This window comes from Psychrobacillus sp. MER TA 171, from assembly GCF_023713305.1.
Taxonomy (GTDB): Bacteria; Bacillota; Bacilli; order Bacillales_A; family Planococcaceae; genus Psychrobacillus.
This window is the reverse complement of sequence record NZ_JAMAWN010000024.1, coordinates 1-57,465: the sequence shown is the minus strand read 5'-3', so window position 1 is coordinate 57,465 and position 57,465 is coordinate 1. Positions and strand designations below refer to the sequence as shown.

Genomic DNA, 57,465 nt, shown 5'->3' with positions numbered 1-57,465 from the left:
AAAAAGCTCATTTTGTTTTGCTGGCATCATCATTAAATGATGTCAAAAATTGTTTTGCGTCAATCAAGCCGAAGCTTGTTGATGCTGTATGTCTTAACGTTTTGCATGTTCAGTTTTCAATGTTCATTGTGTCGTTTGTTCCGACAGCTTTATTATCATATCAAATTTTTATCTTTCTGTCAACAACTTTATTCAAATTGTTTTTTTTGCAAATAAGAATTAAAAATGAGAACTTGATTACTATACCATCCTTTGAACCTATTCGTCAATACTTTTTAAGAATAAACTTTAGAACTATTTAAAGTATGAGAATCACTTATAAAAGTTCTAAGTGATTCTTCTATATAACAGCCATTTCAAAAAGGTTCTAGTGCTTGAGTTACTTCTTTAGTTTAGAAGGGTACTTCATTATCTTATCAATTGATTACACTTTCAATATGCAAGGATCTCTTTCCTGCCAAATCAATTATATGGCCGGTTTCCAGGAGACGGATCATAGGTCTCATTGGAGAATCTCTATGAATAAAGATAATCTCTGCCAGTTCTCCATCTGACAATCTCACCTTTGTGGAAATAGGTAAATCACAGACAAGGGAGATGAGAGCATTGACTACTTCTATATTATACTTACCAAACTCTTCTTCTTTAATCATCTCTAACACTTTAAAAGAGGAAGCTTTAGCCCGATATATACGTTCTGATGTCATTGCATGATAAACATCAGCCACAGCTATAATCTGAGAGAATAGAGATATATTGTTCATTCTTTCTCCTTTAGGATAACCACTTCCATCTAATCTTTCGTGGTGCTGAAAGATTGCTAGTTTCATCTCCGGCTTCAATAAAGGACTATCTTTAATAGCTTGGAAGCTAAAAATGGTATGTTTTTTGATTTCGGAAAACTCATTTTCCGTAAGTGGCGTCTTTTTATCTCTAATCTTATAGTTTACCTTAGCCATTCCAGCGTCAGCTAATAAGCCTGCAGTCGCTATTTGGTTGATGAGACCCGGCTCGTAACGAAGCTTTTTAGCAATAGCTCCCGATAATATGCCTACTGCTATAGAATGGTGAGCTACATATTTATCCATAGAAGAAAAACTATTTAAAAGAGAAAATATATGTTTCTCCTGCATCGCACGATCTACTAAAGGCATAACAATATTTCTTAGTTTTGCTACATCCACCTTTACTCCTGTTTCCCATGCTGTAAACTCTTTAAAGAAGTTATTTACCGCTTGGTTATATAAGGTATTAAAGTTTGTTTTATTCGATAAGGAGTTACTATTTTTCTGCTCATCTACTTGTTTTTTATTGTTTAACTCGAGAATTTCTTCTTCTGACCTATTAAAGATATTTTCAACAGAGATGGGTACTTTAATAATGTTAAATGCTCTTAGTACCTCAATATGTTCCCTAGAGACTTTTGTATCTTTACGCACGACTGGGGACTTTGTATTCACAAACAGATCTTCGGCTATTATACTACCAATTCTAACCTCTTCTAGATTTTGTAAGATATATTCCATTTGTTACCCTGCTTTTTCTTTTATTTTCCTTAATTATACTAAATTCTATTGATTCTTGTATATGCGAATTCTATGTTTATCTAATTAATATAAATCGTATTTTCACTTAGCTACAGTTATCTAACTAAAAAAAACTACCCTTAAACAGTGTCTAAGGGTAGTTTACTTACTTATTCTTCTATTTCTTCTATTTCTTCTATTTCTTCTATTTCTTCTGTTGAGGATGAATCTTCATCAGGAGTAACAGCTGCTTCTTCCATTTCAGCATCTATTACTTCTTCTTCCTCTTCTTTTTCAACTTTTGCTACGGTAGCAATTAACTCGCTGCCAGATAATCTCATTAGACGAACACCTTGAGTACTTCGTCCTGTCATAGAAATATCGTTTACATCCATACGGATCAACATGCCATTAATTGTGATTAGCATCAAGTCTTCAGAACCATCTACTGCCTTCACGGCACATAAAGGTCCATTCTTATCAGTGATTTGGCATGTTTTTACACCCATACCACCTCTAGTTTGCAATCTATACTCAGATTCTGGTGTACGTTTACCGTAACCATTCTCCGTAACCACTAGTATCTCTTGTCCAGGTTCTATAATTTCCATTCCTACTACGTAATCGTCATCCTTCAAACGGATTCCTCTTACTCCTCCAGCAGTCCGGCCCATAGAACGTATATCTGTTTCTTCGAATCTTACTAGCTTACCTTGGCGTGTACCTATGATAATCTCTTTTTTACCGTTGGTTAAACGAACTCCTATTAGTTCATCCTCTTCACGTAAAGAGATAGCTATTAAACCATTAGCACGGATATGTGCAAAACCTGATACTGGTGTTCTTTTTGTTACACCATGCTTAGTCGTAAAGATTAAGTAATTATCTTCTTCAAATGAAGCCATTGGGATCATCGCAGTTACATGCTCGTTTTTCTCAATGCCTAGAAGATTAACCAGTGGCAGGCCTTTTGCTGTTCGACCATACTCTGGAATTTCAAATCCTCTTGCACGGTATACCTTACCATTATTCGTAAAGAATAGAATCGTATCATGGGTGGATGTATACAATAAATGCTCAACGAAATCATCTTCATTAGTTCCCATTCCTTGTACTCCACGACCACCACGTTTTTGACTCTTATACGTATTTGCAGGTAAACGTTTAATATACCCTTTATTTGTTAAAGTAAGCACAGAATTTTCTACAGGTATTAAGTCTTCATCTTCAAAGACCTCTGCTCCTCCTGCAACAATCTCCGTACGGCGTTTATCTGCATAGCGATCTTTAATCTCCGTGATTTCTTCACGGATGATTTCAATTACTCGATATTCATTAGCTAAGATGAATTTTAGTTCCTCTATTAATTGTACTAATGCCTTATATTCATCTTCAATTTTATCGCGCTCTAATCCAGTTAAACGTTGTAAACGCATATCCAGAATTGCTTGCGCTTGTCGTTCTGATAAATTGAACTGCTCCATTAAGCCATTTTTTGCTATTTCTCCTGTTTGAGAAGAACGAATTAGCTTAATAATTTCATCAATATGATCTAATGCAATTCGTAGACCTTCTAGAATATGCGCGCGGTCTTCAGCCTTGTTCAATTCAAACTGCGTACGACGACGGATTACCACTTTTTGATGTTCTAGATAATAGTAAAGCATTTCTTTTAGGTTCAACACTTTAGGCTGGTTGTCCACCAACGCTAACATATTAATACCGAAGCTCGATTGTAGTGCGGTTTGTTTGTATAAGTTATTGAGGAGCACGTTAGAATTTGCATCCTTACGAACTTCAATAACAATACGCATTCCGTTTCGATCTGATTCATCAGCCAAATGAGTAATTCCATCAATTTTCTTATCACGTACAAGCTCTGCTATTTTTTCAATTAGACGAGCTTTATTTACTTGATATGGAATTTCTTTAACGATAATTACTTCTTTCCCACTAGGCTTTTGTTCAATTTCGACCTTCGCACGGATTAGGATAGAGCCCTTCCCAGTCTCATAAGCACGACGGATCCCGCTACGGCCCAATATGATACCGCCTGTTGGGAAATCAGGACCAGGAATAATATTCATTAATTCCTCAATAGTGATGGCTGGGTTTTCCGTTAAAGCCAAAACCCCGTCTATTACTTCCCCAAGATGGTGAGAAGGGATGTTAGTTGCCATACCTACAGCAATTCCCGAAGCCCCATTTACAAGTAAATTTGGGTATCTACTTGGTAACACAACTGGCTCTTTTTCTTGACCATCATAGTTATCTTTATAATCAATCGTATTTTTATTTATATCGCGTAATAATTCTAAAGCAATTTTGGACATACGTGATTCTGTATATCGCATAGCTGCTGCTCCGTCTCCATCGACAGATCCAAAGTTACCATGGCCGTCTACCAGCATGTATCGATAGCTAAAATCCTGCGCCATACGAACCATTGCATCATAAATGGAGGAGTCACCATGTGGATGGTATTTCCCCATTACGTCTCCTACGATACGAGCAGATTTTTTATGAGGCTTATCTGGTGTATTTCCTAGTTCTTGCATCCCATATAAAATTCGACGATGTACGGGCTTTAACCCGTCTCGTACGTCAGGTAATGCACGGGATACAATAACGCTCATCGCATAGTCAAGAAAGGATGTTCTCATTTCTGTACTAATATTGATCCCTCTGACACCTTTATTCGGTATTTCTGACATCCTAAAGACCTCCAGTTAAACACATTCTTAAATATCTAAATTTTTCACATATACAGCATTGTCTTCGATAAACTGACGACGAGGCTCTACCTCTTCGCCCATCAGCTGTGTGAAGACTTCATCTGCCTCCATTGCATTATCCAAGTTAACTTGAAGCAATGTACGATTTTCTGGATCCATTGTTGTTTCCCAAAGTTGAGTTGCATCCATTTCTCCAAGTCCTTTGTAACGTTGAATGTTTGGCTTAGACGTTTTAGGCAATCGATCTAAAATTTCTTTTAGTTGTTCATCATTATAGCAATACTCTACATGCTTTCCTTGTTTCACTTGATATAAAGGTGGTTGTGCTGCATACACATAACCTGCTTCAATCAATGGTCTCATAAATCGGAAGAAGAAGGTAAGTAATAATGTACGAATATGAGCTCCATCTACGTCCGCATCGGTCATGATAATGATTTTATGATAACGAGCTTTTTCTAAAATAAACTCTTCCCCAATGCCAGTACCTAAAGCTGTAATCATAGTACGAATCTCTGCATTTCCAAGTATTCTATCTAAACGTGCTTTTTCCACGTTTAATATTTTTCCTCGTAATGGAAGAATAGCTTGATAGTGACGATCTCGTCCTGATTTCGCTGATCCACCTGCTGAGTCACCCTCAACTATATACAATTCGCTATCTGCTGGAATACGGGAAGAACAATCTGCTAATTTCCCTGGTAAGCTAGATACCTCTAAAGCTGACTTACGACGAGTTAATTCTCGTGCTTTTTTCGCAGCTACACGTGCACGGGCAGCCATCAGCCCTTTATCCACAATTTTTCTAGCAATTTGAGGGTTTTCTAATAAAAATCGGTCAAAACCTTCAGCAAACAAACTATTAGTAATAGTGCTTACTTCGGAGTTACCGAGTTTTGTTTTGGTTTGTCCTTCAAATTGAGGATCGGGATGTTTTACTGAAACAATAGCAGTTAAACCTTCTCGTACATCGTCACCAGACAAGTTTGTTTCTGAATCTTTTAGTAAACCATTTTTTCTTGCATAATCGTTAATTACACGAGTAAGGGCAGTTTTAAAGCCAGATTCATGTGTTCCGCCTTCATACGTATTAATATTATTTGCGAAAGATAAAATGTTTGATGAATATCCAGCATTATATTGCATGGCAATTTCAATAGATATTCCGTCTTTCTCACCTTCTACAAAAATAGCTTCTTCTGTAATTGGCTCTTTTGATTTATTTAGATCCTCTACGTAAGATTTAATACCGCCCTCGTAAAGGTATTTAACTGATTTTTCTTGGCCTTCTCGTTCATCTGCAATAGTGATGGTCAAACCACGGTTTAAATAAGCTAATTCTCTTACGCGGTGCGCTAAGATATCATACTCATAAACAGTTGTTTCCGTAAAAATTTGCGAGTCTGCTTTAAATCTTGTAGTAGTTCCTGTTTCTAATGCTTCTCCCGTTACTTCTAAAGGTGAAGCAACAGCTCCTCGTTCAAATTTAATCGTATGAATTTTTCCATCGCGTTTAACATAAACTTCCGTATACTCTGACAAGGCATTTACTACTGATGCACCAACACCATGAAGCCCACCGGACACTTTATATCCGCCGCCGCCAAATTTACCACCAGCATGAAGAACAGTCATAATAACTTCAACTGCAGGTTTTCCCATTTTTTCTTGGTTATCAACTGGTATACCACGGCCATTGTCTTCCACACGAATCCAATTGTCTTTTTCAATCGTCACAATAATATGATCGCAATAACCAGCGAGCGCCTCATCAATACTGTTATCAACGATTTCCCATACAAGATGGTGAAGTCCTTTAGAGCTAGTAGTCCCTATGTACATTCCGGGACGTTTTCTTACCGCTTCTAAACCTTCTAATACTTGTATCTGATCAGCATCATAAGATGGTTTTAAATCTTTCTCTTCCATTGCCAACTTGCTCACCCACTCTTTCATTACTTTCCATACTGGTGAATTTTATTTTATAACTGCCCCTTGTTCCACATGAAACATCTTTGCCTGTTTAATCGTGTCATGGGCTATTCCTTCAATACTTGTCGTTGTAACAAACGTCTGAACGTCACCATGAATAGTCGTTAATAGATGCGATTGTCGGTAGTCATCTAATTCCGATAGAACGTCATCCAGCAATAAAACAGGAGCTTCACCTACCTCCTGTTTTATCAATTCGATTTCGGCTAATTTAAGTGATAAGGCTGTTGTTCTTTGTTGTCCTTGCGAACCATAAGTTTGAACATCATAGTCATTGACAAAAAATTTAAGGTCATCACGATGAGGACCATACAAAGTGACTCCGCGATCTAATTCTCTTTTTTGATTTTCAAATATTTTTGTCTCTAAAGTTGTCTTCATCTGACTTTCTGAATAGTCTGCTTTAATACCTATAGTAGAGTCATATGCAACTGTGAGTTTTTCTAATCCTCGTGAGATACCAAAGTGAATTGGTTCTGCCCACTTTTGAAGTAATTCCATAAATTGGAATCTTTTTTGAATTACTTTTACTGCAGCATTTATATATTGTTCTGTATAAACGTCAAACATGACATCATTTAACTTAGATTGACCTTGATGTTTTTTTAAAATATGGTTTCTTTGCTTTAAAATCTTTTGAAAGTTAAGCAAATCATGTAAATACCTAGGAGATATTTGTCCTATTTCCATATCTAGAAAACGTCTTCTGACTTGAGGACTACCTTTAACCAAAAACAAATCCTCTGGTGCAAACATGACAACATTAAGCTGACCTATGTAGTCACTGAGTCTATTTTGTTCTAGGTGATTCACCTTTGCTTTTTTTCCTTTTTTGGAGAGTATTAATTCCAAGGGGAGTCGTCCATATTTTTTGTGTATATCCCCTATTATTTTACCATACTCTGCTTCCCAGCGTATCAATTCTTTATCATTAGAAGTTCTATGAGACTTCGCCATTGATAATACATATAGGGATTCCATTAAGTTAGTTTTACCTTGGGCATTTTCCCCAATCAACACATTTATTTTAGAGGAAAAATCCAATTCTATTGAATCGTAATTACGGAAGTTTTTTAGCTCAAGTCGTTCAATATACATATTACTCTCCGTTCTCAGGTCCAATCATTAGAAATTTTCCTACTCCTGGAATATTCACTACATCTTTGTTTCTTATTTTTCTACCTCTTCGTTGATCTGCTTCTCCGTTTATATATACGGGATTTTCGCTCAAAAACCATTTAGCCATTCCACCTGAACTTATTGCGTCTGTCATCTTAAGTAATTGACCTAAGGTAATAAATTCCGAATCAAAACGAATCTCTTCCACTAATTATTCAACCTCTTCTCATTTTGTTTATCCCTCCATTTTACCCTAATAAAGCAAATAAGTAAAAAAGATAGCCACTATTGGTGACTATCTCTTGTTTATGCTGTTTAGTAAGTTCTTACTGGAAGGATTAATTGCAAGATTGAATCGTCATGTACAGATTTTAAAACAAACGGTCTCATTGTCCCTGCAAAAAGAATTTTTACATCTTGTCCATCAATCGCCTTTAGTGCATCCATCATGTATTTAGCACTGAAAGAAATCTTAAGCTCTTCGCCTTCTATCGTTTCCGCTAGAATTTGTTCTTCTACTTTTCCGATTTCAGGAGAGTTGGAGGAAACTTCTAAGGAATTTAAATCTAGAGTTGAAAAACGAACAACATTATTTCTTTCTTCTCGTGCCAATAAGGAAGCACGATCTATTGCTTGCAATAAAGATTTACCGTTAACAACAATAGTTGTTTTATATTCGCTTGGGATCAGTCTAGATGTGTCAGGGTAATTTCCTTCTAACAATCTAGAGTAAAATAATACATCCTCGGTTTTGAATAATATCTGCTGCTGAGTCATAACTATAGCTACTTCGGAAGAAGTTTCTTCTAGAATCTTATTTAATTCATTTAAGCTTTTTCCTGGAATTACTACGCTATATTTTTCTTCAGGTAAATCTTTTAATGCTGTTTTTCTTTTTGCTAGACGATGGCTATCTGTAGCTACACAGTGGAGCTCCCCATCAATAACCTGCCAATTCACTCCAGTTAATACTGGTCTGCTTTCTGATGTAGAAACAGCAAATACTGTTTCTTTAATAATAGATTTCAACAAGTCAGAAGGAATATAGAATTGTCGATCTTCTTCAAGTTGAGGTAACAAAGGATATTCACTAGCATCAATGCCTATTAAGTTGAATTCTGATTTACCTGAACGGATATGTGTGTGGAATTGGTTTGTAACTTCAATTTCTACATCGTTAGTAGGTAATTTACGAACAATCTCACTAAACATTCTTGCTTGGACAACTATTGATCCTGGTTCTACGATCTTTATAATTTGTTCTCCATTTTTTTCAACTGGTATAAATGTTTGGATTGTAATATCTGAATCACTACCAGTCAAATACAAACCTTCTTTTGTTACTTCTAATTTTAATCCAGTCAATATAGGAATTGTTGTTTTAGAACTTACGGCTTTCATTACATCATTTAGTCCATTTAATAGACTATCTCTCATTACTTCAAATTTCATTTTAGTACCTCACTTATATATTTATTATTTATTAAAAGATTAATAGATATAGTAATAGGGCTTGTGGATATGTTGATAAGTGCATATTTCGCTATATTTCGCCACATATCCCCATGTGTATAACTTGTGTTTAAGTATGGACCTAAAATAGGAACTTATCCACAATCTAATTATCTACCGAGGATAGATTTTATTTGCTTAATATCATCCTGCAGGTTCATATCTGTTTTTAGCATCGTAGCTATTTTATCGTGTGCATGAATTACTGTAGTATGATCACGTCCACCAAACTCTTCGCCAATCTTAGGCAATGAGAAATCAGTTAGCTCACGGGAAAGAAACATAGCTACCTGACGAGGGAATGCGATAGATTTGGTACGTTTTTTCGCAGTAAAATCTTCTAATCTTATATGAAAATGCTCTCCTACAACCTTTTGGATATCTAAGATCGTAATAATTCTTGGACGTGCATTTGGAAGAATATCTTTTAATGCCTCAGCAGCTAAGTCTATATTAATATCTTTATTAACAAGCGAGGAATAGGCCACTACGCGAATAAGTGCACCTTCCAGCTCTCTTATATTCGAGTCAATTTGATTTGCGATATAGGCCATAACTTCATCAGAAATATCCAAACCGTCTGCGCGTGCTTTTTTACGTAAAATAGCAATTCTTGTTTCTAAATCAGGTGGTGCTATATCTGTTATCAAGCCCCATTCAAAACGGGAGCGTAAACGATCCTCTAACGTGGGAATCTCCTTAGGTGGTCTGTCACTGGAGATAACAATTTGTTTAGATTCTTCATGTAAAGCATTAAAAGTATGAAAAAATTCTTCTTGAGTTGATTCTTTTCCGGCAAGGAACTGAATATCATCTATTAAGAGAACATCTACATTTCGATACTTATTTCGGAAGTCTACTGCTTTGTTGTCGCGAATAGAATTAATAAATTCGTTCGTGAATTTTTCAGAAGATAAATAAACCACTTTTGCATTCGGATTGTGTTCTTGAACATAGTGTCCAATCGCGTGCATTAAGTGGGTTTTTCCTAATCCAACTCCTCCGTATATGAAAAGAGGATTATATGCTTTTGCAGGTGCTTCTGCTACAGCTAAAGAGGCAGCATGGGCAAAACGGTTACCAGAACCAATGACAAAAGTATCAAATGTATTTTTTGAGTTAAGCATTCCAGGAGAAAAGTCTGGCTGATCATCTGGAGTAACCGGTGTTTTTGGCTTTGGTATTTCAAAGTCATCAAAGTCCTGACCCTTAGGTACTACAAAAGAAATTAATAATTCATTGCCAGTAAGTTCTGTAAGAATCCCAGCAATTAAATGAACATAGTGATTTTCAAGCCAATCCCTAGCAAAGGAATTGGGCGCAGCTATGGTTACAGTGTCTCCCTTATAAGAAAGCATCTTTGTTGATTTTAACCAGGTTTCGAAGCTTGGTTTCGATGTTTTCTTTTCTACTTCAGAGAGAACTTTAGCCCAAAGTTCTTCAAAGTGTTCCAATAACATAATCTCCTTTTCTATAAGATTGATAGGAAATCCGTTTCTCCTACCTTTTAGTAATAAGACTGTTTTACAAAAAGAGAATAATCATTCAGCTTTCTATTTTATATGTATAAATTATAGTTATATACACAAATCCACGTCCTGTGGATAAACTTTATAAACGTATGGGGAAAATATTATCCACAGATTACTAACAACTGTGGATAATAAAAAATAACATATTTCGTTTGAAAAAGTAAAACACAGATATCGTATCAAAAAAACGTTGCAATTACAAGATACTTTAAGGTTATCCACAATATTAAATTAATTAACAGTTAAGGTTGTCCACAGCAAAGGGATATGTTAAAAACATGTTCATAAGCTATGTGGATATTTTTTTGTCGAAAATTGTTATTCACAGGTAAGTGGGAAAAGATATCTTAGTATGTGGATAAGAGTGGGCAAGAAGAAAACAGAAGCAGCAAGACATGGACTTAAATAAAGATTGACAAATACAGTGTAGTTTTTATATAATATCGGAGACTGTCTAAGGAACATTTTAAGATGATCACTCAGGAGGTGTCATATAGATGAAACGTACATTCCAACCAAATAGCCGTAAAAGAGCAAAAAATCACGGTTTCCGCGCACGTATGAGTACAAAAAACGGTCGCCGCGTAATAGCAGCCCGTCGTGCTAAAGGAAGAAAAGTATTATCAGCATAATTATAAGTCCACTGACCAATTCAGTGGTCTTTTTTTTCTTTCAAACCGATTAGTTGGAGCAGGTGACTAGATGAATAAGAAACAACGCATAAAAAAGAATGCTGAATTTCAAAAGATCTTTAAAAAAGGGAAATCATTCGCCAACAGACAGTTTGTAGTTTATACATTGGAGAATGAATACGATTATTTTCGAATAGGATTATCTGTAAGTAAGAAAGTTGGCAATGCAGTGGTTCGTAATCGTATTAAAAGATACATTCGTCAATCCTTTTTAGAGTTGAATGATTCAGTGGCAGGAAACAAAGATTATATTATTATCGCCAGAAATTCGGCGGCCAAGCTTGACTTTCATGAGACAAAAAAGAACTTAGAGCATGTTTTGAAAGTAGCCAAAGTTTTAAAGAAGAAAAGCTAGTGAAGTCTTTTGGATGAGATGTTAAGATAAGGATAGATGAAAGATGAATGTATTTTAATAGGGGGAAGAAGGTTGAAGAGAAAATTACCTTTACTATTATTATTAATAGTAATGACAGCTTTACTAGCTGGATGTACGGAATTCAATGAACCAATTTATAATACTTCCGAAGGTTTTTGGAATGAATACATTGTTTGGCCATTAGTTTCCGCTATTACATTTTTCCAAGAGCTATTAGGGACATATGGTCTCGGGATCATTGCAGTAACGATTATAATTCGTTTAGTAATTTTACCGTTAATGATTAAACAAACTAAAAACTCTAAGGCAATGCAAGAAGTACAACCAGAGATGTTAAAGCTAAAAGAAAAATATAGCTCCAAGGATGCTGTAACACAGCAAAAATTCCAACAAGAAATGATGGCTTTATATAAAGATAGAAATATTAATCCAGCAGCTGGATGTCTTCCTATTTTTATTCAGATGCCAATACTAATCGGTTTCTATCATGCAATTAGTCGTATGAATAATACACCAGAGATCAATCTAGGCGATTTCTTAGGTTTTGCATTGGCAGAGCCAAGTATTATCCTAGCTGTCTTAGCCGGAATCATGCAATTAATCGTATTGAGAACTGGCCCAGCAATGGACAACCCTCAAATGAAAATCATGATGTATATCATGCCGTTCATGATCATGGGATTTGGTATTGTATTACCTGCTGCATTAACATTGTATTGGGTAATCGGAAATATTATATCTATCATTCAAAACTTATTCATTTATAAACCTTGGAAAAGAGAAAAACAAGTACCTGTTAAGGCAAAAACGGGAGGGGCCAAAAAATGAAGCAGATTACACAGACTGCACCTACAAAAGAGGAAGCTATAAACGTTGCACTTAAAAAACTTGAAGTATCGAGAGAAGATGTGTCAATTACCGTAGTGGAAGAAGGGAAAAAAGGCTTTTTTGGATTTTTATCTAAGCCTGCAGTTGTTGAAGTAACTGTTTTAAAAAAGGAAAACCCAGTCGATCAGGTCTTGGAAGAAAAAATAGTAGAGGAAGTAATCGAACAGCCGGTTTTAGATAATACCTCTACATTAGAAGAAGTAAAAGAAACTATAGAAGTCACTGAAGCACCAAATAATGATCAAGCGATAGCTGAAACAAAACTATATCTTGAAACAATCGCTAAGGAATTGGATATTGACGATTTAGTAATTAATGAAACAAGAGAGGGTAAGTACATTTATCTTCATTTAAACAGTGAAAAGGCTGCCTTATTAATAGGAAAAAGAGGCCAAACATTAAATGCACTGGAAAACCTATCTCAATTAGTTGCAAACAAATTCTCAAATTCCTTTATCCTTATTAGGTTGGACGTTGGTAACTACCGTGAAAGAAGACAAGAAGCATTAGAACAGTTAGCAGAACGTATGGCTGACAAAGCAGTGCGTACTGGTCAACCGATAGAATTAGAACCGATGTCTTCTTCTGAGAGAAAGATTATTCATAATGCTTTATCCCTAAGAGTAGACATTGAAACTTACTCAGTCGGTAATGAACCAAATAGATATTTAGTGATTGAATCAATAAAATAAGTAAAACGGATTTTAGCTTGAAAATAAGCTGGAATCCGTTTTCTTCTGTTATTAATCCGCTTAAGAAGATTTCCGAAGATGAGCCATAAGCCATCAGTAGGATTCTTTTTTTGTTCACATAATAAAAAGTATCTATACTTCTGATTTAGGACAAAATATGTTATTGTTATATGTTAGATAGTCATGTTCTTTTCAGTTATTCACATGTGGATAACTGAAGGTGCAAGGAGGTGTACACTTTTGGAATTTGATACAATAGCTGCAATTTCCACTCCATTAGGAGAAGGAGCCATTGCCATTGTAAGACTTAGTGGAGCAGAGGCAATTTCAATTGCCAATAAAGTTTTTCAGTCTCCAAATGGAAAAAATCTTAGTGAACAATCTTCTCATACTATTCATTATGGACATCTCGTGGATCCAAAGACGAATGAAGTAGTAGAGGAAGTTATGTTATCTCTTATGAAGGGTCCAAAAACTTTTACGAGAGAAGACGTAGTAGAGATAAATTGTCATGGAGGACTAGTCACAGTAAATAGAGTTCTTCAGTTAATACTTATAAATGGTGCACGGCTTGCAGAACCTGGTGAGTTTACAAAACGTGCTTTTTTAAATGGAAGAATAGACTTGTCGCAGGCTGAAGCGGTAATGGATTTAATCAGAGCCAAAACGGATAAAGCAATGAATGTAGCTTTAGGTCAAATGGATGGACGTTTATCACGTCTCATCAAAACCTTAAGGCAAGCACTCCTTGAAACTTTAGCTCAGGTAGAGGTAAATATTGATTATCCAGAGTATGATGACGTTGAAGAGATGACGTTACCTATGATGATTGAAAAAGGGACTTGGGTAAAAGAAGAAATTGAAAAGCTGTTAATTACTTCATCTCAAGGTAAAATTCTTCGCGAAGGGCTGTCGACAGCAATTGTCGGAAGACCAAATGTAGGGAAATCATCACTTTTAAATAGCTTAATTCAAGAAAACAAAGCAATTGTTACGGAGATAGCAGGAACTACGAGGGATATTATAGAAGAATATGTAAATGTACGTGGTGTCCCTTTAAAATTAGTAGACACTGCTGGAATCCGTGAAACTGAAGATATAGTCGAACGCATTGGAGTAGAGAAATCACGCCAAGTTCTAAAAGAGGCAGATTTAATTTTACTTGTGTTGAATAATTCAGAAGAGCTAGCTGAAGAAGATAGAAGGTTATTCGAGACTATTAAAGGAATGGATTATATCGTTATCGTTAACAAAACGGATCTTCCAACCAAGTTAGATTACGATGAGGTACAACGTCTTGCTACTGATAAGCGTATTGTTTCTACTTCCTTATTAAAAGAAGAGGGAATTGACGAGCTAGAAGACTCTATAGCGTCCTTGTTCTTTGAAGGAAACATTGAAGTGTCAGACATTACCTATGTTTCTAATGCCCGTCATATCGCTTTATTAAATCTTGCTAAATCTACAATTACTGATGCCATTGAAGCAGCACATAATCACGTGCCAGTCGATATGATTCAAATAGATGTTACTAGAACGTGGGAAATATTAGGAGAAATAATTGGCGATACAGTCGAAGAAAGCCTGATTGACCAGTTATTTGCTCAATTCTGTTTAGGAAAATAAAAAACGAGAGGAAGTTACGAACATGCCAAACTTTGAAGCAGGCAAGTTCGATGTGATTGTTGTAGGAGCAGGGCATGCGGGTGTTGAAGCCGCATTAGCCTCTGCTAAAATGGGTGCTAAAACGCTTGTTTTAACAATCAATCTAGATATGATTGCATTTATGCCATGTAATCCGTCCATCGGAGGCCCTGCAAAAGGAATCGTAGTGCGTGAAATTGACGCCTTAGGTGGAGCCATGGGTAAAGTTATAGATAAAACTCACATTCAAATGAGAATGTTGAATACAGGAAAAGGACCAGCAGTACGTGCACTTCGAGCACAAGCGGACAAGGTTCTATACCAAAATGAAATGAAACGTCTTATAGAGGAACAAGCAAACCTTACAGTTCATCAAGCAGTAGTAGAAGAACTATTAGTTGAAGATGATAAAATTGTTGGCTTAGTAACCCAAGTAGGGGCAGTTTATCGAGCAGAAACAGTAGTTATTACTACAGGTACATTTTTACGTGGTGAGATTATTATAGGAGACCTTAAATATTCTAGTGGTCCCAATAACCAACAACCATCCATTAAGCTAGCTGATAGTATCCGTAATTTAGGATTCGACCTAGTTAGATTTAAGACAGGTACTCCACCTCGTGTAAACAGTAAAACGGTAGACTATAGTAAAACAGAAATTCAGCCAGGCGACGATGTTCCTCGAGCATTTAGTTTTGAAACAACAGAATTTATTATGGATCAATTACCTTGCTGGTTAACATATACAAGTTCTGAAACACACCAAATTATCAATGATAATTTACATTTATCGCCAATGTATTCTGGTATGATAAAAGGAACGGGTCCAAGATACTGTCCGTCTATTGAAGATAAAATTGTTAGATTTAATGATAAGCCACGTCATCAAATCTTCTTAGAGCCAGAGGGTCGTAACACAAGAGAAGTTTATGTACAGGGGTTATCAACGAGTCTTCCAGAGCATGTACAACGTAAACTGTTAGCTTCTATCCCAGGATTAGAAAATGCGGAAATGATGCGAGCAGGCTATGCGATTGAATATGATGCAATGGTTCCAACACAGCTATGGCCTACGCTAGAAACAAAAAAAGTTAAAAACTTATATACAGCTGGACAAATTAACGGAACTTCTGGTTATGAAGAAGCTGCAGCTCAAGGACTAATGGCAGGAATTAACGCAGCTCTTAGAGTATTAAATAAAGAAGAAAAAGTGTTGAGCCGATCAGATGCGTATATTGGTGTCTTAATTGATGATTTAGTTACAAAAGGAACTAACGAGCCATATCGTTTGCTTACTTCCAGAGCTGAATATCGTTTACTGCTTCGTCATGATAATGCTGATTTAAGATTGTTAGAAATTGGATATAATATTGGCTTAGTGCCAGAAGAACGGTATAATAAGTTTTTAGAGAAAAAGAAAAGAATAGAAGACGAGCTTCGTCGCTTACGCTCCATTATTATCAAACCGAATGAGGAAACTCAAGAGGTTGTTCGTAATGCAGGCGGTAGCGAGTTAAAAGATGGAATTCGTGCTTCAGATCTTCTTAAAAGAACAGAAATGAACTACGACTTAGTAGCCCAACTAGTTCCAGGAGAAGTTCAGTTAAGTGAAGAAGAAAAAGAACAAATTGAGATTCAAGTTAAGTATGAAGGCTATATAGATAAATCTCTACAACAAGTTGATAAGTTGAAAAAAATGGAAAACAAAAAGATCCCTGATCAAATTGATTACAATGCAATCTCCGGACTTGCAACAGAAGCAAAACAAAAACTAATGCAAGTAAGACCATTATCTATTGCACAAGCATCTCGTATTTCAGGAGTAAACCCAGCAGATATTTCTATCCTTCTAATATATATTGAACAAGGTAAGATAGCTAAAATCACTGGTTAGTCTAAGACAATGAGGAGAACAAAATGAACGAAGAACAATTTAAAAATGCCCTCTATGAAAAAGGAATTGAACTAACAGATTTCCAATTAGAGCAATTCAGAAAATATTATGAGTTACTTGTGGAATGGAACGAGAAAATGAATTTAACAGCCATTACAGATGAACCATCTGTTTACTTAAAACATTTCTTAGATTCTATCAGTGCTTCTTTCTATGAGGATTTTAATGGTTCCCTTTCTGTTTGTGATGTAGGAGCAGGGGCAGGGTTTCCAAGTATTCCATTAAAAATTTGTTTTCCAAACCTTAATGTAACAATCGTTGATTCTTTAAATAAAAGAATTCAATTTTTGACTCATTTAAGCAAGGAGCTAAATTTAAAAAATGTTAATTTTGTTCATGCGCGTGCTGAGGAATTTGGACAAAATAAAGAATATAGAGAACAGTTTGATCTTGTTACTGCACGAGCAGTAGCAAGACTCTCTGTACTGTCAGAGCTATGTATTCCACTTGTGAAAGTCGGTGGGAAGTTTATAGCTATGAAAGCAGCAAGTGCACTAGATGAATTAAAAGATGCACAAAAAGCTATTGAGGTATTAGGCTCTGAAAAAAGTGCGGAGTATTCTTTTCTATTACCGATAGAAAATAGTGAGAGAACGTTATATGTCTTTTCTAAAATTAAAAGCACACCGAAAAGATACCCTCGAAAGCCAGGTATACCAAACAAAACACCTATTATTTAATGAGGAACGTTCCACGTGAAACATTATTATATTATTTTCTGTGTCGTGAACATAAGTAAAGAGTATCTAAAAGGTGGTGCTAGTTAGATGAAAAGTCCTTTCTCACGATTTTTCGGAGGTTCTGATAAGCAAGGACAAGATCCAGTCGTTGAGGCTACTCAGACTAATAATGAAGAAGTAGTACAGGTAGCCATAGAAAAAATAGTTCCTAATAGGTACCAGCCTAGGACCGTTTTTGATGATGCAAAAATAGAAGAACTTGCTAGAACTATTCATACACATGGTGTAATTCAACCAATCGTCATTCGTAAAATGGATGACGATAAGTATGAAATAATAGCGGGGGAACGTCGCTTCAGGGCGATGACAAAGCTTAAGTGGACAGAAGTACCTGCTATAGTTCGTAACTTAAGTGATAAGGAAACAGCATCAATTGCATTGATAGAAAATCTTCAACGAGAAGAGCTGACTGCCATTGAAGAGGCAGTAGCATATCAAAAATTACTTAAGCTGCATGAGCTAACACAAGAAGCGCTCGCTCAAAGATTAGGTAAGGGCCAATCGACTGTAGCTAATAAGTTACGTTTGCTGAAACTACCAGAAGAAATTCAACAAGCAATTATGGATAAGAGATTGTCGGAACGTCATGCAAGATCTCTTATGCAAATAAAGGATGAAGAAATACAAATCAAGCTTATGGTTGAATCCATTGATAATCATTGGAATGTAAAGCAGCTCGAAGAAAAAGTTAATGATATAGTAAATCCTCCTGTTAAAGAGGAAAAAGCTCCAAAGCCTAAAAGAAAAGCGATTAGTAAAGATGTACGAATTGCTTTAAATACGATCAAGCAATCTCTTAGTATGGTTACTAAAAGCGGAATTAATTTAAAAACCGAAGAAGAAGACACCGAAGATTTTTATCAAATTACAGTAAGAATACCTAAAAAGAAATCATAAATAGATATTATAATATATAAAATATATGAAACTCTCACTATTTTGTGAGAGTTTTTCTTTTGTAACAATAATAACATTCATTTTTCTGTAAAATTTGATAGAATGGAAGAGAGTGGTTTTTTATTTTGATGAAAGTAGGTGCAAGAGTGGGAAGAATTATTGCAATAGCCAACCAAAAAGGTGGTGTAGGTAAAACTACTACATCCGTTAACTTAAGTGCCTGTCTTGCATACTTAGGAAAGAAGGTTTTACTGGTAGATATTGATCCCCAGGGAAATGCTTCTAGTGGCGTTGGTGTCAACAAAGGCGATGTGAATCAATGTATTTATGATGTGTTAATAGATGATGTTAGTGTAAAAGAGACAATTTTAGAAACGAAAGTGGAAAATTTACATATAGTTCCTGCAACCATTTCTTTAGCAGGTGCAGAAATTGAACTAGTATCTACCATTTCAAGAGAGGTACGACTTAAAAAAGCTTTGCAGGAAGTGCAAGCTGATTATGAGTATATTATTATAGATTGTCCTCCTTCACTTGGTCTCTTAACCATCAATTCTCTTACTGCTGCTGATGCTATTATTATCCCAGTTCAATGTGAATTTTATGCTTTGGAAGGGTTAAGCCAGTTACTGAGTACGATTCGATTGGTGCAAAAACACTTAAACAAAACGTTAGCAATTGACGGCGTGTTATTAACAATGTTTGATGCCAGAACAAATCTTGGCATTCAGGTAATTGAAGAAGTTAAAAAATATTTCCAAGACAAAGTATATAAATCTATTATTCCAAGGAATGTTCGTTTAAGTGAAGCACCTAGTCACGGAGAGCCTATAATTATTTATGATCCAAAATCTCGAGGAGCGGAAGTATATTTAGAACTTGCGAAGGAAGTGATTCGTCATGGCTAAAGGACTTGGAAAGGGGATTAATGCTCTTTTTCCTGGAGAAGATACAATGCCAGAAGAAAAAGTAGAACAGATTAGTATTGTTGATATTAAGCCTAATCCTTATCAACCAAGGAAAATATTTGACGATGAGGCATTACAAGAGTTATCGGAATCTATAAAAGAGCACGGAGTACTACAACCTATCATCGTTCGAAAAAAAGGTTCTAAGTTTGAAATTGTTGTAGGAGAGCGTAGATTTAGAGCTTCTAAAAAGGCTCATTTAGATGCAATTCCTGCTGTAGTACGCGAGTTAAATGATCAACAAATGATGGAACTTGCTATCTTAGAAAATCTACAACGAGAAGATTTAACACCCATTGAAGAAGCAGAGGCTTACCAAAATCTGATGGAGACTCTTGGCCTTACCCAAGAACAATTAGCGTTCAGACTGGGGAAAAGTAGACCTCATATAGCAAACCATCTTCGCTTACTTACACTCCCTGATGTTGTTAGAAATGCTGTCTCTGAAGGGAAATTATCCATGGGGCATGGGAAGGCATTATTAGGTTTAAAGAAGAAAAAATCTATCCCTCTCATTATGCAAAAAACAATTAAAGAAAATCTAAATGTAAGGCAGTTAGAAGCCTTAGTTCAACGTTTAAATGAAAATGTTCCACGTGAAACAAAAAAAATAGATAAAGATATTTTTACTTTAGAAAAAGAATCGGAATTAAGAGAACTTTTCGGGACAGCTGTAAAAATAACTAAAAACAATGAAAAAGAAAAAGGAAAAATCGAGATAGAGTTTTACTCGAAGGATGACTTGGAAAGAATTTTAAAATTATTAGAGGATTAGACGTGACCTATTTCTAGGACAACCTAGAGATAGGTTATATTTTTAGGAGAAGAGGATAGGATATGGTGTTATTTGGTACATTGGTCAATGCAATACTGATCATAGCAGGGACATTAATCGGACGACTTTTAAAGGACATCCCTGAAAATATGAAACAAACGGTAATGTATGCTATAGGAATAGTAGTAATGGTAATGGGTATACAAATGGGATTAGAAAGTAGTAATTTTGTTATTATCATTATCTGCATTGTGCTTGGTGCGGTAGTAGGTGAGTGGATAGATATAGACAAATGGATTAACAGGTTAGGGCAGTCTATTGAAAAAAAGTTTGGTTCAAAAAAACAAACAGATAGTATTGCCCAAGGTTTTGTTACAAGCACACTTATATTTGTAATAGGCGCAATGGGTATTTTAGGAGCTTTAAATAGCGGTCTTCAAAATGATCATGAATTATTAATCAGCAAGGGAATCATCGACGGCTTTACTGCTATTATTCTCTCCGCAACATTAGGGATAGGTGTTGTTTTTTCAGCTTTTCCGGTTGCAATTTACCAAGGAACAATAGCATTGCTTGCTACACAAATTACAAGATTGGTACCAGAAGCTGCACTTGATTTGTTTCTTCAGGAAATGACAGCCGCTGGAGGAATTATGATTATTGGTATTGGAATGAATTTAATAGGATTAACTAAAATTAGAGTAGCAAACCTATTACCATCTTTATTATTTGTAGGTATTGTAGTGGCTTTTATTTTTTAAGTTATATCTATGCCATGCAAGAAGTAGAGATCGAGAAATGACCTTTCCCATTTCAAAAGTAAGATTTAATCGAGTACTTTGCAATACATTATATTCCATATAGCCACCGATATTAACAATTGCTTTGATTGAAATTTCACCAATAGGTGGTAAATCTTTTTTTACAGCTTTTCCAGGAAAAAGAGGACCTGGATGAATAATAATTTCTCCAATGTTATTAGCATTCCCTAAGCAGGCATCAATGGCCACAACAAATGGTTTTTGAGAAGAACTGTAGAGCGTATTAGTAGTCTCCTCTAAATTCAACGCATGGAGTGGGCTGTCCAATGTTCCAACGATTTCAAAAGGAAAAGAGTTAAGCTGTGTTAAAAATGACCCAGTCATTGGACCTAAGGCATCTCCAGTTGAACGGTCTGTCCCTATGCAACAAAAAACAAGGTTTTGATGATCAAAAGGTATATATTCTAAAAAGTGGTTGCTTAATCGCCAAATAACTCCTGTTTCTTTATAATAGATAGTGGAAGCTTGAGGCGCAGCATTAATTTTATTCATATATAAACTCGCTTTCTTTTTTAAAGTTAGTATATGCATGGTAGAAAATATTTATTCAATGAGGGTGGGGATGCAATGAATGCAACATATAAAGAGTTGGAAGCATACATATTAAATGAAGTAGATTGGATAGAATTAGGAAAATCGTTTATTGAAATTATCTTTCTTTTTCTTTTGGCAGCTACTGTTATAAAAATAGGTAAGTCAATTATTCGCCGAGTTTTCGCAGTTAGATTAAAGGGCCCGTTGAGATATTCGGAAAGAAGACATAATACGCTCATAAAGCTATTAGAAAATATTTTAACCTATGCAGTTTACTTCACATTGATAGTAGCAGTTTTATCAAAATTCGGATTTGATGTTGGAGGTTTAATCGCTGGTGCTGGAGTTATAGGCTTAGCGATAGGGTTTGGTGCTCAGAGTCTAGTTAAAGATGTTATTACAGGTTTCTTTATCGTATTTGAAGACCAGTTTGCAGTTGGAGATGAGGTCCAAATTGGAACATTTAGAGGAATAGTAGAAGAAATAGGACTGCGTACAACGAAGGTGCGAAGTTATGTAGGGGAAATGTATATTATACCTAACGGGACAATATCTAATGTCGTTAACTATTCTGTGTTCAACACCATTGTTACTATTGATATTAAAGTATCATATGAGTCGGACATAGACGCAGTAGAGAATATGTTAAAGGGATTTTTAGAAAATCTGAATTATAAATATGAAGAGCTTGTAAAAGTACCGGAAATTTTAGGGGTACAAGAGATATCCTCAGATGATTTGGTGCTTAGAATTGGAGTAGAGACGATCCCTATGATGCAGGATGACATTGCTAGAAGAATTAGAAGAGATCTTAAAGAATTTTTAGAGCAATCTGGGGTGGATATTCCGTATCCAATCGTCGTACGTAATGCGAAAACTAATGAGTAGGTGAGAGTAAATGGAAAGAAAAAAATTTCAGCTAAATGATATTGTAGAGATGAAGAAGCAACATCCTTGTGGAACAAATCGTTGGAAAATAATACGCATAGGGGCAGATATACGGATTAAATGTGAAGGTTGTCAGCATAGTGTCATGATTCCACGTATAGAATTCGAGAAGAAAATGAAAAAAGTGCTTGTACAAGCTGAGACAGAGTAAAGATAGACTTTTACTGTCAAAATCAATATAATAGACAGGTTAAAGGGAATACGTTAAGTAAGAAAATTGAAGGGTTGTGACATATATGGCATTAACAGCAGGAATTGTTGGGTTACCAAATGTAGGTAAATCCACATTATTTAATGCAATAACAAAAGCAGGGGCTTTAGCTGCAAACTATCCATTTGCAACAATAGATCCTAACGTAGGGATTGTTGAAGTACCGGATGCTCGTTTAGATAAACTGACAGAATTAGTAGTACCAAAGAAAACAGTGCCAACTGCATTTGAGTTTACTGATATTGCTGGAATAGTAGCAGGAGCAAGTAAAGGCGAAGGCCTAGGCAATAAGTTTCTTGCTCATATTCGTGAGGTAGATGCAATTTGTCAGGTTGTACGATGCTTCCAGGATGACAATATAACGCATGTAGCTGGAAAGGTAGATCCAATTTCTGATATAGAAGTTATTAATTTGGAGTTAATTTTAGCTGATTTAGAAAGCGTAGATAAACGTTTAGCAAGAGTTGCTAAGATGGCTAAACAAAAAGATAAAGAAGCAATGGTAGAAGAGCCTATATTGACTCGTTTAAAAGAAGCATTTGAAGAAGGTAAGTCTGGTCGCTCTGTAGATTTTACAGAAGAAGAGCTTCGTGTTGTTAAAGGCCTTCACTTGTTAACCATCAAGCCAATGCTTTATGTAGCAAATGTATCTGAGGATGACATTATGGAATCAGAAGATAATGAGTACGTTCAAAAAGTGCGTGCATTTGCTGCAGAGGAAGGTGCGCAGGTCATAGTTGTATGTGCCAAAATCGAAGAAGAGATGGCTGCTCTAGAGGACGATGAAAAGCAAATGTTCTTAGAGGAGCTAGGTATTCAAGAATCTGGTTTAGATCAGCTTATTAAAGCATCATATTCCTTACTTGGACTAGCTACTTACTTTACAGCTGGAGTGCAAGAAGTTCGTGCTTGGACATTCCGTAAGGGTATGAAGGCTCCTCAATGTGCGGGTGTCATTCACTCCGACTTTGAAAAAGGATTTATCCGTGCTGAGACAGTTGCTTACGACGATTTAGTTTCAGCAGGTTCAATGTCTGCTGCGAAAGAAGCAGGTAAGGTACGTTTAGAGGGTAAAGAATATATTGTACAAGACGGGGACGTTATGTTGTTCCGTTTCAACGTTTAATATCAAAAGACCGGTTTGCATTATGCAGACCGGTCTTTTTTAATTACATATAATATTGGAAGGGTAGGATCATCTTTTATTAAACTATCGTTAGGAATTTTCCTTAACTCTTTATACATAGCAAAGTCTCCAGCTGCACCAGCAATAAGCCAGGCACCTAGTAAGACTAATATGGGAGATTCGATCATGTAACCTATAATAACAGGTAATATTCCCGTCATCCAAAATGGGAGCAGTAATGCCTTTTTCATCGATCGATTGGAAATGGGAAGGGAGGTAGTTGCATAAGCAACCCCTAATTTAAGATTCACACCATAGTCCATTTTGTTCCACGGGACCTTACCGAACAACCAAAAGCCAAGCAGATGGAATGCTTCATGTAAGACTATTAAAAGTATAAAACCAAGGAATGTTAATAAAAGACCTAAAAGAGTAATGTTTATTTCATATTCTCTATAAATAAAACCATATAAAACTAGACCTAATATAGAAAATAGAATAGTCATCCATAGGCTATGCCAAGCTACCTTCTTTATATCAATTTCGATAGTAGAAAGAATCGACTCGTTTTTTTCCAACCTCATTCCCCCTTTACACGATTATAGACAAATATTTGAAATAAGACAATCAATCCTTGATATAAGTAAAAGTGTATGATACAATAAACCGATGTGAGTAATAGCATTACTTGCTCCTTGTCGGCTGACCACAGTTCGACCAAAGACCATAGGGAGGTGTAAATAGATGAGAAAGTACGAATTAATGTACATTATCCAACCAGCAATCGAAGAAGATGCGAAAAAAGCTCTAGTTGAGCGTTTCAACGAAATCTTAACTTCAAATGGTGCTGAGATCATCGAAGCTAAAGAGTGGGGTAAACGCCGCTTAGCGTACGAAATCAATGACTTACGTGAAGGTTTCTACCAAATCGTTAAAGTAAACGCTGATTCTCAAGCAATCGATGAATACATTCGTTTAGCTAACATCAATGAAGACATTATCCGTCACATTGCTGTTCGTATGGACGATAAATAATAACAATCGACGATGAATGCTGAACGAGGGAGGTTATTAACTGATGATTAACCGTGTCGTATTAGTTGGAAGACTAACAAAAGATCCGGAACTTCGATATACACCGAGTGGAGTAGCAATGGCTAGATTTACACTTGCTGTAAATCGTACATTCTCTAATCAACAAGGTGAAAGAGAAGCTGATTTTATCAACTGTGTCGTTTGGAGAAAACAAGCAGAAAACACAGCCAATTTCTTGAAAAAAGGAAGTTTAGCAGGTGTAGAAGGCAGAATTCAAACGGGTAGTTATGAAGGACAAGATGGTAAGCGTGTATATACGACGGATGTTGTCGCAGACAGCGTTCAGTTCTTAGAACCACGTGGAGGCTCTGGTGAACGTAGCCAAGGTGGACAATCATATGGTGGCGGACAACAGAATTCTAATCCAACATATCAGCAAAACCAACCAATGAATCAGCAAAACTATACGCGTGTAGATGAAGATCCATTTGGAAATAGTAGCGGTCCGATAGAAGTATCGGATGACGACTTACCATTCTAAAATTTTCTCGCACGTTTTACTTTAATCGAAAAGGAGGCAACCTATTATGGCACCACGTCGCGGAGGCAAAAGACGCCGTAAAGTTTGTTACTTCACTGCTAACAACATCACACACATCGATTATAAAGATGTAGATTTGTTGAAAAAATTCGTGTCAGAACGTGGGAAAATTCTTCCACGTCGTGTGACAGGAACTAGCGCGAAGTACCAACGTAAGTTAACACGAGCTATCAAAGTATCTCGTATTATGGCTTTACTACCATTCTCTTCTGAAGAGAGATAAGTATATATGAAAGACCGGGAAACCGGTCTTTTTTTTGTTGTCTTTATTATGTAGAGAACGGTAATAACTTAACTTTTATAGTATGTGTAGCTCATTAGCGGGTCATATTCCTATGGTTCAAATAGGATCAACAGAACTTAGACGTACTACATTCTACCTGAAAGAATCAGCTAGACCATAATAGCTATTACAAGATCTCGTTAGCATAATATTGGTTTTTCGATTAACTCGTTGGAAGTGGACATTAGTGAAAGAAATTTCATTGTATCTGTGCATAGCAAAGCATATCAAAATCTTTATTTTTATTGCTTGGTCGTATACTAAATAAAAAGGAATTATGAGGTTGACTCGAATAATATAAACTATACAAGAATCATTTACTAAAACCTTCCATAGTACATTTCACCTAATCAGTGTGGTAACATGTAATTTTAGTTGTATAGCAAAATCTGTTACAATGGATAGATGATTATAAAAAAGGAAGGTCGATCATGCAAAAGAATCAGTCAAGCTATTTAACGTTTGGATCTTTAATGATTGCACTATTTGCTATTTTGATAGCAATGTCCGTGTATGTTCCAATTCTAACAATTATCACGTCCCTAATAGCGCCTTTACCTTTAGCTTGGTATAGTGCCAAGTTTGAAAGAAAAGAGTCTTTACTTGTTACAGTTGTAGCAGTTATTATTACTTTTATTATTGGAGGTATAGTAGGTGTTACACTTGGTTTAATAGTAGGTCCAGTTGGTTTTCTAATAGGAGATTCTTTACGAAGAAAGCAGACAAAGCTATATATGCTAATGGCCACAGGAATATTTGTACTACTCATGACAGCTGCTCAGTATATAGTTTCTATTTTAGTATTAAATATTAACCTAATAGAGCAATTTTTAGAGGGCATTAAAATATCCTATGAACAAGTCGGTAATTTACTGGAATCAGCTAATCAAAAACCAGAAACCTATGATGAGATGGTTAGGCAGTTTTTAATTGTCCTAGAAGCTTTAACGCCAACTTACTTTATTTTTCTTATGTTTATAACGGCATTTATCTATATTGCTGTGAACTTACCTATTTTAAAGAAATTAAAAGTACCAGTTCCAAAATTTCCTAAATACATGTATTTTAAATTACCTAAAGCGGTGTTGTGGTATTATTTAGTTGTAGCTATTATATCCTTAGTTACAACATTTGAGGTAGGTACCTTTAGCTATATGCTTATCATAAATGCTACATTCATTTTAAGGGCATTATTATTCTTACAAGGTGTATCCCTGATTCAATATTATTTTCATATTCAGGGTTGGCCAAAATGGAGTGCTATTTTAGCTACCTTCTTAGCAATTCCGCTCTATACGTTTACTATTATCCTAGGTGTGTTAGATTTAGGATTTAATTTGCGAGCATATTTAAAAGACAGATACAAGAAATAAGGAGCTGATTCAGTGGCGTCTTTTTTTAGAAAACGACCAATACGATATCCACTAATATTATTTATGTTCTTAGGTGGAGTGGCATCCTATTTGCTTCTATCTGACAACCTGTTAGTTGGATTATTATTTGCGCTATTAGTTATTGGCGTATTCATATATGCATGGATTATCGAGCAACGTGTTTATGAAGAAACAGAAAGGCATATAGAGACGCTTTCCTACAGGATGAAGAAGGTAGGGGAAGAAGCCTTGCTTGAAATGCCTATTGGGATTATTCTCATCAACGATCAGCATGTTGTGGAATGGGCCAATCCGTATATGACACAGCAGCTACCCTTTGACACAATTATAGGGGAAGAGTTGCTTTCCATATCCTCTGATTTTCAGCAGCTACTAAAGCAAGAGGATTCTAAGGAAATGGTGATCTCTTTAGACGATCATAACTATAAGGTGTTTTATAAAGCAGAGGAAAAACTTCTATACTTCTTTGATATTACGGAGCAAATAGAAATGGAATCCCTCTATTATGGCGATCGTACGGTTATCGGTGTATTATTCATCGATAACTATGATGAGATATCACAGGGAATGGATGACCAAACCAGAGGACAGTTAAACAGCCTGGTAACCTCGTGTGTAAATAATTGGGGTGCCAAGTATGGTATATACGTTAAAAGAATATCCTCTGATCGTTTTTTAGCTGTATTTAATGAATCCATATTAATGGAACTAGAGAAAAGTAAGTTCTCCATTTTAGATGATATTAGAGAAACCACCTCTAAATTTGGTTTTTCTTTAACTTTAAGTGTAGGAGTAGGGGCAGGTTCTACTTCTCTAGTAGAATTAGGAGCACTTGCACAATCCAGCTTAGATTTAGTTTTAGGACGTGGTGGAGATCAAGTAGCCATCAAACATCCTAATGGAAAGGTAAAATTCTATGGAGGCAAAACAAATCCCGTAGAAAAGCGGACGCGCGTGAGAGCCAGAGTTATCTCCCATGCATTGAAGGACCTCATACAGGATAGTGACCAAGTAATCGTGATGGGACATAAGTTCCCCGATATGGATGCCATCGGTGCAGCAGTTGGTGTAAGGAAAATGGCAGAAATGAACAAGATAAATGGTTATGTTGTCATTGATTTCAATGAGCTAGACAAGAGTGTCCTTCGCTTAATGGAGGAAATTAAGGAAAAACCAGAGCTATATAATCGATTCATTAGTGCTGAAGAAGCGATCAACAAAATGACAGAGAAAACACTACTAGTAATAGTGGATACACACAAACCAAGTATGGTTATAGATGAAAAGGTATTACAAAAAGCAGAGAAAGTAGTAGTCATTGACCATCATCGTCGCGGAGAAGAGTTTATCACTAATACGATGCTTGTATACATGGAGCCATATGCTTCCTCCACATCAGAATTAGTAACAGAGCTTATAGAGTACCAGCCGAAAAACGAGAAAATTAACATGCTAGAGGCGACTTCCATGCTAGCAGGTATAATAGTCGATACGAAGAGTTTTACGCTCCGTACAGGGGCTAGAACGTTCGAGGCAGCCTCTTATTTAAGAACGCATGGAGCAGACACCATATTAGTACAACGCCTCCTAAAAGAAGACTTAGATACGTATATTGAACGCTCAAAAATTGTGCAAAATGTTCACTTTTTAAAGGATGGGATCGCAATAGCTTACGGTGATGAGAATACGATTTATAGTCAAGTATTACTCGCCCAAACAGCAGATATTTTGCTCGCTATGAATAATGTTTCTGCTTCCTTTGTAGTAGGTAGAAGAAGTGATTCTTCCGTAGCAATAAGCGCTAGGTCGCTAGGAGAAGTAAATGTTCAAGTAATCATGGAAAAATTAGATGGTGGAGGCCATTTAACAAATGCTGCCTCTCAGATAGCAGGTATCACTGTTCCAGAAGCTATCAATCGATTAAATGAAGCTATATTAGAAACAATTGAAGGAGGAAATGAAGAATGAAAGTAGTATTTTTAAAAGATGTTAAAGGTAAAGGCAAAAAAGGTGAAATTAAGAATGTAGCAGATGGTTATGCACATAACTATTTACTTAAAAATAAACTTGCAGTAGAAGCAAATTCTGCTGCTATCAGTGCTCTAGAAGGACAAAAGAAGAAATCAGAAAAAGAAGCTGCTGAAGAACTAGCAGAAGCAAAAAAATTAAAAGAAACTTTAGAGCAACTAACTGTTGAACTAAAAGCAAAATCAGGGAATGATGGTCGACTATTTGGATCAGTGACAACGAAACAAATTGCCGCGCAACTAGAGAAAACTAACGGTATTAAAATAGATAAACGTAAAATGGAACTAGATGATGCAATTCGTGCTCTAGGATACACAAATGTACCAGTAAAACTACATCAAGAGGTAGTAGCTACTTTGAAGGTACACGTATCTGAAGAAGCGTAAGGAGAGAATTCTATGAGCGATCCATTATTGGACCGTGTACCGCCGCATAATCAAGAAGCAGAGCAATCTGTTCTTGGAGCCATATTTTTAGAACCACAAGCATTAATAACAGCCGCAGAGATTGTCATGCCAGAGGATTTTTATCGGGTAGCTCATCAAAAGATATTTCAGACCATGCTTCGTCTGAGTGATCAGGGAAAAGCAATTGATGTTGTAACAGTCACAGAAGAACTTTCTTCTAAGAAGGAATTAGAAGATGTCGGCGGTATCTCCTATATTAGTGAAATAGCAAATGCCGTGCCTACCGCAGCTAACATCGGACATTACGCTAAAATAGTAGAGGAAAAATCTATACTCCGTCGTCTTATTCGCGTGGCTACGACAATAGTAGAGGATGGCTTTACTCGCGAAGATGAGGTCGAAGCTCTCCTTTCCGAAGCAGAAAGAAAAATGATGGAAGTTGCCAATCGTAAAAATGCAGGTGACTTCAAACACATTAAAGATGTGTTAGTAGAGACGTATGACAATATTGAGAAGCTACACACAAGAAAAGGTGACGTTACCGGTATTCCTACTGGTTTCCGAGATTTAGATCGTATAACAGCAGGATTTCAGCGTAATGACCTTATTATTGTGGCTGCCCGTCCTTCGGTAGGTAAAACAGCTTTCGCTTTGAACGTAGCACAAAACGTAGCAACTAAAACAGATGAAAACGTCGCTATCTTTAGTCTAGAGATGGGTGCAGAACAGTTGGTTATGCGTATGCTCTGCGCAGAGGGTAATATTGACGCACAAGTGTTAAGAACAGGTGCGCTGACTACAGAAGACTGGCGCAAGCTTACGATGGCTATGGGTAGCTTATCAAATGCAGGAATCTATATAGATGACACACCGGGTATCCGGGTAAATGAAATAAGAGCGAAATGTAGACGATTAAAGCAGGAGTCAGGCTTAGGCATGATTCTAATTGATTACTTACAGCTGATTCAAGGGAGCGGTGGAAGTCAGGCAAACCGTCAACAAGAGGTATCTGAGATTTCTCGTTCATTGAAGGGGCTAGCCCGTGAATTGAAAGTTCCTGTTATTGCTCTATCGCAGCTTTCTCGTGGCGTTGAGCAACGTCAAGATAAGAGACCAATGATGTCTGATTTACGTGAGTCTGGTTCTATTGAGCAAGATGCCGATATTGTTTCCTTCCTGTATCGAGAAGATTACTACGATAAGGAAACAGAAAATCAGAACATGATTGAGATTATTATTGCTAAGCAACGTAACGGTCCGACTGGTACAGTTACTCTAGCATTTGTGAAAGAATTTAATAAATTTGTGAATATTGATTGGAGTCAACATCAAGCTCCTCCAGCATAAAAACACGAACGAATTGATTAATTAAACATCAATTCGTTCGTGTTTTTTACTTAAGTTGGTTGACTATGGTAAAAATGATTGGTACAATTACACTGATTTTTAATCAGGACGAAATGTCTGACGGAGGTGTTGGCAATGCCATCAGTAGTTGTAGTAGGGACCCAATGGGGAGACGAAGGAAAAGGTAAAATTACTGACTTTTTATCAGAACACTCAGAAGTAATTGCACGTTACCAAGGTGGTAATAATGCAGGACATACAATTATTTTCGGAGGAGAGACCTATAAGCTACATCTCATTCCTTCCGGTATTTTCTATAAGGACAAGATTTCAGTTATTGGAAATGGCATGGTGGTTGACCCCAGAGCATTAGTAAAAGAACTTAAAGGGCTGCATGATCGCGGTGTAACGACTGAAAACTTACGTATTTCTAATCGTGCCCACGTCATTCTTCCTTATCATATAAAGCAAGATGAAGTAGAGGAAGCTCGCCGAGGAGCAAGAAAAATTGGAACGACAGGTAAAGGAATTGGTCCTGCCTATATGGACAAGGCTGCTCGTGTAGGTATACGTGTTGCAGATCTTTTAGATTATGAAGTGTTTAAAGAAAAATTAGAGCATAACCTAGAAGAAAAAAATCGTATGTTTGAGAAGTTTTATGAAACAGAAGGATTTACAGTAGAAGAAATTTTAGAAGAATTCTACAGTTACGGCCAAGAAATTGAGCAGTATGTAACAGACACCTCTAAAGTACTTAATGATGCATTAGATGAGGGTAGACGCGTACTTTTTGAAGGAGCTCAAGGGGTAATGTTGGATATTGACCAAGGAACGTATCCTTTTGTCACTTCTTCTAACCCGGTAGCTGGCGGAGTAACGATTGGAGCAGGAGTAGGTCCAACAAAAATATCGCATGTGGTAGGAGTATGTAAAGCATACACTTCACGTGTAGGAGATGGGCCATTTCCTACTGAACTCTTTGATGAAGTAGGGAATCAAATCAGGGAAGTAGGAAAAGAGTATGGGACTACAACAGGTAGACCACGTCGTATAGGATGGTTTGATACAGTGGTAATTCGCCATGCGCAAAGAGTAAGTGGATTAACGGATTTAACAGTGAATTCAATTGATGTTTTAACTGGATTAAAAACAGTTAAAATTTGTACAGCATACGAATATAAAGGAGAACTTATCACAGAATATCCAGCAAACCTGCGTATGCTTGCCGAATGTAAGCCAGTATATGAGGAGTTACCAGGTTGGAGTGAGGATATCACTCAGTGTAAATCTCTCGATGAATTACCAGACACTGCAAGACATTATTTAGAACGCATATCTCAATTAACAGGAGTTCCTATCTCTATTTTCTCTGTAGGACCAGATCGTACACAAACAAACGTTATTTCAAGCGTTTGGAGATAATTATAAGTGAAATGAAAGCCGCCAATGAAAACTTGGCGGCTTTTTATGTGAAATAATTTTAAGAATTTTCACCGACAAACAAAGATTTATCCCAGTGATTTGCCTTCTATTCATCTGAATGTAAGACCTATTCTCTCTGTAAGAAACCAGGTCTAAGTAATATATATAAACTGTCTAACAATATAATTGGAAAAGTGGCCAATAGCTAGAAATGGATTTACAAGATATTCATGTCTATCCATTTGATTCTCTTCATATACAAAGCTATAGGTGTCTGAAATTTATCGAATTATTACAAATATAACAGAGGCACCAATAGTAATATGTATAAATAAGAATTTACTGGAGGAAATTCTTAAAAACATAGGATTAAAACCTATAAAAATGATTAAATATAACAACTAAAATGTAAAAATAGAAAATAATGGATTTAAAAATACATTTTCTTTACAAGATAGACTATTCCTACACTTCACTATTTCAAATATGTTAAATTAAGATAGTGTAAAATTTGCACTAGCAACTTAAATAGGTTTGGAAGGAGCTTTATCATGCTTTGGAATAGTAAGAATGAGGAACAAGAGGGTCAAAACTTCACTGTTCTTTCAAACAGAAAATCAAATGTAGTGAAAAAAGCTACTATAATGGTATTACTTATGTCATCTCTAACTTTTAATATGGCATTTGCTAATGAAGAGGATAATAAGGCTTTAAAAGAAATTTATCATATATATGCAGAAGGTCAGTATGTTGGGGCTATTTCCGATAAAACGGAAATGGAAAAGCTTTTTGATAAAAAAGTGCAAGAGAGTAGCTCCCAATATGACGGTCTTCAACTACAAGCAGGCAATAACCTAAAGGTTATTACTGAACAAGTTTATACTCCCTCAACAAACGATGAAACAACATTGCAAAAGCTTAATGATTTAATAGAAGTGGAAGCAACCGCGTTTGCCTTATCTGTCAATGACGAGATGGCGGTCTACGTCAAAGACATTGCAACATACCATGAAGTTATTAAAAAATTAAAACTTCAGTTTATCACAGAAGAAGAGCTAGCCACATTGGAAGCTAGAAAAAGTGTTACAGATAGCTTACCCGAATTACAAACCGGCGAAACTAGAATTGTAGATTTAATTTTAAAACAAGAAGTCTCAGGGGTTACGGTAGATGTGACACCCGAAAAGGTTGTATCTGCTGATGAAGCAGTTAAGCTTCTTTTAGAAGGAACTTTAGAGCAAGAAACCTATAAAGTTTCAGCTGGTGACGTACTTGGTAATATTGCAAGTAAATTTAATTTAACCTCAGCGGAATTATTAACGATCAATCCAGGACTTACAGATACAAGTGTCTTACAGATAAATCAAGAGCTTAATGTCACTGTACTTAAACCACTTATAAATATGGAAGTAGTTTATGAGAAAAAGGTAGAGGAAACTGTACCTCATACTAAACAAGTAATAGAAACAGATGAGATGTTCAAAGGTGATACAAAAGTGAAGCAAGAAGGTGCCGATGGAAAACGAGTGGCGACTTATTTGATTCGTCAAGAGAATGGTGTAGAAATTGGCCAATCACTTTCAAATGAAACGATTTTAGAGCAACCTAAGGAACATGTTGTATTAAAGGGAACAAAAGTGATTCCATCTCGTGGTTCTGGAGTGTTTGCATGGCCAGCAGAAGGTGGCTACATTTCTAGTAAAATGGGTTACCGTTGGGGACGTAAGCATGAAGGTATTGATATTGCTCGACCAAGTGGATTTAATATTAAAGCTGCAGATAATGGAGTAGTTGAAGCTGCTGGTTGGGATGGTACATACGGTAATCGTGTAATCGTTAATCATAAAAATGGGTATAAAACGACGTATGCTCATCTCTCCTCAGTTAGTGTAAGTGTGGGAGACGTAGTGCCACAAGGCTCAAAACTAGGCGTTATGGGGAATACAGGACGCTCCACAGGAACTCACTTGCATTTTGAAGTGAAGAAGGACGGAGTTACGATTGACCCCTTATCTGTGTTAAAATAAATATAAGTTAGAGACAGTCGCTAGCCGGCTGTCTTTTTATGTATTGTGAAATATTGAATTAGGAAAGAATTAAATTTCCTGGGAAATATTTCGACAAAGCTCGACCTTAAACTTTCAATTTCTACCCTCATTTTTTCTCACTTCTTTAATGATGCAAGGAGAGTAAAAGAATGATAGAGTAATGATATATTAATTGTTTAAAGTAATGTATTTGATTAAAATATAGCAGAAAAGGGCGAAAGGGGTTTAACAAGTGAGTAAAAAAATACTAGTAGTGGATGATGAAAAGCCGATTGCTGACATACTACAATTTAATTTGAAAAAAGAGGGCTATCAGGTTTTCTGTGCATATGATGGCGATGATGCATTGAAAAAAGTAGACGAGATTCAACCAGATCTCATGCTGTTAGACATAATGTTACCCAACAGAGATGGAATGGAAGTTTGTAGAGAAATTCGTAAACGCTTTAGCTTTCCTATCATAATGCTAACTGCTAAAGACTCAGAGATAGATAAGGTCTTAGGGTTAGAGCTAGGTGCAGATGATTATGTAACAAAGCCATTTAGTACAAGAGAGTTAATAGCTCGAGTTAAAGCTAATATGAGAAGACACCAAACCATTCAAGAAGATAATGAAGTAGTTACTAATGACATTACTATTGGTCCACTAACTATCCAACCGGATGCTTATTTGGTATTAAAAAGAGATGAAACAATTGAATTGACTCACCGTGAGTTTGAACTCTTACATTATCTTTCTAAACATATTGGACAAGTAATGACAAGGGAACATCTATTACAAACAGTTTGGGGTTATGATTATTTTGGTGATGTCCGCACTGTAGATGTTACAATCAGACGTTTACGTGAGAAAATTGAAGATAATCCTAGTCATCCAAACTGGATTGTAACTAGACGAGGCGTTGGTTACTATTTAAGAAGTCCTGAGCAGGAGTAATTCGATGCATAAGGTTGGTTACTTTAAATCAGTTCATGTAAAGATTGTGTTGATTTATGTTTTACTGATTTTAATAGCTATGCAAATAATTGGTCTATATTTTGTCAAGGGATTGGAGCATACATTAAAAGAAAACTTTCAACAATCTGTTAAGGATCGCGTTGGTGTATTAGAGTTTAGTGCAAGAGAAGAACTTGTTAAAATACGGGTAGAAGAAGACCAAACATTAGAACAAAGCTTACGTTCTATTTTGAATGGTCTTAATTCTGATGATATTAAAGAAGTTCGAGTAATTGATGCGAAATATCAAATACGAGCTACCTCAGATTCGAACAACCAAGCAATCGTTGGACAAAAGTCGTTAGATGAGCTAGTCCATAAATCTATCACGGCAGAAGAAGATTTTGATAGCATCGCCTCTAAATCAGGAGAACGTGTATGGATATTAGTAACGCCAATTATTTCACAGGGTGAGGTAATTGGAACTCTTTATATTGAATCGAATATTGAAAATGTATTTGGTCAAATGAACGAAATAAACCAAATCCTCGCAGTGGGTACGGCAGTAGCCCTTGTAATCACAATTGTACTAGGTATTCTTATAGCACAAACGATTACAAGACCTATATCGGAGATGAGGAAACAGGCACAGGCTATGTCTAAGGGCAACTTTTCTCGTAAGGTAAGAGTTTATGGAAATGATGAAATCGGTCAGTTAGCACATGCATTTAATCATCTAACAAATAGGCTGCAAGAATCCCAGTCGACTACAGAAGCTGAGCGTAGGAAACTTGCCTCTGTTTTAACTAATATGACGGATGGAGTAATAGCCACTGATCGAAAGGGTAGAGTTATTTTGATCAATGATCCTGCCCTAAGGCTCTTGCGCATACCAAGAGAAATGGTTCTCAACAGGCCTATTATTTCAGTGCTTGGCATTGATAGCATTCATTCCTTCGAAGATCTTATTCATTCAAAGGAATCCATGAATTTAGATTTCAGTACCCAGGAACGACCATATATACTTCGTGCGAACTTTTCAGTTATCCAAAAAGAAACTGGTTTCGTAAATGGTTTAATCGCTGTTTTACATGACAATACCGAGCAAGAGAAGATTGATATGGAACGTCGAGAGTTTGTAGCTAATGTGTCTCATGAACTTCGAACTCCTTTAACTACTATGAGCAGTTATTTGGAGGCACTAGCGGATGGAGCATGGAAGGATGAGGAGATAGCACCGTCATTTCTAATGGTTACGCAAACGGAGACCCAACGAATGATTCGACTGGTAAATGACCTACTACAATTGTCTAAGATGGATAGTCGCGACTATGATCTGAATAGAGAAATCGTTAATTTTAATCTATTTTTCAATCGTATTATTGATCGTTTTGAACTGTCTAAATCACAAAATGTAACGTTCCAACGTATGCTTCCAGATACGCCGTACTATGTAGACATTGATACAGATAAGTTAACTCAAGTAATCGATAATATTATATCGAATGCGTTAAAGTATTCCCCAGATGGAGGAAATATTCGATTTGGCATAGCAGTCAAAGATGAGTGGTTACAAGTGATGATATCAGATGATGGCATGGGAATACCTTCTGAAAATGTAAATCGAATTTTCGATCGTTTTTATCGAGTAGACCGGGCTAGAGCCCGTTCAATGGGAGGGACAGGGCTTGGCCTAGCCATTGCCCGGGAAATGATTGAAGCCCATGGAGGTAAGATTTGGGCAGAAAGTGAAGAAGGTCATGGAACTACTATATTCTTTACTTTAGAAATACTGTTGGATGAAGAAGGTGAGTGGGATTGAAGTATATTGAACCAGTAAAATCTATTATTTTATTATTACTAATACTGCTTAGTCTTACACTTACCTTTACGATTTGGACCTATTCACCAAAATATGATACTACTGAACCACCTGTCGTTAATATATCGATTGCAGAGAAGAAGAAGATGGAAGATGTTATAAAACCGTATCGTTTGCTGATTAGTCAACCCGAAAATCTAAGAGGCTCCTATTCGATTGTAGATATCAATAATGTTATAAATCCCATGAAAAATTGGGAGATTGAAACGGTGAAACTGTATAGTAATAATACGAATGCGGGGCAGGTAAATGAATTAATCAACAAGCCATATACGAGTACATTGTTTTTTCAAGCAGATATACCGATAGAATCTTATAGTTCGATTTTAAAGTTTTTAGATCCTATCTTTCCTAACTCTTCTTTTAATCGTCTAGTTATAGATTGGTCCTCGAAAAGTGTGGACCAAAGAGTAGAGGAAAAGGAATCTGATCAAGGGGCTACTTTGTATTTCATAAGCACCACCTTGAATAAAATCTATACGGCAAATGTGACGAAGGAAGATATCTTTGGTTTCTCTGAGCGTATGGTCAAGACTTCCAATGCTATGCTGGAATATAAAGAAATCGTAAGAGAAGGCAAATTATCCTTATATACTACAAGTAACCCTGAAAAGGTTGTTCAATATACTTATTTAGTGGAAGAGATTGATACGAATAGGTTCAAAGATGCCCTTTTTAATATACCAAGTTTAGTTGTTCGGCGAAGTAACCCAGTAGGATCAGGAGAACAATATACGGATGATAACGCATTAATGACTGTAGACCCTATTTCTAAAAGGTTAAGCTACGTTCATCCAGCATCAGAAGGTGAATTTCTTGGTAAATCATCGGAACTTTTATATAATAGCTTAAGCTTTGTAAATGAGCATGACGGTTGGACTGATGATTATCGATTTAGTAGAATGAATAAGAATGCGAGTCAAGTAAATTATCAACTGTATTTTGATGGGTTGCCTGTATTCAGTAAGGATATGTTGACTACAGAAATAGTTCAAGTTTGGGGAAGTAATAGAGTTTATCGTTACAATAGACCGTATTACACGTTAAATGCTCTACCGATAACTTCCACTGATTTAGAGTTACCTTCCGGTCAAAATGCATATGAATTACTTAGCTTAGCCCCAAATTCACAAGTCTCTTTAATAGAGGATTTAGTACAAGGCTATTATATATCCAAAGACGAAGACCAACCTTTATTTACTTTGGTGCCCTCTTGGTATTATCAAGTTAATGGATCATGGTTAAGACTATCTCCAGAAACTATAGGAGGTGGCACCTATGGATTGGAATAAAACGAAGACTATTTTTATCATTGTTTTTTCTATCTTGAATGTCTTTTTGTTTTCCTTATATTTGAATAGATATACAGCAGGTCAAAATATAGAAGTTTTAAGCTCTACCACGACAGAGGAACGTCTAAAAGTAGAGAACATTAATGTGTCAAAAGCTTCTAGTGTTACTGTGGAAGAAGCCTATTATGTTTCTGGTAGTGTTCATAACTTTAAGCCAGAAGAAATAGAAGAATTAGAAAATCAAACAGTTGAATTTAAGCCTGATGCACAAATAGTCGGCACATTTATAAAACCTATACCAATAACCGAAGAGAATTCCATCGAAACTCTCATCAGTGATAATATATTTAAAGGTTCTTCATATGGATTGTGGAAAATAGACGAGGAAGCTCGTATGGCAATTTTTTTTCAAAAAGTAAATGATCGTCTTGTCTATTACAATCAAAAAGCTAAATTAGTAGTCTATTGGAATGAGAATAATGAACTCATAAGCTATGAGCAAACCATCCTAGATAACTTAGAGGATTATAGTGAGTCTAAAAATCTATTGCCTACTATTCAAGCAGTTTCAAATCTATATTCCAAAGGTTTGCTAGTTGCCAATTCAACCGTTACAGATATTAGTCTGGGCTATTTTACATTAGTCCAACAAGCCGAGACGCAGGTATTTGCACCAACTTGGCGAATACTTGTGGAACGTGAGGACGGAACTATAGATGAACACTTTGTAAATGCGGTAGAAGGAAGAATTATTGAAATACCAACAGAAGTAGATTCATCAGCAGTAGAATAAGGAGTTTTGATGATGAAGTTTAGTGTATTAGCTAGCGGGAGCAGCGGAAACGCCATCTACGTAGAAAACGAGAAGCATTCCTTTTTAGTTGACGTAGGCCTAAGCGGCAAAAAAATGGACGAGCTCTTTCAAGGAATTGGAAGAGAAATAAAAAATCTTTCTGGTATCTTCATTACTCACGAGCATAGTGATCATATAAAGGGGCTCGGTGTATTAGCTAGAAAATATGGTGTACCAATATACGCCAATGAAAAAACATGGGGAGCAATGGATTCACTTGTTGGAAAGGTGCCCTTAGATCAACGTTTCACTTTTGATATGGAATCGGTGAAAACGTTTGGCTCTATGGATATCCAATCGTTTGGTGTCTCCCATGATGCTGCAGATCCGATGTTTTATATATTTCATGAAAATGGGCGCAAGCTTGTTTTAATTACAGATACGGGATATGTAAGTGATCGCATGAAGGGACATATTAAAGGAGCAGATGCCTTTGTCTTCGAAAGCAATCATGATGTCAGTATGCTACAAATGGGACGCTATCCTTGGTCGGTCAAACGCCGAATACTAAGTGACGTGGGACATGTCTCTAACGAAGATGCTGCGGTAGCTATGAGTGAGGTAATTGATTTAAAATCAACTAATGTGTACCTCTCACATCTTAGCAAGGATAATAACATGAAGGACCTAGCAAGAATGAGCGTTACCCAAACCTTACAATCGTGTGGTATCATCGCAGGTGAATATGTTCACTTACACGACACGGATGCAAATCAGCCAACTGAATTAGTACTAGTATAATTATAAAGTTCCAGGAGCCTAAAAGCTTTTGGAGCTTTTTTTAATTTAATTTTAGATTATTTTCATTTAATTTTAATGTTTAGTGGGTAAAGTAAGCATACGAACATATTGTTTAATGAAAGGGAGAGTGCAATGGGTTACTATAATTCATATGGTCCTGAACAAGAACCACCAAAAGTAAGAAATAAGGATAAGAAAAGAGGAGTAATAGGTTATTTCTTCAGTGGATTAGCAGGAGTCCTAGTAGGAGCTCTTCTAGTTTGGTTTTTAACTCCTTCTGTTGTAAATAATTTACCTTCCCAAACAGAAGGGGAAGCAACGACAAGTAAAACAACTAAAACAGAGCAAGTAAGCGTCGATATTACTACGGATGTAACCGGAGCAGTAGAAAAAGCCTCGGCGGGAGTAGTCGGTATTACTAATATTCAATCCGTAAGAAATTTCTGGAGCCAAAGTTCCACGGAGCAGGAGGCTGGCACTGGTTCAGGAGTAATCTATAAAAAAGAAGGCGGAAAAGCATATATCATTACGAACCATCATGTAATTGCAGGTGCAGAAGCATTAGAAGTGACATTAAAGGATGGAGTAAAAGCAGACGCAAAATTAGTCGGAAGTGACATGTGGACAGATCTAGCCGTGTTAGAAATAGACGATAAAGGAATTGAAACAGTTTTAGAGATCGGAAACTCAGATACATTAAAGCAGGGAGAAACAGTTATTGCTATTGGTAATCCTCTCGGCTTAGACTTCTATGGTTCAGTTACAACTGGTGTAGTTTCTGGTACGGACCGTGCTATTCCAGTGGATATCAATGAAGATGGGACTGTGGATTGGCAAGCAGAAGTTTTACAAACGGATGCGGCCATTAACCCGGGTAATAGTGGTGGAGCATTGATTAATTTAGCCGGTCAGCTTATAGGCATCAATTCGATGAAAATCTCTGAGTCAACAATAGAAGGAATAGGCTTGGCGATTCCAGTAAACTCCGCAATGCCTATAATTGAAGACTTAGAAGTCAATGGTAAAGTAATTCGACCTTCTATGGGTGTTACACTTATCGATTTAACAAATGTTCCAGCATTTCATCAACGAGATACTTTAAAACTACCTGCAGAAGTTACTACTGGGGTTGTTGTAGATGAAGTATATGAAGGAACACCTGCAGCAATTGCTGGTATAAAAACCTATGATGTCATCGTAGAAATGGATGGAGAAAAAGTGGAGAATTCCATCGATCTTAGAAAGCATCTATATAATGAAAAAGATATTGGTGATAGCTTGGACGTCAAGGTGTACCGTCAAGGAGAAATAGTCGAATTAACTTTAACATTAAAGGACTCCACTCAGTTATAGACATGTGGATAACTAAAAAGTAGCAACAAAAGTTTTACACAACGAGTATGGAAAGAAAAGCTTGTCTTTCCTACTCGTTTTTTCTTTGTTAAAATAGACTGTGGATAACAATAGAAAAAATGTGTATAACTATGTTAAGTAATTTTAAAGAGAAAGGGAGTTAAATAGTGAGAATATTCAGTTGCGAAACCCATATAAATCACGCTTTAGATATCTTTGTAGCAGAGGAAAAAACATTCCCAGTGATGGAGAAAATAAATGAGGAAAAACAGTTATCCACAAGTTGTACCTATTGTAACAATTCTGCAATATATCTTGTGGCTCATGAAAATGACGACACAACATGTAGATAAGTGTTGTGGATATGTGGATAAGTGTTGTTAATAACTTGTTTGTAAATGAAATGTAAAGGTGGATAACCTGTGAATATACAAATTATATCAGTAGGTAAGCTGAAGGAAAAATACTTGAAAATGGGGATTGAAGAATATACAAAGAGACTGGGAAGCTATGCAAAAATAGATCTTGTCGAAGTAGCAGATGAAAAAGCTCCTGAGAATCTGAGCGAGGCAGACATGGAAATCGTAAAGAAGAAGGAAGGAGACCGTATCCTAGCAAAAATCGGTGCAGACACATATGTCATCGCTTTAGCTATCGAAGGAAAGATGAAAACCTCTGAACAGCTTGCTGCAGATATCGAGTCGTTAATGACTTATGGAAGAAGCAAAATAGCTTTTGTAATAGGTGGTTCTCTAGGATTGCATGAAGAAGTTATGAAGCGAAGCGACGAAAAGTTATCCTTTTCCAAAATGACTCTACCACACCAGCTTATGAAGCTCGTTTTAGTGGAGCAGATTTACCGAGCATTTCGAATTATGAAGGGTGAACCGTATCATAAATAGATGAGGTTTTTAAAATAACCACCTAGAACGTTAATTTATCAGCGTTTTAGGTGGTTATTTTAATTAAGGATTTGTTGAATTTCCATCTTAACGCTACGTGTTATAAAATTTATTCAGTTAAGGCCTCATTACTTGTCGGTTTAATTATATTTTTTTGTTGATTTTCTCTCGGTACATCTCCCTCTGCTCTCCAAACCGTACCCCTGCGTTCATACTCTAACAGTTGCTCCACTGCGTGTGCTATACGGGGACCTAATTCTCGCTCAACTAGGTAAAGGGCAACATCGAGTCCCGAAGTAACGCCACCGCCAGTAACAATATTACCATCATCTACAATTCTAGCATTAACCGGAATCGCATTTGTAGTACTTAAAAGCCCCATCCCCATGTGGTGGGTAACAGCATGCCGGTCTTCTAACAATCCACCCATTGCTAAAATGAGAGAACCACCGCAAACTGCTGAAAGCAATAGATCTGGTTTCTTAATAGCTTCAATGAGTAAATTACTTAACTCTGTTTCCGTTGCTTGTTGTAATTTAGCTGGGCTCGAATCTGGTCCATCCTCGTGAACCGAACCAAATGCTCCTGGAATAAGAATAATTCCTTTACTGTTTATATCAAGTTTACCGCTAGCTTGAATAGGTAAGTGATTTACCCCGCTTGGTACCATTCGTTCCCCTTCAGGAGAAACGAGTTGAACGGTGATGTCTTCATTTGCGTACATCGCTGCAGCAGTAAACACTTCATAAGGTGCAATAACGTCTAATAAATCAAATCCATCAAACAATACAATTTGGATATACAGAATATTACCTCCATTTAAAATGATTTTTATTCGATAATGTCTTTACTTTGTAAGTAAATTTTTCAGTCGTTGATATTCCGACTCAGTTAGGTCCCCCTCAATTACAAGGTCTTTAAGACAGTCAATTTGCTTGGAATGCATATAACGACAGCGTATTGCGTATATGCGAACCGCTACAATACAGAATAGTGTAAGGCAAAACAAAGCACCGAATGGAAAGAATGAGAAAGTTTGATCTTCAATACCCATTTGTAAATCCTCCCTTAATATAGTTAAAGTGTGGAGTATTTCAAATAGATGATGATAGCTCCACAATGAAAGAATAACCTTTGAATGTCTCAAAAGAGGGTATGAAACAATCACAAAATCATCACAATCCATCGGAAAACTTATTCTTTAATGTAAAAGTGATAAACTAAAACTATATTTTAATTTTGTTAGTTGGTATCTATGGGAGTCGTCTGAGGAAAGGTGGAATTTTCGTAATGGAAAGATATACGGTTTTAGTCGTTGACGATGACATTAGCATTGTTGAACTATTGAGAGATTTCTTAGAAAATGAAGGCTTTTATGTGAAAACGGCTTATGACACTAATTGGGCACTCGTCGCCCTGAAACAAAGTACAATTGATTGCCTCGTCCTAGATATCATGATGCCGGGTCAAAATGGTTTTGAGTTATGTCGGCAGATCCGTATGGAAAGTAATGTGCCAATTCTATTTTTAAGTGCTCTGAGTGATGACGTAGATAAAATTCGTGGATTAGCACTTGGAGGAGACGATTATATAGTCAAAACTGCTTCGCCGGGAGAGATTGTTGCAAGAGTAAAGGCTGTATTAAGGCGATCCAGTTCTAAGCAAGAATTCAGAAAGGTCTTAGATTATGGACGTCTCTTATTGGATTTGTCCACAAGAGAAGTATTTATAGATGGGCAATCCATATCACTGACTCCGAAAGAGTATGATTTGCTGCAACTGTTCGCGGAACATCCAAAATATGTTTTTTCATATGATCAATTACTCGGAAAATTTTGGGAAGGGATTGGTGATAAACATACTATTCGTGTCCATCTAAGCCGACTTCGGGAGAAAATTGAAGCTGATCCGAATAATCCCCAATTTATAGTTAACGTATGGGGTATAGGTTATCGCTTCAAAGGAGAAAAAAGTGAAAACTATTCGCATTCGTAAATTTACCATTCTTAGTTTATTAATTATACTTATTTTCCCGTGGATATTTTATGTAGGTGGGCATTTTCTTGAAACAAAGTCATTCAATCTTGGAATTCCGACCAAGTCAAAAATTACACAAATAGTTGCGGGAATTACGGGTCTACTATTGGCCTTTTTGATTGTGGCCTATACAATGCGAAGATATATTCTCCTCCCTTTAGAGAAAATGAGCCTCTGTGCTCGCCAAATTGCAGATGGAGATTTGGATATCCAAATCCCTTCTTCAAAGATTTCAGAAATTGCTGAAGTCCATGATGGGTTTAATGTAATGGTCGATAGTTTAAAAAAATCTTTTGATAAACAAGTTGAATTGGAAGATGAACGGAGGTTTGTGATTGCTGCTGTTGCGCATGATTTACGGACACCGTTATTTGCCTTACGGGGTTATTTAGACGGCCTAGAGCAAGGTATTGCTGATTCGCCTGAAAAGAAAGCAAAGTATTTGGCAGTTTGTAAGGAGAAGTCAGCACAGTTGGACCGACTTGTAGAGGAGCTTTTCACGTTTGCGAAGACAGAGTACCAAGAAATGGTACGTGGTGAAAATAGGGTTGATCTGATACTTGTTCTCAAGAAATCGATTGAAAGCTTAAGCCCTCGGGCTGAGCAAAAGGATATCTCTATCATTGTAAATAATTTGACAAGTGATTGTAATATTAAGGGCGATTCACACTTATTAGAGCGAGCATTGAATAACTTAATAGATAATGCGGTCAGACATACACCTAGAAATGGTGAAATTTATATCAATTGCAATAGAAATGAAACCTTTGTGATCTTTACGATACAAGATACAGGGGAGGGGTTCTCTGAAGAGGATCTGCAAAGAGTTTTTGAACCGCTATATCGAGGGGAAGCATCAAGAAATCGCTCAACTGGAGGAGCCGGATTAGGATTAACTATTTCTCAGCGAATTATTAAACAGCATGGCGGGGACCTAGTTGTAGGAAATCACCCAAAAGGTGGAGCATACTTAAAAGGCTGTATACCCTTGGATACTTAATTATCAGTGCTCTTAATGTTTGAAGGATAGACCGTTCACTAAACTTAAGAAATTTTTTCAATATCTAGACTGAATTTGTGATAGGGAGAAGTATATTATTTCTAAAAGAACAAACTAGAACGATATTGTCGCAATATTCTAGCTGGTAACAATTTAACAGTATTAGTATACCAGTCATTAAAGGAATATAAATTCCTCTTGAAATGGGAAATCCCTATTCAAAATTAAGAAACAAAAAAGCAGCATCTCACAAGGAGATGCTGCGGTAGAATTCTTTGTTCCTGAAGAACTCTAATGGGTTTGGCACCCAATAATGCTAATTTGCCTAATCTAAAGTTACCATTATTCGGTGTCAACGAGAGTTGTTTATTACTTATATAATATAGCATAGCAATCCGTGATATCGTTACTAATTATGTATTCTGTGTATAGAATACATAAAAATGAGGCCACATTCGATTTATACAAATCGCACTTATTTAATAAGAGAACCACCAAAAATATTGATCCAACATGTTTTGGTGGTTTAAACGTAAACGAGTTGTATGAAGCTTCCATATTAAGGTCGGTAGGTATTCAAGTTATTTGTTTATAGTGTTATGGAGTAATTGCTAAAGGTACCCCAAACCTCCTGTTTAAATAATGACGGATAAATGGACATAAAGTTAACGATTATTAAGGCATAATCTAAACTTGGGTATAGGTCAAATAAAAACCTATCGCCATATCGAATGGTTGTTAATGCAAGTGGTAATTCGCGCCTAAAAACTTCATTCCGCTTTGTTGCTGCACTTAAGTCGTGATTTTCTTTATCTAGATATAGATATACGTTGTAATTTAAACTATTTCCTTGTGTTTTCCAAACGCCTAGTACTTCGTCTCTCATTTCAGTATTAATTTTATCCCATGCAAATTGTGTTCCAATTGTTAAGAATAATTCTCCAGTGAAATCAGAGTGAGTCAGTGTGTGACTTCTGGAAATGATGGGTCCTGTAGCTGAAACACCATCTCGATATTCAACAGTGAGTTTATCTGGATTTAACTTACTAATGCCACCAACTCCAATCGTTTTTTTACCAATATGCTATTTTTTAGTTTGAGGTTGGTTAAAAGACACAGGTGTAATGATTTTAATTGGAGGAGCAGAAGTAAAAAGGATAGCGGAGACCAAATAGGTCAAGTTATCCCTTCCAATGTTAATAAATTTTGCAATAAACCTCAAAAGCGTCCTAATTTTGTTAAGCTACTGTTACTTAGTAGTTCTTCATAAAATAATGAGTAAGTTGGTAAATTGGATAGAATGACATAATTCAGGTTTTTTTCACAATACCTAGGGGTGAAAAAATGGCTAGAGTTAAATACCGAGATAAAGACATTGATCTCATCGCAGGGTGAACTGGGAATGAAAATTAAATAAAAAAAAGGTCGATTTTCTACATTAATAGAAAATCGACCTTTTAAAATCTTATTGTGCAGTTAATCCGCCATCGATTACAAATTCTGAACCTGTGGAATAGCTAGACTCGTCCGAAGCTAAGAATAGTACCATATTAGATACTTCTTCTGGCTGTGCAACGCGTTTTAAAGGAATGTGTTTAGCGAATTCTTCAACCGCTGCTTTTGTATCTTCTTGCACAACCATTGGTGTAGCGATTACACCTGGATGTACAGAGTTTACGCGAATGCCCATTGGAGCTAAGTTAATTGCAGCTGCTTTTGTCATACCACGTACGGCAAATTTAGTGTCAGTGTAACCAACAGCCCCAGCAACTAAGCCGTTCATAGAAGAAATGTTGACGATGGAACCGCCACCAGCTTTCATCATGGAAGCTGCTACTGTTTTCATCCCTAAGAAAACAGAAACTTGGTTAATATCCACGATACGACGGTATTCTTCTACTGTAATATCAAGCATATTTTTAGCCATTGTAATACCGGCATTGTTTACTAAAATGTTTACTGGACCAAAAGCTTCTTCTGCTTTTGCAATAACGGTAGCCCAATCCTCTTCAGATGTTACGTTTTGTTTTACAAAAAGAGCATTCTCACCTAACTCAGCTGCAAATGCATTTCCTTTTTCCTCATTTAAATCTGTTAAAATGACTTTTGCACCGTGCTCAACGAATAATTTTGCATGTGCTGCACCCATACCTTGCGCAGCTCCTGTAATAATTGCAACTTTACCTGATAAACGACTCATGTAAATGGCCTCCTAAGTTTCATATAAAGTGATAGTTGACTATCACTTTTATACTTACTAGTAAACAACTTAACTGTCAAAATGTCAATTCCTAAGTCCGTTACTTATTATGGTCGGATGTAACGTAAAAAAACATCCTTCATCATTAATAATTGTTTTTCTGCAGTAAGTAACGACGAAAGATAGGCATCATGCTTTGTCAGCCTTGATTTATAAGCGAATATACTAAAATTTTGAACCATCGTCATCATAAATACTTGCAAATCGGCATCAGATCTTAAACTACCATCTTGCTTGCCCTGATCACCTACTGTTAATAAAATACCTGCCAATTTGCTGCGTGCAGATAAGTATTCTGCATATTGATCAGGTGATTCCTCCGCTATTTTTTCATATAAATCAAATGACTCAAAAAACTTCGCTAAACGTAGCTGTGGATCCTTCGTTACATTTATATAATAATCTAAAATCTGCTCTATTTTTTCATATGCAGGGATTGTTTGCTCCACAATCTCCCCTACATCTGTAGCCATTTTATCCGTAATAGCATTTGTAGCAGCTATCACTAAATACTCTTTTTTAGGAAAATAACGGAATAACGTTGCTATTCCAACGCCAGCAGCAGTCGCGATATCTTGCATTTGTATAGTTTGTATACCTTGCTCCAAAAATAACTCCGTTGCAATCTTGATAATATTTTCACGGCGTTGTTGCTTTTGTTGTTCTCGTTTACTCAAATTTAATCACTCCAGCTATTCTTCATACAATGATTGTAACATGCTTTATCGTATCATCTTATTTTCATATCGAAGCCGCTTAATTGAAATAGGCAACAAGATAAGATCGTTTAAGAAAATTTGCGAAGACGGAATCTATAGTTAGTCCAATGGTCTAATTTTTTGTATATTTGGGACATGAGTTTACGATAAAGTTAAAGACCTTCTTTATGGACATTATTAACAGAGTATTGGATAACAACTATTTTCATACCTTAATGGTTGACTGAGAACCAAATGTATAGAATAATAAAACTATACATTAGAATTATTATAAGATAATTTTAATACTTATGAGAAATAATAAATAATACATAGGAGGCTATAAATTATGGCATTAATAGGTAAAGAAATTGCACCATTCACTGCAAAAGCATTTCAACAAGGTGAATTTATCGACGTATCTTCTGAAAACTTCAAAGGTAAATGGTCGGTAGTATGCTTCTATCCTGCAGATTTCACTTTCGTATGTCCTACAGAGCTAGAAGACTTACAAAATGAATATGCAACATTAAAATCTTTAGGAGTTGAAGTTTACTCTGTATCGACAGACACTCACTTCACACATAAAGCTTGGCATGATACTTCCGATACTATCGGCAAGATCGAATACATAATGATTGGTGATCCATCCCACACAATTTCTAAAGCATTCGATGTATTAAATGAAGAAGATGGCTTAGCAGAGCGCGGTACTTTCATCCTTGACCCAGAAGGTATTGTACAAGCTTACGAAATTAACGCTGGTGGTATCGGTCGTGATGCATCTACGTTAGTAAACAAAATAAAAGCAGCTCAATATGTTCGCAACAATCCAGGCGAAGTTTGCCCAGCTAAATGGCAAGAAGGCGGCGAAACTTTAACTCCAAGCTTAGACCTAGTTGGTAAAATCTAAGTTTCTAAGCTATATAAACTAGAGCGAGATTTAAGCGGCAAGTGCCTGTTATGAAATTATTTTCAGACAGCCTTGTCGCTATTTTTTATTAGGATTATAAAGAAAAAAGAAATAAGCGTATTAAAAAATTAGGAATAGAGGTGAGGGGCTGCTCGTTGAGGATAACATATAGATTTATTATTTAATGATAGTTATATAATTTTCTGACTATAATAATTCTACATGTCAGCGACAGCGAAGTTTATGCTATTAGATGCAAACTTGAAAGCTCAGTTACAACAGTATTTAGCATTATTAGAAGGTGAGATAGTTATCAAAGTAAGCGTAAGCGATGATAAGGTATCCAATGATATGCTTGATCTTGTAACGGAGTTAGAAAATATGTCTCCGCTAATTACTGTACAACATGCATTACTAGAGCGTACTCCTAGCTTTAGTATTAATAAGGTAGGGGAAGAAACAGGTGTAACATTCGCAGGCTTACCGCTTGGCCATGAATTTACATCATTAGTCTTAGCCTTATTGCAGGTTTCTGGTCGTGCTCCAAAGGTAGACGAGTCAGTGATTAAACGTATTCAAGCAATCAAGAAACCTATGAAATTTGAAACGTACGTGAGCCTGACTTGTCACAATTGTCCAGACGTTGTGCAAGCATTGAATATTATGTCTGTGTTAAACCCAAATATCTCTAACACAATGGTAGAGGGTGGCACGTTCCAAGACGAAATTAAAGAACGTGACATTATGGCCGTACCAACAGTTTATATGAACGGTGAGAACTTTAGTGGAGGGCGTATGGAGCTTGAGGATATTTTAAACAAGCTTGGAGAAGCGTCTGACGGCTCTGAATTTGGAGATGTTGAACCGTTCGATGTATTAGTAGTTGGTGGCGGTCCGGCAGGTGCCTCAGCCGCAATCTATTCTGCTCGTAAAGGTATTCGCACAGGAATTGTAGCGGAGCGCTTTGGTGGCCAAGTAAATGACACATTGGCTATTGAGAACATTATTGGTACCAGAGCTACAGAAGGTCCACAATTTGTTTCAAGCCTAGAGGCACATGTAGCGGATTACAATGTAGATATTATGAAATCCCAACGAGTTACAAGTATTGCTCGTAACGAAATGGTAGAAGTAACTTTAGAAAACGGTGCAGTATTGAAAGGAAAAACAGTTATTCTTTCAACAGGGGCACGCTACCGTCAATTAGGTGTACCGGGCGAGCAAGAATTTAAAAATAAAGGCGTAGCATATTGTCCGCATTGTGATGGTCCTATCTTCAAAGGGAAAGATGTGGCAGTAGTTGGCGGTGGAAACTCTGGAGTTGAAGCAGCAATTGACTTAGCGGGAATTGTGAATCATGTTTACCTATTACAACGAAATACAGAGCTAAAGGCTGATACAGTATTACAAGAGCGTTTACATAGTCTATCTAATGTAACGGTTTTAACAAATGCCTTAACACAAGAAATTACAGGTACAGATAAAGTGAACGGGTTAACTTATTTGGATGTTGTGTCTGGAAAAGAAGAGCATATTGAGCTACAAGGAGTTTTCGTACAAATTGGTCTACTACCGAACACAGAATTTTTAAAAGGTATAATTGATTTAAATCAAAATAATGAAATCATTATTAATAAGCATGGTGCGACAAGCATGCCTGGTGTATTCGCAGCAGGTGACTGTACGGACACAGTATACAAGCAAATCATCATTTCAATGGGTTCAGGGGCAACCGCTGCACTTGGATCATTTGATTATTTGATACGTAACACGACGCCTCAACTAGTTAATGGTTAATATCTTACTAATCTAGTCCTAGTTATAAAGAATACAAAAGCAGTATCAAGATTATTTTAAAAAAAGAAACCAACTTTGTTTTATATGAGTTGGTTTCTTTTTATATATTAATGATTTCATTTCGTTGTTCCTTTAGAGAGCATTGAGCACTTATCAAGCATCTTAGTCTTCAATATGGAAACTTTGAATCATCTCATTTACTTTTTCACTTAGCCCATTTAACATCTCAGCCGATTCTTGTAGGTTTATAAAAGCCTCGTACTGATGATCAACAGAAGCATTTATTAACTCTGTTTTTAGTGAAACCTCATTAGCAACATCTGATATTTCTGAAATAGCTTTTACAACGTCTTCCTTAATAAGATTGGCATTCAAAATCTCCCCATTAATTTCAGTAAGCGAATGCAGAATGTGACTAATGGCGTCATTTAGCGTATTAAATGCTTTACCTGTTTCCCCCATAATAATGCCTTGCTCACTGTTAATATGAGCGGTTTGATTCATTAAATCGAGCGTTTTAACTGTATCGTTCTCAATCGTCATGATCGTGTCTTCGATTTGTTTGGAGGCAGTTGCCGATTGTGCTGCTAATTTTTGTACCTCAGCTGCAACAACAGCAAAACCAACACCGTATTCACCAGCTCTCGCTGCCTCAATACTTGCATTAAGTGCAAGTAAGTTAGTTTGACTAGAAATTTCATTTAATGTTTGAACAATATATCCGATTTTTTTCATATTTTCCGCAAGTACATGTACCACTTTAACAACTTCATCGGTACTGTTTATTGATATTTCTGTTTTTTCTTGTAAGTCTTTGAGCTTTCCTACCCCCTGTTGAAGAACAATCTTAGCATTTGCTGATAGCTCATCCATTTGTATGTTTTTTTCATTTAATTTATTTATAACATTTGAAAGTTCCAAGGTTTTTTGATCGGTTGCTTCTGTTAAGACTTTTTGTTTTGTCACTCCCTCAGCAATTTCCACAATTTCTTTGCTTATTTTTTCACCAGTTACACTAGTTTCATCTGAGATTAAACTAAGTTGATGGGAAGAATCACTAAGGTGTTCTACTGTATTTCTGACGGTTGATATTAATTGTTTCGTTTGTTCAGTCATTAAATTAAAATCCTTCGATAATTCCCCTAATTCATCATTTGCAAATGATTTAATATTTACTGTTAAATCGCCTTCAGCTACCTTTTTAACACTATTTCTTAATGTTTGAATCGGACGATTGATAGAACGAATAACTAATAGACCTAGTAACGAACTAACTATTAAACAAAGTAAGATTACAATGCATGTAACTGTAAAGAGAAGAGAATACTTTTCTTTTACTTCTTTTAACATGATTTCGTTATTATCGAAATATAAATCACCAATTACATCTAAGGATTCTTCTGCTGCATCAAATTTTATATATCCTTCATTTTGAGATAACAACATACCTTGTTCACGGTCGGAAGGATTGGAAGAGGATAGTAACTGAACAACTTCATTCGAGATTGTAAAGTATTCTTCTTTCATATCTTCATGCGCTTGCGCTAGTTTTTTTTCGTTTGGGAGATTAATAATATTTGAGTAATACTCTGAAAATCTTTCTTCGATATCTACCTTTTGACCATTATATTCTTCTAATTGATCTTTAAAGGCACTAGTACTTGGTTCATATAAATAGAGATTTTTTTCAGCTATATACATTTGATGAAAGTCGATTCCAACTGTTCGCAATAAATTCAAATTTTTAGACCTACTCTCCAAGCTCTCTTCTAACGAAGATTGGACATTTTGTAGATTAAATAAACCCATTAAACCTAGTAGAATATTGGTTGCAACTACTATAGTAATTATAGTAGAGATTTTGGTTTTAATAGACATTTTAAAACTTCTTATCATAATGAGGAGCCCCTTTTTAATTTTTATCCTTCGGCAAATCGTCGTTATACTTATAGATGACTTTTATCCTTGTTAAAGTCCTATAAAATGGTCATTGTTATAACTTTTGTATTACCTTTCATTCACAAAAAGTAATTCTACCATAATAATTGATTTTAGAAAATAAAAGATTACCAATTATTTCATTGAAGGGGCTAAACTATTATGAAACCTTCATAGTAAGGACAGAGTAATACATTAATAATTCAATTTGACATTTATCTCCATGTATTATATTATTTTTTTAGATAAATACCTGAAATTTTTCAGGAGAGGTTCATAGCAGATACCCTCTATAAAAAACTATGGATACATGACGAACATGCCATGTCCATAACTGGACATGGCTTTTTTGTTTTAATCCTGTAAAGTTTTATAGAAAATGTTGCAGCCTCTCCTTGAAAAGATTTGGTATTACTTTTCAAGGGGGTTTTTTTATGTCTGGCCGAAAGTCAGCTGAAGGATTAGAAGATTTGACCTTATTAGGAAATCAAAAAGTGCAATATGCATTTAACTATGCGCCTGAAGTATTAGAATCAGTAGACAATCTACATTCTAATCGAGATTATTTTGTGAAGTTTAATTGCCCAGAGTTTACGAGTCTATGTCCAATAACGCAACAACCTGATTTTGCTACTATGTATATTTCATACATCCCAGATAAAAAAATAGTGGAAAGTAAATCGCTGAAGCTATATTTATTTAGCTTTAGAAACCATGGTGATTTCCACGAGGACTGTGTGAACATTATTATGAATGATTTAATCAACCTGCTAGACCCTAGATATATTGAGGTTTGGGGGAAATTTACACCACGTGGTGGTATCTCTATTGATCCGTGGTGCAACTATGGACGACCAGGAACAAAATATGAGGAAATCGCGAGCTATCGTTTAATGAACCATGATCTTAATCCAGAAAATATTGATAATCGATAAATGGAATTGAATAGGAACTAGGAACTTCTTACTTCTAGACGATTACTTATAAATAAAATTAATTAAATAGATCCTTGTTAGCAAGGAAGAGGTTATTAGCGACCCTCTTAAAAAAACTAAGATGAAAACAGCACTTCTCTTAGTGTGCTGTTTTTCGTCGTGAAGGAGATTTATACATGAAACAAAGTAAAGCACTTATTGTATTCAGTGGAGGGCAAGATAGTACGACTTGTTTGTTCTGGGCGATTGAAAATTTTGCAGAAGTGGTGGCCGTGACCTTTGATTATGGTCAAAGGCATCGCCTGGAGATTGACTGTGCAAAAGAAATAGCAAAAGAGCTTGGCATCGAACATCATGTGCTCGATATGTCATTACTAAATCAGCTTGCAGCTAATGCATTGACACGCGAGGAGATCAAAATTGAAGAAGGGGATAAAAGTGAGCTACCTTCAACATTTGTTCCCGGAAGAAATCTGCTTTTTCTTTCATTTGCTGGTGTCTTAGCTAGTCAAGTAGGAGCAAAGCATATCGTGACAGGGGTTTGTGAAACAGACTTTAGTGGGTATCCCGATTGTCGCGACGTTTTTATCAAATCGATGAATGTGACATTAAATTTATCAATGGATAGTTCCTTTGTCATTCATACACCATTAATGTGGATCAACAAGGCACAAACATGGGAGCTAGCAGATTCTCTTGGTGTATTTGAGTATGTGAGAGAAAGAACTTTAACCTGTTATAACGGAATCATTGCAGATGGTTGTGGAGAGTGCCCAGCATGTAAATTACGTGAAAATGGGCTTGAGGAGTATTTAAATACGAAGCGAGAACTTGAGGAAAAGAATATATAAACGGTACTAACCTTTACAAAGTTAGTGATGTTTAAAGGAGAAGCATAATGAGAATATTATTTTATTTATTATCTATTGTTATTGCAAATGTGGTGACGGCTAGATTTGCACCGTTAGAGTTTGGCATGTTTATCGTTCCTATGGGAACGCTTTTTGTTGGAGCAACCTTTATATTTCGAGATCTTGTGCAAAACAAATATGGTAGAGCTAAAACATATTTATTTATCTTCTTAGCATTACTCTTATCAGGGACTGCATCATTTGCACTTGGAGATACTTTAATGATTGTGGTAGCATCTGCTTTATCTTTTGTAATCGCCGAGACAGCAGATACAGAAATCTATACACGCTTAAAGTTACCAATGGCGTGGAGAGTTTTTTACAGTGGGATTGTGGGAGGTCTTCTTGATTCTGTTGTTTTCGTAATCGTTGGATTGAGTCCACTTGGAGCAGGATTTATACCGTGGGAAGCTGTACCCGCAGCAATTGTCGGCCAAGTAATTGTGAAGACAGTCATTCAAATGATAGGTGCCTTGATACTGAACCAAGGGCTTGCTCTTAAAGCAAGGCGTCTAAGGGAGGTATAAAAAATAGGCTTAGCTACTAGGCTAGGCTGTATTTACGATAAAGAATGCATAAACACGATTTTATATAAAAAAGAGCCGATTTAAGAGATTATCTTAAATCGGTTCTTTTGAGAGAGAAGAAAAGTGAATAGTTTAGTGTTCATGTTTTTCCTCTTCTCTCTCTTTTTTTATTTCTTCTATTTGCTTCATCTGTTCATGATACTCGTTCTCCACATCTGAAGTAGCTGGGAGGAAGGATTCTGCGTTGAAGTCGATTCTCTTTCCGTATCGAATCATTTCATAAATAATCATGCCGTTGTTCGGTTTACCATTAATCGTAATCATAGGTACTATATCAAATAACAAATAATAGAAGGCATAGAAAACAAAGCGATCCCAAAATGTTTTATATTCTGCAGCCCATCCGTTGGCAATTAAGAAGTTAATGAGGAGGGCAATAATCAGGTTAACCAATATTGGTCCAGAATAAATGCTAACATAAGCAAACTTACTTTTACGCTTTAAGTCATCGTAAGAAAACCAGCTATACAAATGATAATACTTACGTATATCAATCATTCCAATTTTAAAGAGTCTGGGTCCAGAACCGATTGTGAGCCGTGGTTTTACTACTCCGAATAACCAGCTAACGATTAAATAACCGGATTCTCGCAGAAATACGACCACAGGCAAGATGATAAATGCAGAAATAATCAGTGACAAGAGGTCAGATAGTCCAAACATAAAAACATCACATCCTAAGCTCAACTCATAAGTATATTAGATACCCGGAATAAAATATTTGAATCCTCCAAACATTAATTGGGAAATATTACATGATGGTTTTTGATTTGGAAGTCTAGGAGTTTCTTTGAGATAACTATTTTGAATAACCTATTCAATAAGAAAACACAAACCTTTGATCTTCAAAGGCTTGCGCTTTTATTTTGTCTATTTAAACAAATTAATTGTAGTAATAATAATTGGCATACCGAAAACATCGATCAAAAAAGCACCAACGATTGGTACTATTAAGAATGCCTTACGGGATGGCCCAAATTTTGAAACTACTGCTGACATATTGGCCATGGCGTTAGGTGTTGCTCCAAGTCCATGACCAAGGAAACCTGATACCATAATGGCTGCATCATAATTTTTTCCTAGCAAACGGAAAAGGACGATTACAGCAAATAATACGATAAAGATCACTTGGGCTAGTATGATGACAAACAATGGAAGGGCTAAGTCTGCTACTTCCCAGAGCTTGATGCTCATCAGTGCCATAGATAGGAAAATACCAAGAGAGATATCTCCTATTAAGTTAATCTCTTTCATATTGATTAGATTAGGATTAAAGCGATCTAAAATGTTACGAACAATTACAGCTACAAACATCGCCCCTACGTAGCCTGGTAACACAAAACCAGTCATAGTAGAGAACCATTCACCGACATATGTACCAACAGCCATACAGAAGGTAATTAAGAAGACCTGTACCATAAATGATTTCTCGGTAATTTCATGCTGTGCTTTTTCTACATATTCTTCTGTTTCTTCAGAAGATGGCTTTAAGTTGAATTTGCGTATTAAATATTGAACGACTGGACCACCGACAAGGGCACCAGCGATTAGACCACATGTAGCGGCAGCCATGCCAATGGAGATAGCAGATGGAATTCCAAGGCCCTCAATGGTTTCCCCATAGGCAGCTGCAGCCCCATGTCCACCCTCCATGGAAGCAGCTCCTGCCATTACACCAATCAGTGGGTGAATGTCCATTACCTTTGCCAATGAAACGCCAATTACGTTTTGCATAAAAGCTAGAAATCCACAAGCTAACCAATATATGACGAGTAGTTTTCCGCCTAATTTTACAAGCTTAAAGCTTGCCCCAAGTCCAATGGTTGTAAAAAAGGTAATCATGAAAATAGATTGAAGTGAAGTGTCTAGTGTTATGTCTAGAATATCAAAACTTTTTAATACGGTTGCTAAAATGGCGAAAATTAAGCCTCCAACTACTGGTGCCGGGATGCAAAAGCGGTTCAACCATCCAATTCTTTTAACTAAAAATGTACCGATTAAAAATAATGCCACTGCTAGACTGAGCGTTGTAATTTGATTTAATACCATACGTATCCCCCTCGTATATTAGTAATAAGAGCTCTTTCCGATAGAATTTCCAGTTGATCCGGACAGCTGGAGGATCTGTTGGATTTCCTATAGGAAGTGGTCGCCTCTTGGCTCCCTCACCCTTTTTATGTTT

At 36.3% G+C, this 57,465-nt stretch carries 54 protein-coding genes, 1 pseudogene and 1 riboswitch; of the genes and pseudogenes, 38 read left to right on the top strand and 17 right to left on the bottom strand.

What is annotated here, in order from left to right; translation table 11 throughout:
• Positions 1 to 416 precede the first annotated feature (416 nt).
• From M3627_RS17280 to dnaA, 7 genes are all read right to left on the bottom strand, one after another.
• Positions 417 to 1,526 (bottom strand): HD-GYP domain-containing protein, encoded by a 1,110-nt coding sequence (locus M3627_RS17280; protein WP_169359835.1) that lies wholly within the window; start codon positions 1,524 to 1,526, stop codon positions 417 to 419.
• A 170-nt stretch (positions 1,527 to 1,696) separates the two neighbouring features.
• Positions 1,697 to 4,240 (bottom strand): DNA gyrase subunit A, encoded by a 2,544-nt coding sequence (gyrA, locus tag M3627_RS17275; protein ID WP_251556727.1) that lies wholly within the window; start codon positions 4,238 to 4,240, stop codon positions 1,697 to 1,699.
• 27 nt (positions 4,241 to 4,267) lie between these two features.
• The gene (gyrB, locus tag M3627_RS17270; protein ID WP_205964073.1) at positions 4,268 to 6,190 is read right to left on the bottom strand and encodes a DNA topoisomerase (ATP-hydrolyzing) subunit B; all 1,923 of its coding nucleotides are present in this window, start codon (positions 6,188 to 6,190) and stop codon (positions 4,268 to 4,270) included.
• A gap of 48 nt (positions 6,191 to 6,238) precedes the next feature.
• The gene (gene recF / locus M3627_RS17265) at positions 6,239 to 7,351 is read right to left on the bottom strand and encodes a DNA replication/repair protein RecF (RefSeq protein WP_169359833.1); all 1,113 of its coding nucleotides are present in this window, start codon (positions 7,349 to 7,351) and stop codon (positions 6,239 to 6,241) included.
• 1 nt (position 7,352) lies between these two features.
• On the bottom strand, positions 7,353 to 7,580 hold the full coding sequence (gene yaaA / locus M3627_RS17260) for a S4 domain-containing protein YaaA (RefSeq protein ID WP_169359832.1): 228 nt from the start codon (positions 7,578 to 7,580) through the stop codon (positions 7,353 to 7,355).
• A gap of 107 nt (positions 7,581 to 7,687) precedes the next feature.
• On the bottom strand, positions 7,688 to 8,824 hold the full coding sequence (gene dnaN / locus M3627_RS17255) for a DNA polymerase III subunit beta (protein WP_169359831.1): 1,137 nt from the start codon (positions 8,822 to 8,824) through the stop codon (positions 7,688 to 7,690).
• 170 nt (positions 8,825 to 8,994) lie between these two features.
• Complete coding sequence (dnaA, locus tag M3627_RS17250; RefSeq protein ID WP_169359830.1) at positions 8,995 to 10,338, bottom strand: chromosomal replication initiator protein DnaA; 1,344 nt, start codon at positions 10,336 to 10,338, stop codon at positions 8,995 to 8,997.
• Positions 10,339 to 10,913: 575 nt separating this feature from the next.
• Here dnaA and rpmH point away from each other — a divergent pair.
• From rpmH to M3627_RS17195, 11 genes are all read left to right on the top strand, one after another.
• Entirely contained in the window at positions 10,914 to 11,048 is a 135-nt protein-coding gene (gene rpmH, locus M3627_RS17245; protein ID WP_144540295.1) for a 50S ribosomal protein L34, read from the top strand.
• 70 nt (positions 11,049 to 11,118) lie between these two features.
• Positions 11,119 to 11,463, top strand: a complete 345-nt coding sequence (gene rnpA, locus M3627_RS17240; protein WP_251556726.1) for a ribonuclease P protein component — start codon at positions 11,119 to 11,121, stop codon at positions 11,461 to 11,463.
• 72 nt (positions 11,464 to 11,535) lie between these two features.
• Positions 11,536 to 12,312: a membrane protein insertase YidC gene (gene yidC, locus M3627_RS17235; RefSeq protein ID WP_169359828.1), complete on the top strand. Its 777-nt coding sequence runs from the start codon at positions 11,536 to 11,538 to the stop codon at positions 12,310 to 12,312.
• Positions 12,309 to 13,064 (top strand): RNA-binding cell elongation regulator Jag/EloR, encoded by a 756-nt coding sequence (jag, locus tag M3627_RS17230; RefSeq protein WP_251556725.1) that lies wholly within the window; start codon positions 12,309 to 12,311, stop codon positions 13,062 to 13,064. Before yidC ends, jag begins: the two co-directional genes overlap by 4 nt.
• A gap of 240 nt (positions 13,065 to 13,304) precedes the next feature.
• On the top strand, positions 13,305 to 14,690 hold the full coding sequence (gene mnmE, locus M3627_RS17225) for a tRNA uridine-5-carboxymethylaminomethyl(34) synthesis GTPase MnmE (RefSeq protein WP_169359826.1): 1,386 nt from the start codon (positions 13,305 to 13,307) through the stop codon (positions 14,688 to 14,690).
• A 22-nt stretch (positions 14,691 to 14,712) separates the two neighbouring features.
• Positions 14,713 to 16,602, top strand: coding sequence for a tRNA uridine-5-carboxymethylaminomethyl(34) synthesis enzyme MnmG (gene mnmG / locus M3627_RS17220; RefSeq protein WP_169359825.1), 1,890 nt, complete (start codon positions 14,713 to 14,715; stop codon positions 16,600 to 16,602).
• A gap of 23 nt (positions 16,603 to 16,625) precedes the next feature.
• Positions 16,626 to 17,342 carry a 16S rRNA (guanine(527)-N(7))-methyltransferase RsmG gene (rsmG, locus tag M3627_RS17215; protein WP_169359824.1) on the top strand — a complete coding sequence of 239 codons (717 nt, stop codon included), beginning with the start codon at positions 16,626 to 16,628 and terminating at the stop codon, positions 17,340 to 17,342.
• An 87-nt stretch (positions 17,343 to 17,429) separates the two neighbouring features.
• Positions 17,430 to 18,299 carry a nucleoid occlusion protein gene (gene noc / locus M3627_RS17210; RefSeq protein ID WP_251556724.1) on the top strand — a complete coding sequence of 290 codons (870 nt, stop codon included), beginning with the start codon at positions 17,430 to 17,432 and terminating at the stop codon, positions 18,297 to 18,299.
• A 146-nt stretch (positions 18,300 to 18,445) separates the two neighbouring features.
• A complete protein-coding gene (locus M3627_RS17205) occupies positions 18,446 to 19,207 on the top strand; it encodes a ParA family protein (protein ID WP_169359841.1) in 762 nt (253 codons plus the stop codon).
• Entirely contained in the window at positions 19,200 to 20,042 is an 843-nt protein-coding gene (locus tag M3627_RS17200) for a ParB/RepB/Spo0J family partition protein (RefSeq protein WP_169359822.1), read from the top strand. Before M3627_RS17205 ends, M3627_RS17200 begins: the two co-directional genes overlap by 8 nt.
• 62 nt (positions 20,043 to 20,104) lie before the next feature.
• Positions 20,105 to 20,803, top strand: coding sequence for a DUF554 domain-containing protein (locus M3627_RS17195; RefSeq protein ID WP_169359821.1), 699 nt, complete (start codon positions 20,105 to 20,107; stop codon positions 20,801 to 20,803).
• Here M3627_RS17195 and yyaC read toward each other — a convergent pair.
• The gene (yyaC, locus tag M3627_RS17190) at positions 20,768 to 21,355 is read right to left on the bottom strand and encodes a spore protease YyaC (RefSeq protein WP_169359820.1); all 588 of its coding nucleotides are present in this window, start codon (positions 21,353 to 21,355) and stop codon (positions 20,768 to 20,770) included. The two genes, M3627_RS17195 and yyaC, sit on opposite strands and share 36 nt — an antisense overlap.
• A gap of 75 nt (positions 21,356 to 21,430) precedes the next feature.
• Here yyaC and M3627_RS17185 point away from each other — a divergent pair, with 75 nt between their 5' ends.
• The 3 genes from M3627_RS17185 (at position 21,431) to ychF (ending at position 23,682) form a co-directional block, all read left to right on the top strand.
• Positions 21,431 to 22,285, top strand: a complete 855-nt coding sequence (locus tag M3627_RS17185; protein ID WP_251556723.1) for a mechanosensitive ion channel family protein — start codon at positions 21,431 to 21,433, stop codon at positions 22,283 to 22,285.
• A 10-nt stretch (positions 22,286 to 22,295) separates the two neighbouring features.
• The gene (locus M3627_RS17180; RefSeq protein WP_169359818.1) at positions 22,296 to 22,496 is read left to right on the top strand and encodes a DUF951 domain-containing protein; all 201 of its coding nucleotides are present in this window, start codon (positions 22,296 to 22,298) and stop codon (positions 22,494 to 22,496) included.
• 85 nt (positions 22,497 to 22,581) lie between these two features.
• Complete coding sequence (gene ychF / locus M3627_RS17175; protein WP_169359817.1) at positions 22,582 to 23,682, top strand: redox-regulated ATPase YchF; 1,101 nt, start codon at positions 22,582 to 22,584, stop codon at positions 23,680 to 23,682.
• A 20-nt stretch (positions 23,683 to 23,702) separates the two neighbouring features.
• On the opposite strand, the gene M3627_RS17170 is transcribed toward ychF, so the two are convergent.
• Positions 23,703 to 24,266 carry a DUF3267 domain-containing protein gene (locus M3627_RS17170; RefSeq protein ID WP_169359816.1) on the bottom strand — a complete coding sequence of 188 codons (564 nt, stop codon included), beginning with the start codon at positions 24,264 to 24,266 and terminating at the stop codon, positions 23,703 to 23,705.
• Positions 24,267 to 24,426: 160 nt separating this feature from the next.
• Between M3627_RS17170 and rpsF the strand changes: the two genes are divergently transcribed.
• The 17 genes from rpsF to rlmH all read left to right on the top strand — a co-directional run bounded on the left by rpsF (position 24,427) and on the right by rlmH (position 42,207).
• Positions 24,427 to 24,717: a 30S ribosomal protein S6 gene (gene rpsF, locus M3627_RS17165; protein WP_169359815.1), complete on the top strand. Its 291-nt coding sequence runs from the start codon at positions 24,427 to 24,429 to the stop codon at positions 24,715 to 24,717.
• A gap of 43 nt (positions 24,718 to 24,760) precedes the next feature.
• Positions 24,761 to 25,258: a single-stranded DNA-binding protein gene (ssb, locus tag M3627_RS17160; protein WP_169359814.1), complete on the top strand. Its 498-nt coding sequence runs from the start codon at positions 24,761 to 24,763 to the stop codon at positions 25,256 to 25,258.
• A 46-nt stretch (positions 25,259 to 25,304) separates the two neighbouring features.
• Positions 25,305 to 25,541 carry a 30S ribosomal protein S18 gene (gene rpsR, locus M3627_RS17155; RefSeq protein WP_142540806.1) on the top strand — a complete coding sequence of 79 codons (237 nt, stop codon included), beginning with the start codon at positions 25,305 to 25,307 and terminating at the stop codon, positions 25,539 to 25,541.
• Between the two features lie 491 nt (positions 25,542 to 26,032).
• A complete protein-coding gene (locus M3627_RS17150) occupies positions 26,033 to 26,974 on the top strand; it encodes a YybS family protein (protein ID WP_169359813.1) in 942 nt (313 codons plus the stop codon).
• 12 nt (positions 26,975 to 26,986) lie between these two features.
• Positions 26,987 to 28,963, top strand: coding sequence for a GGDEF domain-containing protein (locus M3627_RS17145; RefSeq protein ID WP_169359812.1), 1,977 nt, complete (start codon positions 26,987 to 26,989; stop codon positions 28,961 to 28,963).
• A complete protein-coding gene (rplI, locus tag M3627_RS17140; protein WP_169359811.1) occupies positions 28,960 to 29,409 on the top strand; it encodes a 50S ribosomal protein L9 in 450 nt (149 codons plus the stop codon). The genes M3627_RS17145 and rplI overlap by 4 nt, the downstream gene beginning before the upstream one ends.
• A 12-nt stretch (positions 29,410 to 29,421) precedes the next feature.
• Positions 29,422 to 30,777 (top strand): replicative DNA helicase, encoded by a 1,356-nt coding sequence (dnaB, locus tag M3627_RS17135; protein WP_144540259.1) that lies wholly within the window; start codon positions 29,422 to 29,424, stop codon positions 30,775 to 30,777.
• Positions 30,778 to 30,912: 135 nt separating this feature from the next.
• Positions 30,913 to 32,199 carry an adenylosuccinate synthase gene (locus M3627_RS17130; protein WP_169359810.1) on the top strand — a complete coding sequence of 429 codons (1,287 nt, stop codon included), beginning with the start codon at positions 30,913 to 30,915 and terminating at the stop codon, positions 32,197 to 32,199.
• 551 nt (positions 32,200 to 32,750) lie between these two features.
• Complete coding sequence (locus tag M3627_RS17125; protein ID WP_251556721.1) at positions 32,751 to 34,226, top strand: M23 family metallopeptidase; 1,476 nt, start codon at positions 32,751 to 32,753, stop codon at positions 34,224 to 34,226.
• 253 nt (positions 34,227 to 34,479) lie between these two features.
• The gene (gene yycF, locus M3627_RS17120; protein ID WP_169359808.1) at positions 34,480 to 35,184 is read left to right on the top strand and encodes a response regulator YycF; all 705 of its coding nucleotides are present in this window, start codon (positions 34,480 to 34,482) and stop codon (positions 35,182 to 35,184) included.
• 4 nt (positions 35,185 to 35,188) lie between these two features.
• Positions 35,189 to 37,006 (top strand): cell wall metabolism sensor histidine kinase WalK, encoded by a 1,818-nt coding sequence (gene walK / locus M3627_RS17115; protein WP_169359807.1) that lies wholly within the window; start codon positions 35,189 to 35,191, stop codon positions 37,004 to 37,006.
• Positions 37,003 to 38,358 carry a YycH family regulatory protein gene (locus M3627_RS17110; RefSeq protein ID WP_169359806.1) on the top strand — a complete coding sequence of 452 codons (1,356 nt, stop codon included), beginning with the start codon at positions 37,003 to 37,005 and terminating at the stop codon, positions 38,356 to 38,358. The genes walK and M3627_RS17110 overlap by 4 nt, the downstream gene beginning before the upstream one ends.
• Positions 38,345 to 39,151: a two-component system regulatory protein YycI gene (locus M3627_RS17105; RefSeq protein WP_169359805.1), complete on the top strand. Its 807-nt coding sequence runs from the start codon at positions 38,345 to 38,347 to the stop codon at positions 39,149 to 39,151. Before M3627_RS17110 ends, M3627_RS17105 begins: the two co-directional genes overlap by 14 nt.
• Before the next feature lie 12 nt (positions 39,152 to 39,163).
• Positions 39,164 to 39,952: an MBL fold metallo-hydrolase gene (locus M3627_RS17100; protein ID WP_169359840.1), complete on the top strand. Its 789-nt coding sequence runs from the start codon at positions 39,164 to 39,166 to the stop codon at positions 39,950 to 39,952.
• Positions 39,953 to 40,084: 132 nt separating this feature from the next.
• On the top strand, positions 40,085 to 41,305 hold the full coding sequence (locus M3627_RS17095) for a S1C family serine protease (protein WP_169359804.1): 1,221 nt from the start codon (positions 40,085 to 40,087) through the stop codon (positions 41,303 to 41,305).
• Positions 41,306 to 41,472: 167 nt separating this feature from the next.
• Positions 41,473 to 41,658: a CxxH/CxxC protein gene (locus tag M3627_RS17090; RefSeq protein ID WP_169359803.1), complete on the top strand. Its 186-nt coding sequence runs from the start codon at positions 41,473 to 41,475 to the stop codon at positions 41,656 to 41,658.
• Between the two features lie 69 nt (positions 41,659 to 41,727).
• On the top strand, positions 41,728 to 42,207 hold the full coding sequence (gene rlmH / locus M3627_RS17085) for a 23S rRNA (pseudouridine(1915)-N(3))-methyltransferase RlmH (RefSeq protein ID WP_169359802.1): 480 nt from the start codon (positions 41,728 to 41,730) through the stop codon (positions 42,205 to 42,207).
• Positions 42,208 to 42,337: 130 nt separating this feature from the next.
• Here the strand turns inward: rlmH and M3627_RS17080 are convergent.
• Both M3627_RS17080 and M3627_RS17075 read right to left on the bottom strand, forming a co-directional pair.
• Positions 42,338 to 43,015: pseudogene (locus M3627_RS17080) on the bottom strand (DJ-1/PfpI family protein); the annotation flags it as partial.
• Between the two features lie 39 nt (positions 43,016 to 43,054).
• Entirely contained in the window at positions 43,055 to 43,261 is a 207-nt protein-coding gene (locus M3627_RS17075) for a hypothetical protein (protein WP_251556719.1), read from the bottom strand.
• 236 nt (positions 43,262 to 43,497) lie between these two features.
• Here M3627_RS17075 and M3627_RS17070 point away from each other — a divergent pair, with 236 nt between their 5' ends.
• Entirely contained in the window at positions 43,498 to 44,202 is a 705-nt protein-coding gene (locus M3627_RS17070) for a response regulator transcription factor (RefSeq protein ID WP_169359800.1), read from the top strand.
• Complete coding sequence (locus M3627_RS17065) at positions 44,180 to 45,244, top strand: ATP-binding protein (RefSeq protein WP_169359799.1); 1,065 nt, start codon at positions 44,180 to 44,182, stop codon at positions 45,242 to 45,244. Before M3627_RS17070 ends, M3627_RS17065 begins: the two co-directional genes overlap by 23 nt.
• Positions 45,245 to 45,833: 589 nt before the next feature.
• On the opposite strand, the gene M3627_RS17060 is transcribed toward M3627_RS17065, so the two are convergent.
• From M3627_RS17060 to M3627_RS17050, 3 genes are all read right to left on the bottom strand, one after another.
• Positions 45,834 to 46,295 (bottom strand): staygreen family protein, encoded by a 462-nt coding sequence (locus M3627_RS17060; protein ID WP_169359838.1) that lies wholly within the window; start codon positions 46,293 to 46,295, stop codon positions 45,834 to 45,836.
• A 414-nt stretch (positions 46,296 to 46,709) separates the two neighbouring features.
• Positions 46,710 to 47,444, bottom strand: a complete 735-nt coding sequence (locus M3627_RS17055) for a glucose 1-dehydrogenase (protein ID WP_169359798.1) — start codon at positions 47,442 to 47,444, stop codon at positions 46,710 to 46,712.
• Positions 47,445 to 47,551: 107 nt separating this feature from the next.
• Entirely contained in the window at positions 47,552 to 48,181 is a 630-nt protein-coding gene (locus M3627_RS17050) for a TetR/AcrR family transcriptional regulator (RefSeq protein WP_169359797.1), read from the bottom strand.
• A gap of 370 nt (positions 48,182 to 48,551) precedes the next feature.
• Between M3627_RS17050 and ahpC the strand changes: the two genes are divergently transcribed.
• Both ahpC and ahpF read left to right on the top strand, forming a co-directional pair.
• On the top strand, positions 48,552 to 49,115 hold the full coding sequence (gene ahpC / locus M3627_RS17045) for an alkyl hydroperoxide reductase subunit C (protein ID WP_169359796.1): 564 nt from the start codon (positions 48,552 to 48,554) through the stop codon (positions 49,113 to 49,115).
• A 243-nt stretch (positions 49,116 to 49,358) separates the two neighbouring features.
• Entirely contained in the window at positions 49,359 to 50,912 is a 1,554-nt protein-coding gene (gene ahpF, locus M3627_RS17040; RefSeq protein ID WP_169359837.1) for an alkyl hydroperoxide reductase subunit F, read from the top strand.
• A 162-nt stretch (positions 50,913 to 51,074) separates the two neighbouring features.
• Here ahpF and M3627_RS17035 read toward each other — a convergent pair whose 3' ends face one another.
• Positions 51,075 to 52,808 carry a methyl-accepting chemotaxis protein gene (locus tag M3627_RS17035; protein ID WP_251556717.1) on the bottom strand — a complete coding sequence of 578 codons (1,734 nt, stop codon included), beginning with the start codon at positions 52,806 to 52,808 and terminating at the stop codon, positions 51,075 to 51,077.
• Between the two features lie 305 nt (positions 52,809 to 53,113).
• Positions 53,114 to 53,160, top strand: a riboswitch (PreQ1 riboswitch).
• 124 nt (positions 53,161 to 53,284) lie between these two features.
• On the opposite strand from M3627_RS17035, the gene queF reads away from it, so the two are divergent.
• The 3 genes from queF to M3627_RS17020 all read left to right on the top strand — a co-directional run bounded on the left by queF (position 53,285) and on the right by M3627_RS17020 (position 55,223).
• The gene (gene queF, locus M3627_RS17030; RefSeq protein WP_169359794.1) at positions 53,285 to 53,785 is read left to right on the top strand and encodes a preQ(1) synthase; all 501 of its coding nucleotides are present in this window, start codon (positions 53,285 to 53,287) and stop codon (positions 53,783 to 53,785) included.
• A 176-nt stretch (positions 53,786 to 53,961) separates the two neighbouring features.
• Positions 53,962 to 54,636, top strand: a complete 675-nt coding sequence (queC, locus tag M3627_RS17025) for a 7-cyano-7-deazaguanine synthase QueC (RefSeq protein ID WP_169359793.1) — start codon at positions 53,962 to 53,964, stop codon at positions 54,634 to 54,636.
• A gap of 47 nt (positions 54,637 to 54,683) precedes the next feature.
• On the top strand, positions 54,684 to 55,223 hold the full coding sequence (locus M3627_RS17020) for a VUT family protein (RefSeq protein ID WP_169359792.1): 540 nt from the start codon (positions 54,684 to 54,686) through the stop codon (positions 55,221 to 55,223).
• 132 nt (positions 55,224 to 55,355) lie between these two features.
• On the opposite strand, the gene M3627_RS17015 is transcribed toward M3627_RS17020, so the two are convergent.
• Together M3627_RS17015 and gltS are read right to left on the bottom strand one after the other, a co-directional pair.
• Complete coding sequence (locus M3627_RS17015; protein WP_169359791.1) at positions 55,356 to 55,946, bottom strand: hypothetical protein; 591 nt, start codon at positions 55,944 to 55,946, stop codon at positions 55,356 to 55,358.
• 207 nt (positions 55,947 to 56,153) lie between these two features.
• Entirely contained in the window at positions 56,154 to 57,338 is a 1,185-nt protein-coding gene (gene gltS / locus M3627_RS17010; RefSeq protein ID WP_251556728.1) for a sodium/glutamate symporter, read from the bottom strand.
• Positions 57,339 to 57,465: the final 127 nt, after the last annotated feature.

What these genes read in the sequence shown, in the direction of transcription:
- M3627_RS17280 (WP_169359835.1), bottom strand. Translation starts at nt 1,526, where the DNA reads ATGGAATATATCTTACAAAATCTAGAAGAGGTTAGAATTGGTAGTATA.
- gyrA (WP_251556727.1), bottom strand. Translation starts at nt 4,240, where the DNA reads ATGTCAGAAATACCGAATAAAGGTGTCAGAGGGATCAATATTAGTACA.
- gyrB (WP_205964073.1), bottom strand. Translation starts at nt 6,190, where the DNA reads ATGGAAGAGAAAGATTTAAAACCATCTTATGATGCTGATCAGATACAA.
- recF (WP_169359833.1), bottom strand. Translation starts at nt 7,351, where the DNA reads ATGTATATTGAACGACTTGAGCTAAAAAACTTCCGTAATTACGATTCA.
- dnaN (WP_169359831.1), bottom strand. Translation starts at nt 8,824, where the DNA reads ATGAAATTTGAAGTAATGAGAGATAGTCTATTAAATGGACTAAATGAT.
- rpmH (WP_144540295.1), top strand. Translation starts at nt 10,914, where the DNA reads ATGAAACGTACATTCCAACCAAATAGCCGTAAAAGAGCAAAAAATCAC.
- rnpA (WP_251556726.1), top strand. Translation starts at nt 11,119, where the DNA reads ATGAATAAGAAACAACGCATAAAAAAGAATGCTGAATTTCAAAAGATC.
- jag (WP_251556725.1), top strand. Translation starts at nt 12,309, where the DNA reads ATGAAGCAGATTACACAGACTGCACCTACAAAAGAGGAAGCTATAAAC.
- mnmG (WP_169359825.1), top strand. Translation starts at nt 14,713, where the DNA reads ATGCCAAACTTTGAAGCAGGCAAGTTCGATGTGATTGTTGTAGGAGCA.
- rsmG (WP_169359824.1), top strand. Translation starts at nt 16,626, where the DNA reads ATGAACGAAGAACAATTTAAAAATGCCCTCTATGAAAAAGGAATTGAA.
- noc (WP_251556724.1), top strand. Translation starts at nt 17,430, where the DNA reads ATGAAAAGTCCTTTCTCACGATTTTTCGGAGGTTCTGATAAGCAAGGA.
- M3627_RS17200 (WP_169359822.1), top strand. Translation starts at nt 19,200, where the DNA reads ATGGCTAAAGGACTTGGAAAGGGGATTAATGCTCTTTTTCCTGGAGAA.
- M3627_RS17195 (WP_169359821.1), top strand. Translation starts at nt 20,105, where the DNA reads ATGGTGTTATTTGGTACATTGGTCAATGCAATACTGATCATAGCAGGG.
- yyaC (WP_169359820.1), bottom strand. Translation starts at nt 21,355, where the DNA reads ATGAATAAAATTAATGCTGCGCCTCAAGCTTCCACTATCTATTATAAA.
- M3627_RS17185 (WP_251556723.1), top strand. Translation starts at nt 21,431, where the DNA reads ATGAATGCAACATATAAAGAGTTGGAAGCATACATATTAAATGAAGTA.
- M3627_RS17180 (WP_169359818.1), top strand. Translation starts at nt 22,296, where the DNA reads ATGGAAAGAAAAAAATTTCAGCTAAATGATATTGTAGAGATGAAGAAG.
- ychF (WP_169359817.1), top strand. Translation starts at nt 22,582, where the DNA reads ATGGCATTAACAGCAGGAATTGTTGGGTTACCAAATGTAGGTAAATCC.
- M3627_RS17170 (WP_169359816.1), bottom strand. Translation starts at nt 24,266, where the DNA reads ATGAGGTTGGAAAAAAACGAGTCGATTCTTTCTACTATCGAAATTGAT.
- rpsF (WP_169359815.1), top strand. Translation starts at nt 24,427, where the DNA reads ATGAGAAAGTACGAATTAATGTACATTATCCAACCAGCAATCGAAGAA.
- ssb (WP_169359814.1), top strand. Translation starts at nt 24,761, where the DNA reads ATGATTAACCGTGTCGTATTAGTTGGAAGACTAACAAAAGATCCGGAA.
- rpsR (WP_142540806.1), top strand. Translation starts at nt 25,305, where the DNA reads ATGGCACCACGTCGCGGAGGCAAAAGACGCCGTAAAGTTTGTTACTTC.
- M3627_RS17150 (WP_169359813.1), top strand. Translation starts at nt 26,033, where the DNA reads ATGCAAAAGAATCAGTCAAGCTATTTAACGTTTGGATCTTTAATGATT.
- rplI (WP_169359811.1), top strand. Translation starts at nt 28,960, where the DNA reads ATGAAAGTAGTATTTTTAAAAGATGTTAAAGGTAAAGGCAAAAAAGGT.
- dnaB (WP_144540259.1), top strand. Translation starts at nt 29,422, where the DNA reads ATGAGCGATCCATTATTGGACCGTGTACCGCCGCATAATCAAGAAGCA.
- M3627_RS17130 (WP_169359810.1), top strand. Translation starts at nt 30,913, where the DNA reads ATGCCATCAGTAGTTGTAGTAGGGACCCAATGGGGAGACGAAGGAAAA.
- M3627_RS17125 (WP_251556721.1), top strand. Translation starts at nt 32,751, where the DNA reads ATGCTTTGGAATAGTAAGAATGAGGAACAAGAGGGTCAAAACTTCACT.
- walK (WP_169359807.1), top strand. Translation starts at nt 35,189, where the DNA reads ATGCATAAGGTTGGTTACTTTAAATCAGTTCATGTAAAGATTGTGTTG.
- M3627_RS17105 (WP_169359805.1), top strand. Translation starts at nt 38,345, where the DNA reads ATGGATTGGAATAAAACGAAGACTATTTTTATCATTGTTTTTTCTATC.
- M3627_RS17100 (WP_169359840.1), top strand. Translation starts at nt 39,164, where the DNA reads ATGAAGTTTAGTGTATTAGCTAGCGGGAGCAGCGGAAACGCCATCTAC.
- M3627_RS17095 (WP_169359804.1), top strand. Translation starts at nt 40,085, where the DNA reads ATGGGTTACTATAATTCATATGGTCCTGAACAAGAACCACCAAAAGTA.
- M3627_RS17075 (WP_251556719.1), bottom strand. Translation starts at nt 43,261, where the DNA reads ATGGGTATTGAAGATCAAACTTTCTCATTCTTTCCATTCGGTGCTTTG.
- M3627_RS17070 (WP_169359800.1), top strand. Translation starts at nt 43,498, where the DNA reads ATGGAAAGATATACGGTTTTAGTCGTTGACGATGACATTAGCATTGTT.
- M3627_RS17055 (WP_169359798.1), bottom strand. Translation starts at nt 47,444, where the DNA reads ATGAGTCGTTTATCAGGTAAAGTTGCAATTATTACAGGAGCTGCGCAA.
- ahpC (WP_169359796.1), top strand. Translation starts at nt 48,552, where the DNA reads ATGGCATTAATAGGTAAAGAAATTGCACCATTCACTGCAAAAGCATTT.
- ahpF (WP_169359837.1), top strand. Translation starts at nt 49,359, where the DNA reads ATGCTATTAGATGCAAACTTGAAAGCTCAGTTACAACAGTATTTAGCA.
- M3627_RS17035 (WP_251556717.1), bottom strand. Translation starts at nt 52,808, where the DNA reads ATGATAAGAAGTTTTAAAATGTCTATTAAAACCAAAATCTCTACTATA.
- queF (WP_169359794.1), top strand. Translation starts at nt 53,285, where the DNA reads ATGTCTGGCCGAAAGTCAGCTGAAGGATTAGAAGATTTGACCTTATTA.
- queC (WP_169359793.1), top strand. Translation starts at nt 53,962, where the DNA reads ATGAAACAAAGTAAAGCACTTATTGTATTCAGTGGAGGGCAAGATAGT.
- M3627_RS17020 (WP_169359792.1), top strand. Translation starts at nt 54,684, where the DNA reads ATGAGAATATTATTTTATTTATTATCTATTGTTATTGCAAATGTGGTG.
- M3627_RS17015 (WP_169359791.1), bottom strand. Translation starts at nt 55,946, where the DNA reads ATGTTTGGACTATCTGACCTCTTGTCACTGATTATTTCTGCATTTATC.